Below are 41,219 nucleotides of genomic sequence, written 5' to 3'. Positions count from 1 at the left end.
ATGCACTCGGTATAACAGCGTAGGCTTTCCAGGCCGCCATCGCAGGCAAGCCAGCTCCCACAATTTGATCGCGGGGCGTCAGGTAGATATGCGCTGGCCGCCGGGGCCGTCACGGGAGCAAGCTCCCTCGCCACAGATTTAGCGTCGTGCCGAAGTTGTGTAGATACCTATGCTGCGATAGCGGTGTATCAGCCAGCCATTTATTGCCTGACCCTCCGCTATCGCAGGCAAGCCCGGCTCCCACAGGGGTTATGCGTCGTTTATCGAGGCTGTGCGCACTCCAACGCCTGGCCCACCACCCCCTTCGCCATCTCCACCCAACGCATCTCATCACTCCGTCCGATGCGTGGGCCAGGGCGTCGGACTTGCACGTCCGGTCACCGAGCATTCGATGACAGGGCGAGACTGGCTACCGAATCCGACGCAAACAAGGCACCTGAGCGCTGAATGGTCGGTAGGTCAAATCCGGCTATGAGTTAGGACCTTTCTGGTTTTCTTCTTTACTCATCCATCGCGTTTTACTGCGACCTACCATTCTGTGTGTCATTCACGCACAGGGACAAGAACATGCAGGAAAGCGATCTTCATACGGCGATTATGCGAAGCAAGTTGGAACTTGAATCAAATGGCATTGATCTGGGTTCCAGTTCAAGCATGGCGTTTCATGTGGGCAACACGATGACGAGCTACCCGGCTGTCATGGTGTTGCCGAGTTCGCCAGGTTGGAGTCATGGCCCTCATTACCAGTTACTCAAGCCGATTCACGCTGACTCCGCTGTGCCCGATACGACGTTTGATGAACTCTGGAAATGTACACAGCAACACTACGGCCTCACGGCAGCCACAGTGATCACTGGCGCGGCGGGCATACCCATAAGCAAAATTGCGGTGGGTGCCTGGGTTCACGTCGGCTCCAGCAAAACCACGAACCTGGCTAGCCTGATCGGCATGCGCTTTTTCCCTCGTACGTTGATCAGGCAACCCACCATGGCCAGAATGGCAAAGGCAACGTTTGGCACGGTGCGGGTATTTGGCATCATCGGGCGAGGCATGCCCTTCGTCGCTGCCGGGCTTGCAGTCTTTGACCTGGTCAGTATTGGTAAGTGTGCCTATGAGGCGAGAAATGGAAGGTAGCCTGGCCAGAGCCGACATCAGCGAAAAAGTGATCCAGCTGTTCGTCGATATCATCGGTTTTATCGACCGGCGCGATGTGACGGAGCACACCGATTTCATCCATGACTTCGACATCATTGATGAAGACCTGACCTGCTTTGTCATGCAGATCAAGTGGCAGTTCAAGCTGCAAGCGACGCAGGAGGATTGGGATCACATCACTACGATTGAGCAGGTAGTCGATTTGATTGTTCAGCGTTCGACTCTTCGGTGAGGCCACTGGCGCCATCGCAGGCAAGCCAGCTCCCACAGTTGACCGCGTCGCTCGGGCAGTACGCGATCCCTGTGGGAACGATCGCTCAGCCAGCATTTTTCCCATTGGCTTCCAATTGCCCCAACGGCACCCGCCGCTCTATGGCGCTGGACAAAATAATCGAGGTCTTGCTGAAGCCAAACTTCGCGACCCGGTTAATCAGGCTCTCCAACTCGGGCATCGAGCCCACCGCCGCTTGCATGATCACGCATGGGTCGCCCGTGACCCGGTGGCATTCGGTCAGTTCGGGTATCTCCGCCAGGGCGTCGTACACCTTTTGGCTGCCATGGTTGGTCAGCCGCAATTCAATCACGCATTGAATCGGCAAGCCCACTTTGGATAAATCCACCTTGGCCTGGTAGCCGGTGATCACGCCGCTGGCCTCAAGCTTGGCCACGCGTTCGGCCACGGCGGGGGCGGAGAGGTTTACGGTGCGCGCCAGTTGCGCGTAGGAAGCACGGCCATCTTCAAGCAGGGCGCTGAGGAGCATGCGGTCATATTTGTCCATGATAAGGCTCCGGTTGCGCGTGGCTTTCGAAAGCACGGTTTATAGCCTTGATAACCATGGTTTGAGAAGTGTATTGGCGTTTTAAACAGGTTTTGTAACTTAAGTTTATCCACCTTCGTTTCTAGAATAAGTCTCCCATTTCCTGCCATAGAGCCGCCCAATGCCTGGCCCACGTCGCTTTCCCTTACCGTTGATCGCCGCCTTTTTTGCGTTGTATGTGATCTGGGGTTCCACCTACCTGGTGATCCGTATCGGCGTGGAGTACTGGCCGCCGCTGTTGCTGGCGGGGATTCGGTTTTGCACGGCGGGGGTATTGATGTATGGCTTCCTCAGATGGCGCGGGGTGCCGGCGCCGACCTGGCCGCAGTGGAAGGCGGCCGGGATGATCGGCATTTTGTTGCTCACCGTGGGCAATGGTGGCGTCAGCGTGGCGGAACATATGGGCGTGTCGTCCGGCGTGGCGGCGCTGGCGGTGGCGACGGTGCCGCTGTTTACCTTGCTGTGTGGGTTTTTCTGGGGCGCGCGTAATACGCGGTTGGAATGGGCAGGGGTGCTGCTGGGGATCATCGGTATCGCCATGCTCAACATGGGCAGTACCTTGCAGTCGAGCCCAATGGGCGCGGTGTTGCTGTTGATGGCGGCGGCGTCGTGGGCCTTCGGCTCGGTGTGGAGCCGCCATTTGCCGTTGCCCCAAGGCGCCATGGCCAGCGCCGCGGAAATGCTCGTGGCTGGCGTGGCGCTGCTGATCGTCAGCGCATTGTCTGGCGAGCACCTGCAGGCCATGCCGCCGTTGGAGGGCTGGCTGGCCCTGGCGTACCTCACGGTGTTCGGCTCGATCATCGCCTTCAACGCTTATATGTACCTGCTCAAGCACGTACGCCCGGCGGCGGCGACCAGTTATGCCTACGTGAACCCGGCCGTCGCCGTGTTGCTGGGGATTGTGTTCGTGGGTGAGAGCATCGGCCTGGAAGAAGCCCTGGCAATGCTGGTGATCATCAGCGCGGTGTTGCTGATCAGCCTGCCCCAATGGCGCAAGCCCAAACCCGAAATAAGGTAAACTGCCGCGCATTACGCCCTTGCGCTGAATTTTTCCTACGGTAACTACATGACTTTCGCCACCCTTGGCCTGATCGAACCCTTGCTGCGCGCCCTTGAGACGCTTGGCTACCAGACCCCGACGCCGGTGCAGGCGCAAGCCATTCCGGCAGTGCTGGCCGGTCGCGACCTGATGGCCGCGGCCCAGACCGGCACCGGCAAGACCGCAGGTTTCGCTTTGCCGCTGCTGCAACTGCTGACCATGGAAGGGCCGAAAGTCGCCGCCAACTCGGCGCGTGCGCTGATCCTGTGCCCCACCCGTGAACTGGCCGAGCAGGTTCATGCCAGCGTTGCCGAGTACGCCCAACACCTGCCGCTGACCACTTACGCGGTGTACGGCGGCGTGAGCATCAACCCGCAGATGATGAAGCTGCGCAAAGGCGTCGACATTCTGGTCGCCACCCCTGGCCGCCTGATCGACCTGTTCCGCCAGAACGCGCTGAAGCTCAACCAGCTGCAAACCCTGGTGCTGGATGAAGCCGACCGCATGCTCGACCTGGGCTTCTCCGAAGAGCTTGCCAACATTTATCGCATGCTGCCGAAAAAGCGCCAGACCCTGTTGTTCTCCGCGACCTTCTCCGATGACATTCGCCTGCTCGCCGGGCAGATGCTCAACGACCCGCTGAGCATCGAAGTCAGCCCACGCAACGTTGCCGCCAACACCGTCAAGCAGTGGGTGGTGCCGGTGGACAAGAAGCGTAAGCCGGAGCTGTTTGTGCACCTGATGCGCAAAGGCCGTTGGAAGCAAGTGCTGGTGTTCGCCAAGACCCGCAACGGCGTAGACGCCTTGGTGGACAAGTTGCAGGGCCTGGGGATCAACGCCGACGGCATCCATGGCGACAAACCTCAAGCCACCCGCCAACGCGCACTGGACCGCTTCAAGACCAGCGACGTGCAGATCCTGGTGGCCACCGACGTAGCGGCCCGTGGCCTTGATATCGAAGACCTGCCGCTGGTGGTCAACTTTGACCTGCCCATCGTGGCCGAGGACTACATCCACCGTATCGGCCGTACCGGGCGTGCGGGCAACACCGGTGAGGCGATTTCCCTGGTGTGCGCCGATGAGGTGAACATGCTCTCGGCCATCGAGATGCTGACCCGTCAGACCCTCACCCGCAAGATGGAACCGGAGTTCGAGCCGGAGCACCGCGTGCCGGACACCGATGCCAGCGGGCAGGTTGTGAAGAAACCGAAAAAGCCGAAGAAGCCGAAGGCGTCCGGCGGTGGCGGCAAGCGCAATCTGGGCAAGTGGGTGGACAGTGGGGACGTAGCCCCGGCTGAGCCGTCGATCAAGCCGGTGCGCAAGGTGCCGGTGTTTAATACTGGGCCGCGTAAGAAGAAGTGATTTTGCGCGGTGGCTGATGGCCTCATCGCAGGCAAGCCAGCTCCCACCTTTGAATTGTGAATACAGTCAAAGGTGGGAGCTGGCTTGCCTGCGATGGGGGCCTTGAATCCACCGCAGCGCTCAGCGGTTAAGCCACTCCACCATCCCCAGCCCAGCAGCCCGGCCACTGGCAAAACACCCGGTCAGCAAATACCCACCGGTCGGCGCTTCCCAATCGAGCATTTCCCCCGCACAAAACACCCCAGGCAACGGCTTGAGCATCAACCGCTCATCCAGCGCTTCAAACGGCACACCGCCTGCCGTGCTGATCGCCTCATCCATCGGCCGCGTTTTCACCAATGTCAGCGGCAACGCCTTGATATCCACTGCCAATTGCGCCGAATCGGTGAAGTGTCCAGCAGGCGTCAGCTCGCGCAACAACGCCGCTTTCACGCCATCCAACCCCAACTGACTGTGCAAATGCTTGCTCATCGACCGTGAGCCACGGGGCTTGGCCAATGCGGCCTGCACCTTGTCCAGCGGCTTGCTGGGCAGCAAATCGATATGCACCGTGGCCGCACCGTCGCGGTTGATCGCTTCACGAATTGGCGCTGACAAGGCGTAAATCAAGCTGCCTTCGATACCGGTGGCAGTGATCACGCATTCGCCCAGACGAGGCTTGTCATCCCCCAGGCCAATGGCGACGTTTTTCAACGGCGCGCCAGCGAATTTGCTGACCATCAACTCGCTCCATGCCGACACTTCAAACCCGCAGTTGCTCGGTTGCAGCCTCACATAGGGCAGGCCTTTGCCTTCAAACAGGTTGAGCCATGCGCCGTCGGAGCCCAATCGCGACCAGCTGCCGCCGCCCAGGGCCAGCAGCACGGCGTCGCTGTGGACAACTTTTCCGCCGTCCGGGCTGTGGATAAGTAAATCGCCCTCGTCATTCCAACCCGTCCAACGATGACGGGTGTGGATAACCACACCTTGCTCCCGCAGACGCTTGAGCCAGGCGCGCAACAGTGGCGCGGCTTTCATATCGGTAGGAAATACGCGGCCGGAGGTACCGACAAAGGTTTGAATACCCAGGCCATGAATCCATTCGCACAGCGCCTCGGCACCAAAGCTGCGCAGCAGTGGCGCCATGTGCGGCGCGCGTTCGGCGTAGCGCGACAGGAACGCCGGGTACGCCTCGGAGTGGGTGATGTTCATGCCGCCCACGCCTGCCAGCAGGAACTTGCGCCCCACCGACGGCATACCGTCGTACAGGTCCACGCGCACGCCAGCCTGGCTCAAGACTTCGGCGGCCATCAGCCCGGCGGGGCCGCCGCCGATAATGGAGACGTGGTGGGCAGAACTCTGAGGCATGGGCAGGGCTACGGTGATGTGAATAGGCCGAGCATTCTACCCGACCACGACGCCGCTGCCTGATCAAAAAACGTACACTTTCCTACAGGCCATGCGGTCAAACGCTTGTAGCCGCTTACGCTCAAGTTATCCACAGGCCGTTCCACAGGCATTGTGGGTAACGCTCACACTTCAATGACAGCCTGATGACGTCCATACCCGCTGTGCGCTGTGGTGCAGGATGCCGTGGCGGCGGGCGAGGGCAGGGCGGTCCTTGCTATAGCCGCCACCGATCACGCCCATCACCGGAATGTCGCGGCCCAGGCAGTGGCGCATCACGCTTTCATCACGGGCGGCGACGCCGGCGTCTGTCAGCTTGAGGTAACCAAGGGCGTCGTCCTTGTGCACATCCACGCCGGCGTCGTACAGCACCAGGTCCGGCTGGTAGAGCGGCAGCAGGTAGTTGAGCGCGTCATCCACCACCTTGAGGTAGTCGGCATCGCCCATACCCATGGGCAGCGGGATGTCCCAGTCGCTCTGGGCCTTGCGTGCCGGGAAGTTCTTTTCGCAGTGCAGCGACACGGTAATGGCGTCCGGTGTGTCGTGCAGGATGCGTGCGGTGCCGTCGCCCTGATGTACGTCGCAATCGAAGATCAACACGCGATTGACCCGGCCGCTGGCCAACAGGTAATGGCTGATCACCGCCAGGTCATTAAAAATGCAGAAACCCGCCGGATAATCGTAATGGGCATGGTGGGTGCCACCCGCCAAATGGCAGGCCAGGCCATGTTCGAGGGCCTGTTCGGCGGCCAGGATCGAGCCGCCCACCGCACGCACCGTGCGCCGGGCCAGGGCTTCGCTCCACGGCAGGCCAAGGCGGCGTTGGTCCTCGCGGGACAGTTCGCCGCTCATGTAGCGCTCGATATACCCAGGTTCATGGGCCAGGGCCAAAATGTCTGCCGGGCACAGCGGCGGGCGCAGCAATTGGCTGTCTTCGGTGAGGCCGCTGTCCACCAGGTGGTCACGCAACAGGCGAAACTTGTCCATGGGGAACCGGTGGTCCGCCGGGAACTCAGGGCTGTAGTCTTCGTGGTAGATCAATGGCAAGGGCATGGGATTTTCTGACGGGAACCTGCGACGGATCTTAACAGCGCTGTACACTCACGCACATGGCAAGGCAGGGGGACCCATGGAGCCGATACTGGAATTGGAAAGTGCACGCTTGGTGCTGCGCCAATGGCGCGACAGCGACCTGCCGGACTTTGCGCGCATGTGCGCCGACCCGCAGGTTATGCGTTACTTCCCGGCTCAATTGAGCCACTTGGAGAGCGCAGCGTTGATCGGCCGTATTCGCGGGCATTTTGCTGAATATGGCTTTGGGTTCTGGGCTTTGCAGCGCAAGGACACCGGTGAATTTATCGGCCTGACGGGCCTTGCGAATGTCAGCTTCGAAGCCGGCTTTACCCCTGCGGTGGAAATCGGCTGGCGCCTGGCCCGCGAACATTGGGGCCTGGGTTATGCCAGTGAGGCGGCCTGGACGGCGTTGCGCTGTGGTTTTGACCGCTTGCAACTGGACGAAATTCTGGCCTTCACCACTGAAGCCAATCTGCCCTCACAAAAAGTCATGCAGGCCATCGGTATGCATTACGATCCGCAGGCAGATTTTGAACACCCGAAAGTCGCAGCCGGTGACCCGCTGCGCCCGCATGTTTTGTACCGCATCACCCGCGCCCAATGGTTGGACACGCTGCACGGATAAGCAGCCCGGAATGCCCTATTGATTGTAGGAGTTGCTCTATGAGCCAAGTATTGGAAGATCTGGTGGACTTGCTGACCCTGGAGCCGATCGAGGAAAACCTCTTTCGCGGCCGCAGCCAGGACCTAGGCTTTCGCCAACTGTTCGGCGGCCAAGTGCTCGGCCAGTCGCTGTCGGCGGCCAGCCAGACCGTAGAAGAAGCGCGGCATGTGCATTCCCTGCACGGTTATTTCCTGCGCCCTGGCGATGCCGCGTTGCCGGTGGTGTATTCGGTGGACCGCGTGCGCGACGGTGGCAGTTTCAGCACGCGTCGTGTCACCGCGATTCAAAAGGGCAATCCGATCTTCACCTGCACGACCTCGTTCCAGTACGACGAACAAGGCTTCGAGCACCAGACCACCATGCCGGTGGTAGTGGGCCCGGAAAACCTGCCGTCGGAGCTGGAGCTGACCCAGCAACGTGCGCACCTGATCCCCGAGCACATGCGCGACAAGTTGCTGTGCCCCAAGCCCATTGAAGTGCGCCCGGTCACCGAAAAAGACCCGTTCAACCCGCAGCCGTCCGACCCGGTCAAGTACGTGTGGTTTCGTGCCGACGGTGCCTTGGCGGACACCCCGGCGCTGCATAAGTACCTGTTGGCCTACGCCTCGGACTTCGGCCTGTTGACCACCTCGTTGCTGCCCCATGGCAAGACCGTGTGGCAGAAAGACATGCAGGTCGCCAGTCTCGATCACGCGCTGTGGTTCCACGCCGACCTGCGTGCCGATGACTGGTTGCTGTACGCCATGGACAGCCCGTGGGCCGGCAACTCCCGGGGTTTCTCCCGGGGCAGCGTGTACAACCGCGCCGGGCAACTGGTGGCGTCGGTGACCCAGGAAGGTTTGATCCGCCATCGCAAGGATTGGGCATGAGCCTCTGCGACGTGAAGCACTGGGTGTTCGACATGGACGGCACCCTCACGGTGGCGGTGCATGATTTTGCGGCTATCCGCGTGGCGCTGCAGATCCCGCCTGAAGACGACATTCTCACGCACCTCGCGGCATTGCCGGCAGATGTCGCGCAGGCCAAACATGCCTGGTTGCTGGAGCATGAGCGCGAGCTGGCGCTGGGTTCCATAGCGGCCGAAGGTGCCGTTGAGCTGGTACGCGAATTGGCCGGGCGCGGTTATCGTTTGGGGATCCTGACCCGTAATGCGCGGGAACTGGCCCATATCACCCTGGAGGCGATAGGCCTGGCGGACTGCTTTGCCATTGAGGACGTGCTGGGGCGCGATGATGCGCCGCACAAGCCGGATCCCGGTGGGTTGCTGAAACTGGCGGCGGCTTGGGGCGTAGCACCCCGCGAAATGGTGATGGTGGGGGATTATCGCTTTGACCTGGATTGTGGCCGGGCAGCGGGCGCCAGGACGGTGTTGGTGAACTTGCCGGAGAACCCTTGGCCGGAATTGGCGGATTGGCATGCCGAGGATTGTGCGGCGCTGCGCCGAATGATCTAACCCGGGCGACAGAGAGCAAATGTGGGAGCTGGCTTGACCTGCGATAGCGGTGGGTCAGTTGACACTCTGTCAACTGACAGTCCGTCATCGCAGGCAAGCCAGCTCCCACATTTTTATTGGGTTTCTTCAGTGATTACTGCGTGAACAGTACCTTTTCTCCCTCTGGCGAGGTAAACATCTTGTCCCCGTCATGCCCCACCCCCGGCACTTCTACCAGCCGGTGGCCCAACTGCGGATGCCGCTGCTTGAGGTAGTCAAAATAGTTGTGGCCACGAAGCAGCCGATACGCACCCTGGGTTTCGGCCCCGCAGCTTTTATCCAATGCCGGGTGGTTGGGGTCGGTGTCCTGCTGGCCCAACAGGTAAGTGATGTCGCGTGAGACGTAGGCTTGTTCCAGTTGCTGGGTGCCTCGCTCATCCACGTAATCCGGCAGGTTTTGCATGCCGTATTTCCAGTCGTTGAAGCTTGGGCAACTGGCCGTATCGAACGGTACCGGCCGCTGCGGGCTGAAGTAGGCGTAGGACGATGGATTGGCCACCACGTACCGCAGGCTGATGCCTTCGGTTTGCAGCAACGGGTGGTCATGGCCGGTGAGGGCGAAGCGTTGGACAACCTGGCCGCCACCGGAATGCCCGGCGATCACGATTTCCTTCAGCGCCGGGAACAGCTTGCGGTTGCCCAGGTGCTTGATGATCTGGTCCAGAGCGCCATAAGAACTGACCTGCCCAGGCGCGGTGGAAGCTTCGCCAGCCATCCAGTCGTTGCCCTTCCAACGCAATACCTGATTGCCCAGATGGTTACGCTTCACGTCCGATTGATTCAGAAACTGCGGCGCGATCACCAGCGTAGTGCCGCCGACCCCGGCATGGGTGGCGGCGTCGATACCGCTTTGCAGATAGGTCTGCGCATTGCGCAGGCGGCCATGCACGATGATCAATGCGCGCGTGACCTTGGGCAGCGGCTGGCCCCAGTTTTGGCTCACGCCGAGGCTGAGGTCGCCGGCCTCCAGATGAAAGCGATCGGGGCTGACCACCTTGACGCCGTGTTCAGCCGCCAGGGTGCAACAGGACACGAGCACACCCAGCAGTAACCCCAACCGTTTGATCATTTAGAGACTCTTGGCCGCGAAGGTATCGCATTGAGTGATCTGGCCCTGGGCGAAGCCGGTCTTGAACCAGCGCACGCGCTGGGCCGATGTGCCGTGGGTGAACGAGTCGGGTACCACGCGCCCCTGGCCTTGTTGCTGCAAGCGGTCATCGCCGATGGCATTAGCTGCGTTCAGGGCCTCTTCGATATCACCGGGTTCCAGCCAGTTCAGGCGTTTTTGCGCATGGTTGGCCCACACGCCGGCAAAGCAATCGGCTTGCAGTTCCTGGCGAACCAGCAGGCCACCGTCGCCTTCCATCTGCCGACCCTGTTGGCGCGCTGCCTGGATCTTGGACGAGATGCCCAGCAACGTTTGTACGTGGTGCCCGATTTCGTGGGCGATCACGTAGGCCTGGGCGAAATCACCGGCGGCCTGGAAGCGTTGCGACATTTCCCGGAAAAAATCCAGGTCCAGGTACACCTGCTGGTCAGCCGGGCAGTAGAACGGGCCGCTGGCCGAGGTGGCGCCACCGCAGGCTGAGTTCACCCGGCCACGGAACAGGATCAGTTTCGGGTTCTTATAGGCCAGCCCATTTTCCTGGAACACTTGGCCCCAGGTGTCTTCGGTATCGCCCAGCACGGCGCGCACAAAGTCGGCTTGCTCATCGTTGGCTGGCGGCGCTTGACGCGGCTGGGTGCTGACCGACGGCGCCTGTTCCATCTGGCCGGTCAATTGGCCAAGAATCTGCATCGGGTCCTGGCCGGTCAGCCAGCCAATGCCGACGATCAGCACGATGGCCGTGAGGCTCAGGCCCTTGCCGCCGCCGAAGCGCATACCGCCACCGCCGCCGCCACTGTCGTTACGGGCATCCACCACGTTGTCGCTGCGTCGGCCTTTTTTCCATAGCATGGGAGCAATCCTCTGTGTGCTAACCGTGATTGATTATGGTCGGTATTAACGGCAATAGCCTTCGCCAGTGGCAACGATCAGGCAGTCTTTTTTATCCGCCAGCCACTTCAAACCGGTGGCGGCGCCATCGCCAGCGCGCAACAGCTGCGGGCCGTCGGGGCGGGTGAAGGCGATGCCGTCTTCAGCGGCCTCACCTTTGAAGGTGCCGGCGTCATCGGCGTCCAGGCCATATTGCATGGTGAGAAGGTAGTGGCCGCGGCCAATGCTGTCGTCCTTGGCGATGGTCAGGTGCAAGCCTTCGACGCCGACCCACTTGCCGACCCATTTATCGGTGGGCGGGGTCTCGGGCACCAGGGTCGCTTGCACGGAGGCGGGCGCGGGCTTGGGGGCTTCTTTCGGGGTTTTATCGCAGGCGGCGAGCAGGGCGAGGGCAGACAGGGCAAAGAGGATTTTTTTCATAGCGGCAAGGCCTTGGTTAAAAAGTGTGCAACGCCGGGGCGAGCGTGCAGCGTTGGACTCGGATCCATCGATTTAGTGCGCTGTTCGCCCGGTGTTTGGTTATGCTCTTGGGGCAGACTCCGGCCCGGCTGCTAGATTACCGGGTTGAGCGCGCCTTGGTTCAGCGCTCAGCGTCCCGCTCGCCACACAAGAGAATTCAATGACTGTCAGTACCCCGCTCTCCGGCGTCAACCATCCGTTCAAAGGCATCCTGCTGATTGTGCTGGCGACGTTCCTGTTCTCCAGCCACGACGCCTTGTCCAAATACCTGGCCGGGTTTTACCCGATCGTGATGGTGGTGTGGGCGCGGTACATGGTCCACACCTTGCTGATGGCCGGGATCTTCCTGCCGCAATCGGGCCTGCGCGTGTTGCGCAGCAAGCGGCCGGGCATGCAGGTGGTGCGGGCGTTATGCCTGTTGGGCACCAGCCTGTTCTTCACCACGGCGCTGCATTACATCCCGTTGGCCGAAGCTACAGCGGTGAACTTCCTGGCGCCGATCCTGGTGACGGCGCTGTCGGTGCCGTTGCTCGGTGAGCACGTGACCCGTGGCCAGTGGCTGGCGGTGATCTGCGGGTTTATCGGCGTGGTGATCATCATCCACCCCGGCGGCGAGCTGTTTACCCCGGCGGTATTGCTGCCGCTGTGCTCGGCGCTGTTCTTCTGCTTCTACCAGTTGCTCACGCGCATCCTCAGCCAATACGACAGCCCGACCACCAGCAACTTCTTCGCCGGCCTGTGCAACACCTTGGTGATGAGTGCGATGGTGCCGTTCTTCTGGCAAGTGCCGACGCTGTGGCACGCGGTGATGATGCTGGCGCTGGGCACCTGCGGGATGACCGCACACCTGATGCTCACCCAGGCGTTCCGCTTCGCGGCGCCGGCCTTGCTGGCGCCGTTTGGCTATTGTCAGATCGTGTTCGCGGGGTTGTTGGGCTGGCTGGTGTTCAGCCATACCCCCGATATGACCACGGTGGTGGGTATCGGGGTGATCTGCATGAGCGGGTTGGCCGCTGCCTGGCAGCAGCGGCGGCGTTAGTTAAACGTCTACCGTAGGGATCTTGCGCGGCGCCATGAAGTACATCCACACCAGTGCGATGAAGTACATCGCCGGGATCAGGGTGAACAACACCGTGTAGTTGTTGTTGGTCACCGTGAGGATATGGCCGACGATCTGGGTCATGAACATGCCGCCGATGGCCGCGCACATGCCGCCGAAGCCGAACACCGTGCTCATCATGTGCTTGGGCGTGTAGTCCATCACCAGGCTCCAGATGTTGGCGGTCCAGGCCTGGTGTGCGCCGATGGCCAGGGAGATGGCGAACACCGCGACCCACAGCTGGCTGGAGCCGGCCGCCATGATCACGCCGACGATGCAGCAGGCGAACAGCAACATCGACAACAGGCGTGCCTTGATCGAGTTCATCCCTCGGCCGATCAGGAATGACGACAGGATCCCACCGCCCACGCTGCCAAAGTCGGCGGTGAGGTAAATGATGATCAGCGGAATGCCCATCTGCGTCACGTTGATGCCCAGGTTGTATTGCTGGTTCAAGAACGGCGGGAGCCAATACAGGTAGAACCAGAACACCGGCGCGGTCAGCGAGTAGGCGAGGGCGAAGGCCCAGGTGCCACGCATGCGCAGGATGCGGCTGAACGGCACGCGGGGCTGTTCGGGCTCGACTTCCTGTTGCACGTAGTCCAGTTCCGATTGTTTAACGCTTGGGTGGTCTTCCGGGTTGTAGTACTTCAACCCCCAGAACACCAGCCAGATCGCACCCAGTGCCGACATGCACAGGAACGCCGCTTGCCAGCCCCACACGTGCAGGATCAACGGCAGCAGCATCGGCGTCATCATCGCGCCGACGTTGGTACCGGCGTTGAAGATGCCAGTGGCCACCGCACGTTCGCCCGCCGGGAACCACAAACGTGTGGTCTTGACGCAGGCGGGATAATTGGCGGCTTCGGTCAGCCCGAGGATAAACCGGCAAACCATAAAGCCCATCGCCGAAGTGGCCAACCCGTGGGCACCGGTGGCCAGGCTCCACAGCAGCACGGCGCAGAAGAACACGCGCTTGACGCCCACCCGGTCAATCAGGCGGCCTTGCAGCACAAAGCCGATGGCGTAGCCGACCTGGAACCAGAAGTTGATGTTGGCGTAGTCCATCGCCGTCCAGCTCATTTCCTTGGCCAGAATCGGTTGCATCACGCCCAGGGCGGCGCGGTCGATGTAGTTCAGGGTGGTGGCGAAAAACACCAGGGCCAGCATGCCCCAGCGCGTTTTACCCACGGCCAGGGCACCGCGGATCTTGTCGCCGATGCCGGCGTGCGGGTTGCCCGGGCGCGTGGCCAGGGCGGGATTTTGCAGAGGCATGAGGTCGTACCCGTTTTTTGAAATTCTTATGGTGTGTTCTGGGTCTTTGTTACATGAACGAATTGCCCGGTCGATGGTGCGCAGTGGTTAAAAAGTCGTCAATTCGCCAAAGGGGCATAGTGTTCGATAATCGCACCAAAAACTAACCGGTTCGTACATTTTAATTGCTGCCTGTAGGCTGGGGGCGAATAATTTGCCACAAACAACAATGGCCGGGAGTCTTCCATGCAACGTTCTATTGCCACTGTGTCCTTGAGCGGCACCCTGCCGGAAAAGCTTGAGGCTATCGCCGCCGCCGGGTTTGATGGGGTGGAAATCTTCGAGAACGACTTGTTGTATTACGACGGCAGCCCCCGGGAAGTCCGGCAGATGTGCGCCGACCTGGGCATTGCCATCACCCTGTTCCAACCGTTTCGCGACTTCGAAGGCTGCCGCCGCGATCGCCTGGCGCGCAACCTGGAGCGCGCCGAGCGCAAGTTTGACTTGATGCAGGAGCTGGGTACCGATCTGGTATTGGTGTGCAGCAATGCCTCGGCCGACAGCGTGGGCGACGAACGTATTCTGCTCGATGACCTGAGCCTGCTGGCCGAACACGCGGGCAAGCGCGGCTTGCGCATCGGCTATGAAGCGTTGGCCTGGGGCAAGCATGTGAACACTTGGCAGCAGGTGTGGAACCTGGTGCGCCAGGTCGATCACCCAAGCCTGGGCGTGTTGCTCGACAGCTTTCACACCTTGTCGCTCAAGGGCGACCCGAGCGGCATCGCGCAGATCCCCGGCGACAAGATTTTCTTCGTGCAAATGGCCGACGCGCCGATCCTGGCCATGGATGTGCTGGAGTGGAGCCGGCATTTCCGTTGCTTCCCAGGCCAGGGCGAATTTGACCTGGCGGGCTTTCTCGCGCCGATTATCAAAAGTGGCTACACCGGGCCCTTGTCCCTGGAAATTTTCAATGACGGTTTCCGCGCTGCGCCGACCCGCGCGAATGCGGCGGATGGCTTGCGGTCGCTGTTGTACCTGGAAGAAAAAACCCGCCAGCGCCTGGCGCAAGAAGCCCCCGCTGCGCCCGTGGATATCCTGTTTGAAACTCCGGCGGCCAGCGAATACGACGGTATCGAGTTTCTTGAATTTGCCGTGGACGAAAGCCTCGGCGCCAAGCTGACCCACTGGCTGGAGCGTCTGGGTTTCGCCAAGGCCGGTCAGCATCGCTCCAAGAATGTGAGCCTGTTGCGCCAGGGTGACATCAACCTGATCCTCAACTGCGAACCGTACTCCTTCGCCCACAACTTTTTCGAGGCCCACGGGCCATCCCTGTGCGCCACGGCAATTCGGGTCAAGGACAGTGCCAAGGCCCTGGAGCGGGCGGTGGCCTACAAGGGCCAGCCATATCGCGGCCTGGTCGGCCCCAACGAGCTGGAACTGGCTGCGGTGCGTGCGCCGGACGGCAGCCTGATCTACTTGGTGGACCCCAGCGAAGGCGGGCTGTACGACACCGATTTCAACCTGCAAACGGCTGCACCCGCCAGTGGCGGTTTGCTGCGCATTGACCATATGGCCATGGCGCTGCCGGCCGACAGCCTCGACAGTTGGGTGTTGTTCTACAAAAGCCTGCTGGATTTCGAAGCCGATGACGAAGTGGTCCTGCCCGACCCCTACGGCCTGGTGAAAAGCCGTGCGTTGCGCAGCCGTTGCAGTTCGATTCGCCTGCCGTTGAATATCTCCGAAAACCGCAACACGGCGATTTCCCACGCGCTCTCCAGCTATCGCGGTTCGGGCGTGCACCACATTGCCTTCGATTGCGCGGATATTTTTGCCGAGGTACGCCGGGCCAAAGAGGCCGGTGTGCCGTTGCTGGATATCCCGCTCAACTATTACGACGACCTGGCGGCACGCTTCGATTTCGACGATGAGTTCCTCAGTGAGTTGGCGTATTACAACGTGCTGTACGACCGCGACGCCCAGGGCGGTGAGTTGTTTCATGTGTACACCGAGGCGTTCGAGGGGCGCTTTTTCTTCGAGATCATCCAGCGCAAGAATGGTTATGCCGGCTACGGCGCGGCCAACGTGGCGGTGCGTCTGGCGGCGATGGCCAAGTCGCGCAGTGGGGCGGTACGCCAGGCTCGGCTATAACCGCAAGGCAGGTGCTTCCTTCGGGGGGCGCCGCGGCCCATAATCAGCGCCTGCACAACAATGGCCGTGAGCGCACCATGACCTCGAGTCCCGATCTCCCCGCGGTAGCTGACGCACCGCGCAAGAGTCGCAAGAACAATCCGGAAAAGACCCGGGAGAATATTCTCCAGGAAGCCATTGTCGAGTTTGTTCAACAGGGCCTGGCCGGCGCTCGCGTAGACGCCATCGCCGAGCGCATCCATACCTCCAAGCGCATGATCTATTACTACTTCGGCAGCAAGGAGCAGCTATACGTCGAGGTGCTGGAGAAGCTCTACGGTGATATCCGCAACACCGAAACGCGCATGAACCTCACCGCCCTGGAACCGCGTGAGGCGATTCGCCGGCTGGTGGAGTTCACCTTCGATCACCACGACCAGAACGTGGATTTCGTGCGCATCGTCAGCATCGAAAATATCCACAACGCCGAGTACGTCAAGCGCACCGACACCATCAAGGCGATGAACAGCAAAATCCTGGAAGGGTTGGGGGAGACCCTGCGCCGCGGGGCTGAGTTGGGGCTGTTTCGCGAAGGGCTGGAGCCGCTGGATGTGCACTTGCTGATCAACTCGTTCAGTTTCTACCGGGTGTCCAACCGGCACACGTTCAGCGAGATCTTCCAGATCGAGCTGTCGGATGAGGCGATCAAGCAACGCCATCGGGAAATGATTTGCGAGTCGGTGTTGCGCTACCTGCAAGCCTGAGAACACCCGTTTTCAAGGCTGAACCCAATCAATGTGGGAGCCGGGCTTGCCCGCGATAGCGGTCTGTCAGTGCCCCATAGGTTGACTGGCCCACCGCTATCGCCGGCAAGCCAGCTCCCACATTTTGATGGGGTTGCATCCCTAGATATTCATGCTCTGGAAGTGCGCCAGCATCCTGTCTGCATCCGCCACTTCGCCGCTGAACAACTCAAACGCCTTCACCGCCTGAAACACCGCCATATTGCCGCCGTCCAGGGTACGGCAACCCAAGGCGCGCGCGTCGCGCAGCAGTTGGGTTTCCAACGGGAAGTACACAATTTCCGCCACCCACAATTCAGCCCGTAATAACGCCGCAGGTACAGGCGTGCCGGGCAACTTGGCCATGCCCATCGGCGTGGTGTTCACCAGGCCATCGGCCTCGGCCATGGCGTTTTCCAGGTGGCTGCCGACTTGAGCGCGACCGACGCCGAACTGCTGGGCAAGGTTATCCACAAGGTCCTGGGCGCGAGTGCGGTCGACATCGAAGATGCTCAAGTGCTCCACGCCTTCTGCCAACAGTGCATGGGCCACTGCCGCGCCCGCGCCACCGGCGCCCATCTGCACCACGCGTTGGCGCGGTACGTTGTGCAAGTTGCGCCGAAAACCTTCGGCGAACCCCAGGCAGTCGGTGTTATGACCGATGCGTTTGCCACCCTTGAACACTACGGTGTTGACCGCACCAATGCCCCTGGCTTCATCGGAGAGCTCATCGAGCAAAGGCAGGATCGCCTGCTTGCACGGGTAGGTAATGTTCAGCCCGGTGAAGTGCATCAGCTCGGCGGCCCGTAGTAATTCCGGCAGGGCGTTGAGGTCCAGGTGCAGCGGCTCCAGGTCGATCAGGCGATACAGGTAGCGCAAGCCCTGGGCGTCGCCTTCCTGCTCGTGCAGTGCCGGTGTGCGTGAGGCCTGGATGCCGGCGCCGATCAGGCCAGCGAGAATGCGTGGTTTCATCACGTGCGTCCCTTCAGCGTCAGGCTGAAATGTTCCAGTGCCAGGTGGTAGCCATGGCTGCCAAACCCGGCCAGCACGGCCTGGGCGATCGGTGACACAAACGAGTGATGACGAAAGGCTTCACGGGCATGCACGTTGGATAAATGCACTTCGATCACCGGCACTTCACTGGCCACCAGGGCATCGCGGATCGCGACCGAAGTGTGAGTCCAGGCCGCCGGGTTGATCACAATACCCGCGCAGCGGTTGCGGGCGCCGTGGATCCAGTCGAGCAATTCGCCCTCGTGGTTGGTCTGGCGAAACTCGATCTTCAGCCCGAGCTTGTCGGCGCTGCGACCACACAAAGCGGCAATGTCGGCCAGGGTTTCATGGCCATAAGTGGCAGGCTCGCGAGTGCCGAGCAGGTTGAGATTGGGGCCGTTGAGCACCAGCACGATGGGCGGCATAAAGGCTTCTCCACAGTTCTTATTGGTTGTGGAGTCAAAATGTACTGGTTGGTTAATTTGGTCAATGGATGGCTGCGGATCTGTTCGGTGATCGAACGTTTAATCAATGCAATTGCTGGATCACCGGCTGATGTGCATTCGGTTGAAGTATTGCGCGAGGTTGCTGAACGACGAGGACTTTCGAGCATTGGCCGGGTCGTTCCAGTTGTTGGCATCCCTGGTTACAACCCGGCATTCACCGGGTTTTTTGTGGTTACTAATCTGTGAAACAGCTTCGGGAATAGGAGCCGGTTGTCGGGTGTGCAGAGGGAAATTGTTACCTGACGGAAAATAACCTAACGGATGGGTTACGATGAGAGTAGGTGCTTACAAAGGCTATGTCATTTCGGTGTTTATCAGGGATGAGCATTGTCCGCCCCATGTGCATGTCAGGGGCAAGGGATGGGATGCGCGGTTTCGTTTCAGTTTCCTGGATGGGGAAGTTGAGTTGTGGGATGTAGAGCCTGAACGGAGGCGGCCACCCATAGCACTTCTGAAGGAGATACGCGGGGCGATCATGCAGCGGCACTACTTGGCGCGGGCACGCAGGATTTGGTGGGAAAAACTGCAGACGGTTTGCCTGGAGAATCATTCCTGGAATTGGGACGCTGGTGAGTTGGTCCCAGGATTGGTCATTCGACACGGCGTCTATGTCATCGCCAGCGCCAGGCACGATGTCGTAGCGCAACGGACTATTTTGAATCTGGTAAGAGCGCCAGATTGCGTGGGGATTAATTTATGAAAATCATAAAAGCTAAAGTCACACCTTATGTACCTCTCACTGAAGCCGACGTTGACAAGGCAATCGCCCGAGGGCGCAGGTTGAAACGCCTGTACGCCAACGCCAGTAACGTACGTTATGAACACGACTGCCTCTCCATTGGCTTCTCCGATGGCAGCCGCGTGGTGTTGCCGGTGGCTGGCCTGCCGGAGTTCGAAGGGTTTTCAGCGAAGGATTTCCAGCAGTTGGAAGTGACTTTCGGAGGCAAGGCGATTAGCTGTGAAGCGCAGGACCTGGATGTTTCGATTACAGGGTTGATCGCTACAAGCCAGCCGCTGATGGACCTGGCAACCAGCCTGGTGGCATCGCGCAATGGTCGCAAAAGCAGCGCGGCCAAGACCGCAGCGGCCCGGGCCAATGGCAAGAAGGGGGGCCGGCCACGCAAGGAAGTACCGCAGCCCCCAGAGACAACAGACACTTGAATACCCAATAGGGGAACTGTAGGAGCGAGCAAGCTCGCTCCTACCCCGCAGGTTTATCGGCGGGTCAGCAACACACCCGACTCCATGTGGTGCGTCCACGGGAACTGGTCAAACATTGCACACTGGGTGATCCGGTGCGTGTCGTGCAGTTGCGCGATATTCGCCGCCAGCGTTTCCGGGTTGCAGGAGATGTACAGGATGTTGTCGAAGCGCCGGGTCAGCTCGCAGGTGTCCGGGTCCATGCCTGCGCGGGGCGGGTCGACGAAGACGCTACCGAATTCGTAGCTTTTCAGGTCGATGCCGTGCAGGCGGCGGAACGGGCGCACTTCGTTCAGGGCTTGGGTGAGCTCTTCGGCGGAGAGGCGCACCAGGGTGACGTTATCCACGCCATTTTCATCCAGGTTGCTCAGGGCCGCATTCACCGAGGTCTTGCTGATCTCGGTGGCCAGCACCTTGCGCACGCGGGTCGCCAGCGGCAGGGTGAAGTTGCCGTTGCCGCAGTACAGCTCCAGCAAATCGTCCGGGCGATCGCCCAGCGCTTCGTAGGCCCAGTTGAGCATCTTCTGGTTCACCGTGCCGTTGGGCTGGGTGAACGCGCCTTCGGGTTGGCGGTAGCTGAAGGTGCGCCCACCGACGTCGAGTTTCTCCACCACGTAGTCGTGGCCGATCACATCGCGCTTGCCCTTGGAGCGGCCGATGATGCTCACATTCAGCTCAGCGGCCAATGTGTTCGCTGCGGTGTGCCAATGTTCGTCCAGCGGGCGGTGATAACACAGGGTGATCATCGCGTCGCCGGCCAGGGTGGTGAGGAACTCCACCTGGAACAGCTTGTGGCTCAGTGCGGTGCTGGCTTGCCAGGCGGCCTTGAGTTGCGGCATCAACTGGTTGATGCGCTGGCTGGCGATGGGGAACTGTTCGATGAGGATCGGCGTGCGCTTGTCCTCCTGGGAGAACATCGCGTAGTGGCGCTCGCCGCCTTCGCGCCACAGGCGGAACTCCGCACGCAGGCGGAAGTGCTGCAGCGGCGAGTCGAAGACCTGCGGCTCGGGTGCATCGAACGGTGCCAGCAGGTCACGCAGGCGCGTGACCTTGTCTTGCAGTTGAACGGTGTAGCTTGCGGCGTCGAAAGTCATGCGTTGAACCAGCCCAGCTTGATCACAAACAGGATCGACAGGATCACCAGTGCCGGGTTCAGCTCACGGTAGCGGCCCGAAAGCAGCTTGATGGCGGTCCAGGCGATGAAACCGAAGGCGATGCCGTTGGCGATGGAGTAAGTGAAGGGCATCGCCAGGGCGGTGATCACCACCGGCGCTGCCACCGTAATGTCGTCCCAGTCGATTTCGGCCAGGCCTTGGCTCATCAGCACCGCCACAAACAGCAAGGCTGGCGCGGTGGCATAGGCCGGCACGCTGGCGGCCAATGGCGAGAAGAACAGCGCCAGCAAAAACAGGATCGCGACCACGACGGCGGTCAAGCCGGTACGGCCACCGGCGCTCACGCCTGCGGCCGATTCGATGTAGCTGGTGGTGGTCGAGGTGCCCAGCAGGGAACCGGCCATGGCAGCGGTACTGTCGGCGATCAGTGCACGGCCCATTTTCGGCATATGGCCGTCCTTGCCCATCAGGCCGGCGCGCTTGGCGACGCCGATCAGAGTGCCGGAGTTGTCGAACAGGTCAACGAACAGGAAGGCGAAGATCACGCTGACCAGGCCGATGTCCAGCGCGCCCTTGATATCCAGCTGCAGGAAGGTCGGCGCCAGGGACGGCGGTACCGAGGTCACACCGATAAAAGGTGTGAAGCCCAGGACGATGGAAGCGACGGTCACCGCCAGGATGCCGATCAGCACCGCGCCGCGTACGGCCAGGGCTTCCAGCGCGACGATCAGCACGAAACCCAGGGTCGCCAAAATCGGCGCCGGTTGTTTCAGGTCGCCCAGGCCAACCATGGTGGCCGGGTTGCTCACCACGATACCGGCGTTATGCAGGGCGATCAGCGCCAGGAACAGGCCGATGCCGGCGGCAATCGCCGAGCGCAGGGGCAGGGGGATGGCGTTGATGATCCACTCACGAATGCGGAAGATCGACAGCAGGAAAAACAGCACCGCCGAAATGAATACCGCGCCCAGCGCCACCTGCCAGGTGTGGCCCATGTGCAGGACCACGGTGTAGGTGAAGAAGGCGTTGAGGCCCATGCCCGGTGCCAGGGCAATCGGGTAGTTGGCGATCAGGCCCATCACGGTCGAACCAATGGCCGCCGCCAGGCAGGTGGCGACAAACACCGCGCCCTTGTCCATGCCGGTCTCGCCGAGGATGCTCGGGTTCACGAACAGGATGTAGGCCATGGCCAGGAAGGTGGTGATCCCCGCGAGAATCTCGGTGCGCACATTGGTGTTGTGGGCTTTGAGTTGAAACAGCTTTTCCAGCATGCCGGCTCCCTGTGACGCTAGTGTGCGTCGTGATTTGTTGACCTCTAAGTCAAAGCACAAACTGCGCCAAGCGCTTGTGGTTTCAGAGAGGATCGGAAAAAGCGGCGCATCATACCAGCAGCCGAGGCTGTATGGCGCATGGGCTTGAGGCATACTGCGCCGACGTTCAACAGCCGGTCATCGACAGCATGAAAAAAGCCAACCCGTGGAGTCTAGCTCTGATCGCCAGTATCAGCCTGTGGCTGGGCGCGGCACCGGCATGGGGCGCGGCTGCACCGGCCTTGAGCGAGGTACGGGTGTTCAAGGTGGAATCGGCCAACTGCAGCGAAGCGATCCCGGAGCGGGTCAACATCACTCAGATGTGCGAGCACCGCGGGCCCACCAAGGTCTCGGTGATGGAAGTCGGCCTGGGCAACAGCCCCATGGGCCGCTTCAACGGCGCAGAGTTGAATGGGCAACGCACAGCGGTGTGCCAGGTCGGCAACATCAGTGAGGCGTGCAACGGCGTGGGCACCCTGATGGGCTACATCTATGTGTTCGACCTGAACGTCCAGGCCCAGGGCTGGTTCGAATTCACCAATACCTCGATCAACCCGCCGCAAAACACCCTGAAAGCCCAGCTCAATATCCGCTGATCAATCATCTTGAACGCTCAAAACCCCGGGAAGTCGTACCCCTAAGACGGCGATTTTCCTGAACGCCGCGGACGTACACCAACCCGTGAGGTGTTTATGAGCGCGACCCCCAATGGCGCGGCGGCCCAGCCGTTCGTCGCCCACCCGATACGCCTGACACTCAACGGCCAGGATCGCCAACTGAACGTGTTGCCCTGGACCACCTTGCTGGACTTGCTGCGTGAACAGTTGGACCTGGTGGGCAGCAAAAAAGGCTGCGACCACGGCCAGTGCGGCGCCTGCACCGTGTTGCGTGACGGCAAACGCGTGAATGCCTGCCTGACCCTGGCCGTGATGTGCGACGGCGCCGAATTGACCACCATCGAAGGCCTGGCCGACGGCGACCAACTGCACCCCATGCAACAGGCCTTTATCCAGCACGACGCTTTCCAGTGCGGCTATTGCACCCCCGGCCAGATCTGTTCTGCCGTGGGCCTGGCCAATGAAGGCCGCGCCCACGACCGTGCGCAGATCCAGGAATTGATGAGCGGCAACCTGTGCCGCTGCGGCGCCTACAACAACATCCGCGATGCCATCGAAGACGCGCTGCCGGCCTGCCGCCGCCAGGGAGGTGAGTCATGAATCCCTTCCACTACAGCAGGCCGACCGATGTGCAGCAGGCCGTTCAGATGAGCAGCGCCGCCTCGCGCTTTATCGCCGGTGGCACCAACCTGCTGGACCTGATGAAGGAAAACATCAGCCATCCCGAGCACCTGATCGACATCACCGGCTTGCCGCTGCATGGCATTCAAGAGACCGCCGAGGGTGGCCTGCGTATCGGTGCGCTGGTGAGCAACGCAGACCTGGCCTGGCACCCACTCATTGAGCAGCGTTACCCGTTGCTGTCCCAGGCCATCCTCGCCGGGGCGTCCCCGCAGTTACGCAACATGGCCAGTACCGGCGGCAACCTGTTGCAGCGCACCCGTTGCTATTACTTCTACGACGCCGCGGTACCGTGCAACAAGCGCCAGCCCGGCAGCGGCTGCCCGGCGCGCAACGGTTTGAACCGTATCCATGCGATCCTCGGCGCCAGTGAACAGTGCGTGGCCACCCATCCATCGGACATGTGCGTGGCCCTGGCGGCGCTTGCGGCGCGGGTGCATGTAGAGGGACGTGGCGGTGCGCGGGTGATCGAGTTCGCCGACTTCCATCGCTTGCCAGGCGATGCGCCACAACGTGACAACCAATTGGCCGACGATGAGCTGATCACGGCCATTGAGCTGCCCGCCGATCACCTGGCCCGCCACAGCCATTACCTGAAGATCCGTGACCGTGCCTCCTATGCCTTCGCCTTGGTTTCGGTGGCCGCCGCCTTGGAACTGGACGGTGATGAAATCATTGACGCCCGCCTGGCCTTGGGCGGTGTGGCGCATAAACCCTGGCGTGACCGCGCAGTGGAAGCCTTGCTGATTGGCCGCACGGTCAGCCGCGAAACCTTCAGCGCCGCCGCCGACGCCCTGCTGCAAGACGCCGAACCGTTGGAACACAACGGCTTCAAGGTCAAGCTGGCCCGGCGCGCAATCATTCGTGCCCTGAGCGACGCCGCCGTCGCAGGAGAACAGCCATGAGCGCCATCGGTAAACCCATGGACCGTGTCGACGGTCTGCTCAAGGTCACCGGCCAAGCGCGCTACGCCGGTGAATTTCCCGACGACGGCCTGCTGCATGGCAGCGTGGTGTCGAGCACTATCGCCAAAGGCCGGGTGCTGCACATTGATGCGTCCAAGGCGTTGGCGTTGCCGGGTGTAGTGGACGTGATCCATCACCTCAACCGGCCGAAAATCGCCAGCTATGACGAGGCGTTCGCCGATGCCGATGCGGCCGATGGCTCGCCTTTTCGCCCGCTGTATAACGACCGCGTGCTCTACAGCGGCCAGCCCCTGGCCCTGGTGATTGCCGATAACCTCGAACTGGCGCGGCACGCCGGCTCGCTGGTGCAGATCGACTACGCGCCCGAAACCTTCGAAACCGACCTGCTCACCCAGCAAGCGGCGGCGCACCCGTCGCCCCAGACCCCGCCCGAACCGCGAGGCAACTTCGAAGCTGAATGGGCCGGTGCCGCAATTAGTCTGGACCTGCACTACAGCACGCCCATCGAGCATCACAACCCGATGGAGCCCCACGCCAGCACCGTGCTGTATCAGCCCGACGGCACTCTGCATATCCACGACAAGACCCAGGGCCCGCAGAACTGCCAGGCCTATGTGCAAAAAGTCTTCGGCCTGGACAAGCGCCAGGTGCGCATCTTCGCCGCTTTCGTCGGTGGCGCCTTCGGTTCGGGCCTGCGCCCGCAATACCAATTGCCGCTCGCGGTGATGGCGGCCATGGCGCTCAAACGCTCGGTGCGCGTCACCCTGACGCGCCAACAGATGTTCACCTTCGGCTATCGCCCGCGCACCTTGCAGCGTTTGCAGATGGGCGCCGCCGCCAATGGGCGCTTGCTGGCGTTGGGGCATACCGCGATTGGCCAGACGTCGCGCTTTGAGGATTTCAGCGAGCACGTGGTGGAGTGGAGCGGCATGCTCTATCACTGCGACAACGTGCAACTGACGTACAAGTTGGCGCCGTTGGATGTGTTTACCCCGCTGGACATGCGTGCCCCCGGCGCCGCACTAGGCGTGCTCGGCCTGGAGTGCGCCATGGACGAACTGGCGTGTGCCCTGGCCATCGACCCGGTGCAATTGCGCCTGATCAACTACGCCGAACGTAACCAGAACGAAGACAAACCCTGGTCGAGCAAGGCCCTGCGCGAATGCTACAGCGAGGGCGCTGAACGCTTCGGCTGGCACCAACGCAACCCCGAACCGCGCAGCATGCGTGACGGCCGCCAGTTGATCGGCTGGGGCATGGCCGGCGGCGTGTGGGAAGCCATGCAGATGAAAGCCAGCGCCAAGGCGCGCCTCGACGCGCAGGGCAAGCTCACCGTCAGCAGCGCCACCACCGACATTGGCACTGGCACCTACACGGTGATGACCCAGATCGCCTCCCAGGCCAGCGGCGTGGCCATGGCCGACGTGCGTTTTGTGCTGGGCGATTCGTCGTTGCCCACGGCGCCGTTGCAGGGCGGCTCGTTTACCGTGTCCTCGGTGGGTACGGCGGTGCAGCAAGCCTGTGAAGCGCTGAATGCCAAGTTGTTGCAGGTCGCCCGGCAGGCCTACCCGGTGTTCAAGGACGCCGAAGCCGTGCGGTTTGAAGAGGGCAAACTGCATGCCGGTGATGTGAGCGTGTCGTTGGCGCAACTGGTCAAGGACAGCGGTGAAGAGGTGCTGCAAGCACAGGTTGACAGCGAGCCGGACAAGAAGCGCCAGGGCTATGCCTGCGCGACCCATTCGGCGGTGTTTGTCGAGGTGCGGGTTGATGAGGACCTGGGCACCATCAAGGTCAGCCGTGTGGTCAGCGCCATTGCCGCGGGGCGCGTGGTCAACCCCAAGATGGCCCGCAGCCAGATCCTTGGCGGCGTGGTGTGGGGCATTGGCATGGCCCTGCATGAAGAGACCCAGGTCGACCATGAGCTGGGGCGTTACATGAACCACAGCCTGGCCGAGTACCACATCCCGGTGAACGCCGATATTGGCGAGATTGACGTGCTGTTTGTCGAAGAGCACGACGAGATCGTCAATGCGCTCGGGTCCAAGGGCGTGGGGGAAATCGGCATTGTCGGTGTGGCGGCGGCGGTGGCGAATGCGGTTTACCACGCCACCGGCAAACGGGTCCGGGAGTTTCCGATTACCTTGGATAAGGTGCTATAGCCCAAACCGTCAGACCAATGAAGTTCCAGTGTGGGAGCTGGCTTGCCTGCGATAGCGGTGTATCAGCCACCAGAAAGTTGCCTGATACACCGCTATCGCGGGCAAGCCCGGCTCCCACAGGGTATGGCGGTGAAGCCTATGGCTTGGGTTCTTCCACCGGCACATGCATGCGATCCCGGTTGGCCAGGGTCGGGAACAGCTTGATCCACACCCCGGTCACCACCAGCGTGCCAACCCCGCCCATCACCACCGCAGGCACGGTGCCAAACCAGTGGGCGGTAATCCCGGATTCGAATTCGCCCAATTGATTGGACGCACCGATAAACAGGCCATTGACCGCACTCACTCGCCCGCGCATTTCATCCGGGGTTTCCAACTGCACGAACGACGCACGGATCACCATGCTGATCATGTCTGCTGCGCCCAGTACCACCAGCACCGCCAGTGAAAACCAGAACGAAGTCGACAGGCCGAAGGCGATGGTTGCCACCCCGAACACGCCGACGGCGGTGAACATCACGCGTCCCACCTGGCGGTCTACCGAGAACCGCGCTAGCCACAGTGACATCAGCAATGCCCCCACGGCCGGGGCCGACCGCAGCAGGCCCAGGCCCCAGGCACCGGTCAGCAGGATGTCCTTGGCGAACACCGGCAACAGTGCGGTGGCGCCGCCCAGTAGCACGGCAAACAGGTCCAGGGAGATGGCGCCCAGAATGTCCGGGCGGCTGCGGATAAAGCGTATGCCGGCCAGCAGCGAGTCCAGGGTGGCCTTGGTTTTGTTCAGCGGGGTCTGGCGTGCGGGCAGGTTAAGGGTCAGCACGCAGGCGATCAGGTACAGCGCCACGGTGGGGCCGTACACCCACACACTGCCAAACGCATAAAGCAGGCCGCCCAGGGCCGGTGCGACGATGGTCGCCAGTTGCTGGGCCGATTGCGAAGCGGCCACAGCGCGGGGGAACAGCGCGCTGGGCACGATGCTGGGCAAGAGCGCCTGGGTGGTGGGCATTTCAAACGATCGCGCGGCGCCCAGCAGGAAGGCGAGGATAAAGATCATCTCGCGGGTCACGTTGCCGGTCAGGCCGCCGATGGCCAGGGACAAGGCGATCAGCGCCTGCAAGGTCTGGCAGATGGCAGCGACACGGCGGCGTTCATAGCGGTCGGCCACGTGCCCGGTGTGCAGCATGAACAGCACGCGCGGCACGAATTCCACCAGGCCGACCAGGCCCAGGTCCAAGACGTTGCCGGTCAGTTGGTAGAGGTTCCAGCCGATCGCCACGGTGAGCATCTGGAAGCCGCTGGCGGTAAAGATCCGCGCCAGCCAGAACGCGATGAAAGGGCGGTGGTGACGTAACAGCAACGCAGGTTCACTGGGCATCGGCAATCAGGTCGGCAACGGGAGAATGGCGAGATTAGCATCAAGCTGTAACAAATAGTTGCAAGAACTGAGCTGAGGCAAGCTGTCACGCGGCAAAAGACCACACAGTCCTACAGCAAAAATGGGACTACTCTTTCAACGATGCTTGATCCAGATCAAAACCTGCCCCGGGATTGTTCTGGCGGTCGAAAGGCCAGATTCCCCACGCGATGGGTAATAAAAGAAACGAATTGAAATTCGCCACACTCCATATCCGTGGGGGCAGTGGGTGCAGGCTCCCAGCCAGCAGCCGGTATTACCTGACAGAGGAAGACTTATGTTCGGTTTGGAGGCGCTAGATCTCGCCCGAATTCAATTCGCGTTCACCATCTCATTCCACATCCTGTTCCCGGCGATCACCATCGGCCTGGCCAGTTACCTTGCGGTGCTGGAGGGCTTGTGGCTCAAGACCCACAACGACACCTACCGTGACCTCTACCATTTCTGGTCGAAGATATTTGCCGTCAACTTCGGCATGGGTGTGGTATCGGGCCTGGTCATGGCGTACCAGTTCGGTACCAACTGGAGCCGCTTCTCGGACTTCGCCGGTGCCGTCACCGGGCCGTTGCTGACGTACGAAGTGCTCACGGCCTTCTTCCTCGAGGCCGGTTTCCTGGGCGTGATGTTGTTCGGCTGGAACAAGGTGGGGCGCAAGCTGCACTTCTTCGCCACGGTGATGGTGGCCGTGGGTACGTTGATCTCCACGTTCTGGATTCTTGCCTCCAACAGCTGGATGCAGACGCCCCAGGGCTTTGAAATCATCGATGGCCGCGTAATACCGACCGACTGGCTGGCGGTGATCTTCAACCCGTCGTTCCCCTACCGCCTGATGCACATGGCCACGGCTGCTTTCGTTGCCACGGCGTTCTTCGTCGGCTCGTCGGCGGCCTGGCATTTACTGCGCGGCAAGGACAACCCGGCGATCCGCAAAATGCTCTCGATGGCGATGTGGATGGCCCTGATCGTTGCGCCCATCCAGGCGGTGATCGGCGACTTCCACGGCCTCAATACCCTCAAGCATCAGCCGGCCAAGATCGCCGCGATTGAAGGCCACTGGGAAAATATCGGCAACGAGCCCACGCCGCTGATTTTGTTCGGTTGGCCGGACATGAAAGCCGAGAAAACCAAATACGCGGTCGAGATTCCGTACCTGGGCAGCCTGATCCTGACTCACTCCCTGGACAAGCAGGTGCCGGCGCTCAAGGAGTTCCCGCCTGAGGACCGTCCCAACTCCACCATTGTGTTCTGGTCGTTCCGGGTCATGGTCGGCCTGGGGTTCCTGATGATCTTCACCGGTCTGTTCAGCCTGTGGCTGCGCCGGGGCGACAAGATGTACACGTCCAAACCGTTCCTGTACCTGGCGCTGTGGATGGGCCCGTCTGGCCTGATTGCGATTCTTGCCGGTTGGTTCACCACCGAAATCGGTCGCCAGCCCTGGGTGGTCTACGGGTTGATGCGCACGGCGGATGCCTCCTCCGGGCATAGCCTGACGCAGATGACCATTACCCTGGTGTTGTTCGTGGTGGTGTACTTCGCGCTGTTCGGCGCGGGCCTGGGCTACATGATGCGCCTGGTGCGCAAAGGCCCCGTGACCCACGACAGTACCGAGCCAGCTGACGGTGGCCCCGGCCAGAAACGCACCCCCGCGCGTCCGTTGTCTGCTGCCGACGATGGCAGTGATAACGACCACGACCACATCCAGCACAAGGGGAATTGAGATGGGCATTGATCTTCCGCTGATCTGGGCCGTGATCATCATCTTCGGCATCATGATGTACGTGGTCATGGACGGCTTCGACCTGGGGATCGGCATTCTTTTCCCGTTTATTCCGGGAAAAGTCGACCGTGACGTGATGATGAACACCGTGGCGCCCGTGTGGGACGGCAACGAAACCTGGCTGGTACTCGGGGGCGCGGCGTTGTTCGGCGCGTTCCCGCTGGCCTATTCGGTGGTGTTGTCGGCGCTGTACCTGCCGCTGATCCTGATGCTGATCGGGCTGATCTTCCGCGGCGTAGCCTTTGAGTTCCGCTTCAAGGCCAAGGACCACAAGCGTCACCTGTGGGACAAGGCGTTTATTGGCGGCTCGCTGGCGGCGACCTTCTTCCAGGGGGTGGCGTTGGGCGCCTTTATCGACGGTATTCCGGTGGTGGATCGCCAGTTCGCCGGCGGTTCACTGGACTGGCTCACACCCTTCACGATGTTCTGCGGAGTGGCGCTGATCGTGGCGTATGCCTTGCTCGGCTGCACCTGGCTGATCATGAAGACCGAAGGCAAGTTGCAGGAGCAGATGCACAACCTGGCGCGGCCATTGGCCTTCGTGGTGTTGGCGGTGATCGGCATCGTCAGCATCTGGACGCCGCTGACCCACCCGGAAATCGCGTCGCGCTGGTTCACCTTGCCGAACCTGTTCTGGTTCCTGCCGGTGCCGATCCTGGTGCTGGTCACCATGTACGGGCTGATCCGCGCTGTGGCACGTAACGCGCACTACACGCCGTTCCTGTTGACGCTGGTGCTGATTTTCCTCGGCTACAGCGGGCTGGGGATCAGCCTGTGGCCGAACATCATCCCGCCGTCCGTGTCGATCTGGGATGCCGCCGCGCCGCCGCAAAGCCAGGGCTTCATGCTGGTGGGCACGCTGTTCATCATCCCGTTTATCCTGGGCTATACCTTCTGGAGCTACTACGTGTTCCGCGGCAAGGTCACCCACGAAGACGGCTATCACTAGGAGGGGTGAAACATGTCAAAACCTTCGTTGCACGAAATTGAACAGGCCGAGAAGCAGCCGTTGTGGCGGCGCCTGGGGTGGCTGGCGATGATCTGGACCGGCAGCGTGCTGGCCCTGTTCGTGGTGGCTAGCCTGATGCGCATGTTCATGAATGCGGCAGGCCTGAGCACCCATTGATGTTCCGCTGAGGTGTAGGAGCAAGCTCGCTCCTACGAAAAAGCCCTGCTTTTCTTGATCGAAAAGCAGGGCTTTTTATTTACGCGCCTTGAGGATGACGAACTTGGGCGTGGCCGCTACTTGCTCGACACCACGGAACAACCGCGCCAGCTTGCTGTGGTAGCCCAGGTGACGATTCCCGACGATATACAGGGCTCCGCCGACCACCAGCGCTTCGCGTGCCTGCTGGAACATGCGCCAGGCGAGGAAGTCGCCCACCACTTGTTGTTGGTGGAACGGTGGGTTGCACAGCACCACGTCCAGCGATTGCGCCTCCTGGCCGGCCAGGCCATCGTCGGCACGTACGCTGACGTCCCGTTCACCCAAGGCGGCTTGCCAGTTTTCGGCGGCCGATTGCACTGCCATATACGACTCATCCACCAAGGTGTAGTGCGCGTCGGGATTCTGCAGGGCGCTGGCAATCGCCAGTACGCCGTTGCCGCAGCCCAGGTCCGCCACGCGTGCACTGCCCAGGTTTTTTGGCAGGTGCGGCAGGAAGGCGCGGGTGCCGATGTCCAGGCCTTCGCGGCAAAACACGTTGGCGTGGTTACACAACTCGATGACCGGCGCATCCAGGGTATAACGGGTCGGGTAGGGCGAGACCGCTGCAGGGCGCTGCTCGACGCTGGCAATCAGCAACCGCGCCTTTTTGACCGCCAATGAGGCGTGCATGGGCCCGATGTAACGCTCCAGCAACTCGCCCGCAGCCCGTGGCAAATGCTTGACCATTGCGCCTGCGATCACCTCGGCGCCGGGCGCCAGTTGCCCTTGCAGGCGGATCAGTTGTTCTTCCAGCAACGCCAGGGTTTTCGGCACGCGGATCAACACGCGATCGAACGGCCCGGTCGCGAACTGGCTGGCCGGTATGAAGGGCACGGCATCAAAGGACTTGCCGTTGCGCACCAGGTTTTTTTCCAGGCCCTGAGCGGCGAGGAACGAGTCACCGCTGGAGGTCACTTGCACCTGGCCTTGAAGGCTGGCTGCCAAGGCGCCGAAGCTGTCATTGAGCACCAGCACGCGGGTGGCGGCAGTGGGCTGTTGCGCGGCGAGGTGGCTGAGCAGGTATTCGTCGGCGGCATCGAAGGCTTGCAGCGGATCATTGTGTTGCTCCGGCTGACGAATCAGGTCGAGCTGGGCGAAAGGGCTGTCAAGCAGGGGCATGGCTGGGCAAGGCTCTGGGTAATCGACGGACCTTCTGAGCGAACGGCGGGGCAACCGTGGAAAGCGCACCCTCAACACTCAGAATTGGCCGTAAATGTTACGTTTTTTTCAACGCGATGACATGCGGTGTTTTGTGTGGGCTAGAACAGCCCGGCTTTAGCGGCGCGCAACACCGCCTGGATTTTGTTATGCACGCCCAGTTTCTTGAAGGTACTGCTGATATGAAACCCCACCGTGCGCTCGGACAGGCAAAGAATCGCGGCAATCTCGGAGGCGGTCTTGCCCATCGCAGACCACTTGAGGATTTCTGTTTCCCGGGCAGTCAATTTGCTGGGCGCTTTGATGTCGGGTGCGTCGGCGTACTTCTGCGCGACGACCGCATGCATCGCATGGCAAAGCCACAACACCTGGCCGGCTTTTTCGTAAAGCTCTTCAGGGCTGACCTCGCCCTTGCTGCGAACCAGGGTCAGCATGCTGAATACACCCTGGAAGTCATGCACGGCTTGGGTCCAGCCTAAATGCACCCCGCATGACTGGGCCAACTCCCAAAGCTTGGGGGTGTTGGCAAAGGTTTTTGGCTCCCAGAGAATGGGCAGTACCGAGGTTTTACAGTGGGTTACAACGGGGTCTACATCGAAAAAGTGCGCTTGTTTATAAATGCTAAGCCATTCATTTGGGTAGTTATTGAATAGAATGGGTTCTGTTTGGGTACTGTGTGATTGGGAACTCATGGTAAAGGAGCAATATTCAAAACCTAGCTCATAGGTGTGGTTTATCACCATCTCAAACACACTGGTGATTTCACTCTCGCCGTCCAGCTTGGGCAGCCGGATATTATGCCAATTGACCATCTGTGACTCTCCATAGGTGTCTGTGTAACCTGGGTACGTCCTGATCCCCCAATGCAGCTCGAAAACAAGTGTAGGGCAAGTCCTGCAGAAGAGTCTGAAAAATATTTTACTTGCAGGATTTGTCTAGTTGGCCGGTTTTGTACAAGGTTTGGAGCTTTGTATAAGAGCGCTTGGCAGGTATCTTTTTTTCAATATTTTTAATGTCTTGAAGGTAGTATCAAAGTGATGTCTCTTTAAGTGCAGTTTCATCTAGTGAGGTATTCGGGGCGCGTTAATAGCCAAATAATTAGTGCCAGTGTGGAGCCCGTGGCTTGCCTCTTGGACTGGTTAAAAAACGCGCAGGCCAGCCGCGTGAACCTTGAGCGATTGCAAAGCCAGTACCAATCATCAGTGTTTGCGCGGTCTGTTTTGAGGGACACTAACGGCCTGTGCAAAACGGAGCCCCCCATGACGGCCAGTGCTGAGAAATTTACCCGCCAGACCCTGCTCGATGTGCAATCGCTGACCCCCAGCCTGTTCACCCTGCGCACCACCCGCGATGCCGGTTTTCGTTTTACCGCCGGCCAGTTCGTGCGCCTGGGCGTTACCAAGGCGGATGGCAGCACCGTCTGGCGTGCCTATTCCATCGTGTCTTCGCCGTTTGACGAGCATCTGGATTTCTTTTCCATCGTGGTCCCCGGTGGTGAGTTCACCAGTGAACTGAGCCGCCTGAAGGTGGGCGATACCTTGCTGGTCGAGCGCCAGGCCACCGGGTTTCTGACCCTCAACCGCTTTGTCGACGGGCGCGACCTGTGGTTGCTGGGAACCGGAACGGGCGTCGCGCCGTTCCTGTCGATCCTGCAGGACTTCGAAGTCTGGGAAAAATTCGAGCGTATCATCCTGGTGTACAGCGCCCGGGAAGCCAAGGAACTGGCCTACCAGTCGCTGATCGACACGCTGGGTGAGCGCGAGTACCTGGCCGAGTACGCCCACAAGCTCACCTACATTCCCATCGTCACCCGCGAGCAGCATCCGGGCGCGTTGAATGGGCGTATTACGGCCTTGATCGAAAATGGCGAATTGGAGCGGGCCGCCGGCGTGGAGCTGACGGCACAGGATTCGCGTGTACTGATTTGCGGCAACCCGCAGATGGTCGATGACACGCGCCAGTTGCTCAAGCAGCGGGACATGCAACTGAGCCTGAGCCGACGACCTGGCCAGGTGGCGGTAGAAAATTATTGGTAGAAAAAAGGCGCCTTGCGAGGCGCCTTTTTTGCATCCGCAGGTTAAAGCGGCTTGTTGTTCTGTGCCTTGAGCAGATCGCGGATCTCGCCCAGCAGCACTTCTTCCTTGCTTGGCGTCGGCGGCAGGCTTGGGGCCACGGCTTCTTCGCGCTTCAGACGGTTGATCGCCTTCACGCCCATGAAGATTGCAAACGCGACGATCACAAAGTCGATGATGCTCTGGATGAACTTGCCGTAAGCCAGCACAACAGCGGGTACATCACCCTGTGCTGCCTTGAGCGTGACGGCCAGATCGGCAAAGTCCACGCCACCGATCAGCAGGCCGATGGGAGGCATTATCACGTCGCCTACAAATGAGGAAACAATCTTGCCGAAGGCAGCACCGATGATGATACCGACGGCCATGTCGACCACATTACCTTTGACCGCGAAGGCCTTGAACTCACTGATCACGCCCATAGGTTATTCCTTGTTACAGTTGAGGAGGGTGGATGTCAGTGTAATTCAGTCGAACAGCGCTTGCTCGAAACAACTGTTAACACTGTCGGTTTTTATCGACACATCAAATCGCAAATAGTTTGCAAAGTGCCACTAGTCGCGCGCGAATTAGCCGCTATTTCAGCGGGTTACCAGATTTTTTTCTTAATCGGGCCTGTGGTGTTTTTCTATTTATCTTCTGACTCGCAGGTCACTAGCCTCTGGCAAGCACAACTGAATGTGCATTAAAAAAACCAGAGGAAACCTCGATGAACACTCCAATCAACCGCAGGCCCGTGTCGGCGCGACACGCGCTGGCACTGGTGACCGCCAGCCTGCTTTCCCTCTCCGTACAAGCCGCCAACCTGACCCGCGATAACGGGGCTAACGTCGGTGATAACCAGAACTCCCAGACCGCCGGTGCCAATGGCCCGGTGCTGCTGCAAGATGTGCAACTGATCCAGAAACTGCAACGCTTCGACCGCGAACGCATCCCAGAGCGCGTGGTGCACGCACGCGGCACGGGCGCCCATGGCACCTTCACCGTGACCGACAACCTCAGCGACCTGACCAAGGCCAAAGTGTTCGCCGCCGGTGAAACCACGCCAGTGTTCGTACGCTTCTCGGCCGTGGTGCATGGCAACCACTCCCCGGAAACCCTGCGTGACCCACGGGGCTTCGCCACCAAGTTCTATACCGCCGAAGGTAACTGGGACCTGGTCGGTAACAACTTCCCCACGTTCTTTATTCGGGATGCCATCAAGTTCCCGGACATGGTTCATGCCTTTAAACCGGACCCACGCACTAACCTGGACGATGACTCGCGCCGTTTCGACTTCTTCTCCCATGTTCCAGAGTCCACTCGTACACTGACCGAGTTGTACTCGGACTCCGGCACCCCTGCCAGTTACCGCGAAATGGACGGCAACGGCGTACATGCTTACAAGTTGATTAACGCCAAAGGCGAAGTGCACTACGTCAAGTTCCACTGGAAGAGCCAGCAGGGCATCAAGAACCTTGATCCCAAGCAAGTTACCGAGGTGCAGGGGCGTGACTACAGCCATATGACCAATGATCTGGTCACGCACATCAACAAGGGCGACTTCCCTAAGTGGGACCTGTATGTGCAGGTGCTCAAGCCTGAAGACCTGGCCAAGTTTGATTTCGACCCATTGGATGCCACCAAGATCTGGCCGAATGTGCCCGAGCGCAAAGTCGGGCAAATGGTGCTGAACCGCAACCCGGCCAATGTGTTCCAGGAAACCGAGCAAGTCGCGATGGCCCCGGCCAACCTGGTACCGGGTATCGAGCCGTCGGAAGACCGCTTGCTGCAGGGGCGCGTGTTCTCCTACGCCGATACGCAAATGTACCGCCTGGGCGCGAACGCCTTGCAGTTGCCGATCAACGCTCCACGGGTCACCGTCAACAACGGCAACCAGGACGGCGCGATGAACGTCGGCAAGACCACCACCGGCGTCAACTACCAGCCAAGCCGCCTGTTGCCCCGCGAAGAGCCGCAAGCCGCACGCTACAGCCAGTCGCCGCTGTCGGGCAGCACCCAGCAGGCCAAGATTCAACGTGAGCAGAACTTCAAGCAGGCCGGTGACCTGTACCGCTCCTACACCAAGAAAGAGCGCGAAGACTTGATCAACAACTTCGGCGGCTCATTGGCCACCACCGATGACGAGAGCAAGCACATCATCCTGTCGTTCCTCTACAAGGCGGATCCGGAATACGGCACCGGCGTGGCCAAGGTCGCCAAGGGCGACCTGGCTCGCGTAAAGGCGCTGGCGGAAAAACTGACTGACTGATTCGTTGGTTGCGGTCGGCGCCTTCACGGGCGTCGACCTTTGGCAGGAGAACACCCTATGCGTATCTCTATCGGTTTACTGATGGTCATGCTGGCCTTTGCCGCTCATGCCGAGTCCCCCGACCCGGTGGCGCTCAAGGCGCAGTTGCAGGACTACTATTTCGACGCCGCCCGTCGTGGCGACCTCGACATGCTCAACACCTTCATAGAGTCCGGCTACGGCCTCAATGCCCAGGATGACAAGGGCTACACCGCGTTGATCCTGGCTGCTTATCACGGCCAGGGCCCGTATGTGGAGCGCCTGCTGGATGCCGGCGCCGACGCCTGCGTCCAGGATAAACGCGGTAACACAGCGTTGATGGGCGCCATCTTCAAAGGCGAGCTGAAAATCGCCCAGCGCCTGTTGGCCACCGACTGCAACCCCGACCAGCGCAACGGCGCAGGGCAGACCGCTGCCATGTACGCCGGGTTGTTCAAGCGCGTCGAATTGTTGGGTGCGCTGCAAGCCAAAGGCGCAGACCTGAACGCCGAGGACCCCGTGGGTAACAGTGCTTCACGTTTAGCCAAGGGCGAAATCCGGACCCCAGCGTCGCGCTGAGCTATCATCGCGGTTTTTCGGTTGGAGGTTCTCACATGGCAAAGGCCAAGCGCATGTACGGCTGCACAGAGTGCGGCGCGACCTTTCCCAAATGGGCGGGCCAGTGCTCCGAATGCGGCGCGTGGAACACCCTGACTGAAACCATGATCGAGAGTGGCGGTGCCGCGGCCCCCACCGGCCGTGCCGGCTGGACTGGGCAACAGGCGCAGATCAAGACCCTGGCCGAAGTCAGCGTCGAAGAGATTCCGCGCTTTTCCACCGCCTCCGGCGAACTGGACCGGGTCTTGGGCGGTGGTCTGGTGGACGGCTCGGTGGTGCTGATCGGCGGTGACCCGGGCATCGGCAAGTCCACGATCCTGCTGCAAACCCTGTGCAGCATCGCCAGCCGCATGCCTGCGCTGTATGTCACCGGCGAAGAGTCCCAGCAGCAAGTGGCCATGCGTGCCCGACGACTGGGCTTGCCCCAGGACCAACTGCGGGTCATGACCGAAACCTGCATCGAAAGCATCATCGCCACGGCGCGCATCGAAAAGCCCAAGGTCATGGTTATCGACTCGATCCAGACGATTTTCACCGAACAACTGCAATCGGCCCCTGGTGGCGTGTCCCAGGTACGTGAAAGCGCGGCGCTGCTGGTGCGTTACGCCAAGCAGAGCGGCACGGCGATCTTCCTGGTCGGCCACGTGACCAAAGAAGGCGCACTGGCCGGGCCACGGGTGTTGGAACATATGGTCGACACCGTGTTGTATTTCGAAGGGGAGTCCGACGGTCGCCTGCGCCTGCTTCGGGCGGTGAAGAACCGTTTTGGCGCCGTCAACGAACTGGGTGTGTTCGCTATGACCGATCGGGGGCTGAAAGAAGTCTCGAACCCCTCGGCGATTTTTCTCACCCGCGCTCAGGAAGAAGTCCCGGGCAGTGTGGTGATGGCGACGTGGGAAGGCACCCGGCCGATGCTGGTGGAAGTCCAAGCGCTGGTGGATGACAGCCACTTGGCAAACCCACGACGGGTCACATTGGGCCTGGACCAGAACCGACTGGCGATGTTGCTGGCGGTGCTGCACCGACATGGCGGCATTCCGACCCACGATCAGGATGTGTTCCTTAACGTGGTGGGTGGGGTCAAGGTGCTGGAGACTGCGTCCGACCTGGCGTTGATGGCGGCGGTGATGTCCAGCCTGCGTAACCGGCCGTTGCCCCATGACTTGCTGGTGTTTGGCGAGGTGGGGTTGTCGGGCGAAGTGCGCCCGGTGCCGAGTGGGCAGGAGCGCTTGAAGGAAGCGGCCAAGCATGGTTTCAAACGGGCGATTGTGCCCAAGGGCAATGCGCCGAAGGAGGCGCCGCCGGGGTTACAGATCATTGCTGTGACGAGGCTGGAGCAGGCGCTGGATGCCCTGTTCGAATAATCCGCAACACTGCTGAACCCCTGTGGGAGCTGGCCTGCCTGCTCCCACATTTGATTGATGTGTGTTTTCAGATATCCAGCAGGGCGCCCAGCTCGCGCTCCAGTTCTTGCTCATCACCCAGGTTCAGCTCAACGAACCTACGCAAATGGCTGATCGAGTCCAGATCAATGTGTTTGCACACAAAGCCCAATTGACCCTGATCTTCATGGGTCAGCCGCGCTTGCATCTTTATATGCGTCTTCTGGTCCAGGCGTATGTCTACCTCAAAGGGCAGCGCTTTATTCCCCTTCCAGTTGTCAGGCCGTTCCACCAGCAATCCCTTGAGTGACAGATCCACCAGTTTTACCGGCCATTCGCTGCCGCTTTGCCGAAGTTCGGCCGTGGCATCAAAGGCGATCCGGCGAAAACGGCGACGTTCAGACGCATGCTCGGTCATGGTAAAGCCCTCTGTGAATGGGAGGAGTGTAGCCCGGGGCCATCAACGGGCGTTTATTTCGGCTTTTTTTAACGGTTGAAGGCTCTAGACCAACGTAGGGGGCTGGTCTTTGAGGCCAGTAGCGCTAAACTCGGGCTGGCTGTCCTTTCTGTCCACCCTGGCTGGAATATAAAAATGAAAAATAATAATAGCCTGCTACGCCACTTACCCTGGCTGGTGCTGGCAATTGTAGGAGCGTGCGCCCTGGGCGTAGTGGCCTTGCGCCGCGGCGAGGCGATCAACGCCTTGTGGATTGTGGTCGCTGCTGTGGCCATCTATCTGGTTGCGTACCGTTACTACAGTCTGTTCATCGCCAACAACGTGATGCAACTCGATCCCCGGCGGGCAACCCCTGCGGTGGTCAACAACGATGGTCTGGACTATGTGCCGACCAACAAACACATTCTTTTCGGTCACCACTTTGCGGCGATTGCCGGTGCAGGCCCGTTGGTCGGCCCGGTGCTGGCGGCGCAAATGGGCTATCTGCCCGGCACCCTCTGGCTGATTGCCGGGGTGGTGCTGGCCGGTGCGGTGCAAGACTTCATGGTCCTGTTCCTGTCCACTCGTCGCAACGGCCGTTCCCTGGGTGACATGGTTCGCGAAGAGATGGGCCGCATTCCGGGGACCATCGCGCTGTTCGGCTGCTTCCTGATCATGATCATCATCCTCGCGGTGTTGGCGCTGATCGTGGTCAAGGCCCTGGCCGAGAGCCCATGGGGCATCTTCACGGTGATGGCGACCATCCCGATCGCGATGTTCATGGGCATTTACATGCGCTACATCCGCCCGGGCCGCATCGGGGAAATCTCGATCATCGGCGTGCTGTTGCTGCTGGGTTCGATCTGGCTGGGCGGGCAGATTGCCGCTGATCCAGAGTGGGCCAAGGCGTTCACCTTCACCGGCATCCAGATCACCTGGATGTTGATCGGCTACGGCTTCGTGGCCGCTGTGCTGCCGGTGTGGCTGATTCTGGCGCCCCGCGACTACCTGTCGACGTTCCTGAAAATCGGCACCATCATCGCCCTGGCGATTGGCATCCTGGTCACCATGCCTGACCTGAAAATGCCGGCACTCACCCAGTTCATCGACGGCACTGGCCCGGTGTGGAAGGGCGGCCTGTTCCCGTTCCTGTTCATCACCATTGCCTGTGGCGCGGTCTCGGGCTTCCATGCGCTGATCTCCTCGGGCACCACGCCCAAACTGCTGGCCAGTGAAAGCCATGCCCGTTACATCGGTTACGGCGGCATGCTGATGGAGTCGTTCGTGGCCATCATGGCGATGGTTGCCGCTTCGGTGATCGAGCCTGGCGTGTACTTCGCCATGAACAGCCCGGCTGCCATTGTCGGCACCGACGTGGTCACCGTGGCGCAAACCGTCAGCAGTTGGGGCTTTGCAATTACCCCTGAGGCGTTGTCGGCCGTTGCCCACGATATCGGTGAAACCACCATCCTGGCCCGTGCCGGCGGTGCGCCGACCCTGGCGGTAGGTATCGCACAGATCCTGCACAGCGTGCTGCCAGGTGAAAACACCATGGCGTTCTGGTACCACTTTGCGATCCTGTTCGAAGCGCTGTTCATCCTTACGGCAGTGGATGCCGGTACCCGCGCCGGTCGTTTCATGCTGCAAGACCTGCTCGGTTCCTTCGTGCCTGCGCTCAAACGCACCGAGTCGTGGACTGCCAACCTGATTGCTACCGCAGGCTGCGTGGCGATGTGGGGTTACTTGCTGTACCAGGGCGTGATCGACCCGCTGGGTGGCATCAATACCTTGTGGCCGCTGTTCGGTATCTCCAACCAGATGCTGGCCGGTATCGCGCTGATGCTGGCGACCGTTGTGCTGATCAAAATGAAGCGTCAGCGCTACATCTGGGTGACCATGCTGCCGGCTGTCTGGCTGCTGATCTGCACCACCACCGCAGGCTTCATCAAGCTGTTCGACGCCAACCCGGCGATCGGCTTCCTGTCGCTGGCCAAGAAATACAGCGATGCCCTGGCTAACGGCCAGATCCTCGCGCCGGCCAAGAGCATCGACCAGATGCAGCACGTGATCTGGAACGCCTACACCAACGCAACGCTGACGGCGCTGTTCCTGTTCGTGGTGTTCAGCATCCTGTTCTATGCGCTCAAAGTCGGCGTCGCCGCCTGGGGCAACAAAGAGCGTACGGATAAAGAAGCCCCGTTCCAGGCTGTACCGGACGCATAACGAGGATTGCAGACATGTTCAATGACATCAGTCGCCTCGGTAAATACCTCGGTCAGGCCGCCCGCCTGATGGTCGGCATGCCCGACTACGACACCTACGTCGAGCATATGCAAACCAAACACCCGGACAAGCCGGTGATGGACTACAAGGCGTTCTTCCGGGAACGCCAGGAAGCCCGTTACGGCGGCAAGGGTGGGCCCAAGTGCTGCTGACCCGGTAACGCGGGCCAATGCGATACCCCTGTGGGAGCAGGGCTTTCTGTGGGAGCTGGCTTGCCTGCGATAGCATCACCTCGGACTGACGCAAACACCGAGTTGTCTGCATCGCAGGCAAGCTGATCTGGCCTAATGAAATTGGACACATCAATAGGGCGCTATGATGGCGCCCAAACCTGAGGTGTACAGATGATGCGAAAGTCCTATTCCAGTGAGGTCAAACTCAACGCTGCA

At 60.7% G+C, this 41,219-nt stretch carries 42 protein-coding genes; 26 read left to right on the top strand and 16 right to left on the bottom strand.

Annotation, left to right across the window (positions count from 1 at the left end):
* Positions 1–567 precede the first annotated feature (567 nt).
* Both GIV35_RS20710 and GIV35_RS20705 read left to right on the top strand, forming a co-directional pair.
* Positions 568–1,134 carry a hypothetical protein gene (locus tag GIV35_RS20710; protein WP_236264444.1) on the top strand — a complete coding sequence of 189 codons (567 nt, stop codon included), beginning with the start codon at positions 568–570 and terminating at the stop codon, positions 1,132–1,134.
* Positions 1,124–1,387: an acyl carrier protein gene (locus GIV35_RS20705; RefSeq protein ID WP_198715367.1), complete on the top strand. Its 264-nt coding sequence runs from the start codon at positions 1,124–1,126 to the stop codon at positions 1,385–1,387. Before GIV35_RS20710 ends, GIV35_RS20705 begins: the two co-directional genes overlap by 11 nt.
* Before the next feature lie 85 nt (positions 1,388–1,472).
* On the opposite strand, the gene GIV35_RS20700 is transcribed toward GIV35_RS20705, so the two are convergent.
* Positions 1,473–1,934 (bottom strand): Lrp/AsnC family transcriptional regulator, encoded by a 462-nt coding sequence (locus tag GIV35_RS20700; RefSeq protein ID WP_054918076.1) that lies wholly within the window; start codon positions 1,932–1,934, stop codon positions 1,473–1,475.
* Between the two features lie 160 nt (positions 1,935–2,094).
* Here GIV35_RS20700 and yedA point away from each other — a divergent pair, with 160 nt between their 5' ends.
* Positions 2,095–2,991 carry a drug/metabolite exporter YedA gene (yedA, locus tag GIV35_RS20695; protein ID WP_236264443.1) on the top strand — a complete coding sequence of 299 codons (897 nt, stop codon included), beginning with the start codon at positions 2,095–2,097 and terminating at the stop codon, positions 2,989–2,991.
* A gap of 48 nt (positions 2,992–3,039) precedes the next feature.
* A complete protein-coding gene (locus GIV35_RS20690; RefSeq protein ID WP_213153380.1) occupies positions 3,040–4,374 on the top strand; it encodes a DEAD/DEAH box helicase in 1,335 nt (444 codons plus the stop codon).
* A gap of 120 nt (positions 4,375–4,494) precedes the next feature.
* Here GIV35_RS20690 and GIV35_RS20685 read toward each other — a convergent pair whose 3' ends face one another.
* Positions 4,495–5,721: a TIGR03862 family flavoprotein gene (locus GIV35_RS20685; RefSeq protein WP_236264442.1), complete on the bottom strand. Its 1,227-nt coding sequence runs from the start codon at positions 5,719–5,721 to the stop codon at positions 4,495–4,497.
* Positions 5,722–5,892: 171 nt separating this feature from the next.
* Positions 5,893–6,813 (bottom strand): histone deacetylase family protein, encoded by a 921-nt coding sequence (locus tag GIV35_RS20680; protein ID WP_060767991.1) that lies wholly within the window; start codon positions 6,811–6,813, stop codon positions 5,893–5,895.
* Between the two features lie 76 nt (positions 6,814–6,889).
* Between GIV35_RS20680 and GIV35_RS20675 the strand changes: the two genes are divergently transcribed.
* From GIV35_RS20675 to GIV35_RS20665, 3 genes are read left to right on the top strand one after another with little or no spacing between them, the layout of a single operon-like run.
* Positions 6,890–7,459 (top strand): GNAT family N-acetyltransferase, encoded by a 570-nt coding sequence (locus GIV35_RS20675; RefSeq protein ID WP_054896171.1) that lies wholly within the window; start codon positions 6,890–6,892, stop codon positions 7,457–7,459.
* 38 nt (positions 7,460–7,497) lie between these two features.
* On the top strand, positions 7,498–8,367 hold the full coding sequence (gene tesB / locus GIV35_RS20670) for an acyl-CoA thioesterase II (RefSeq protein ID WP_014720043.1): 870 nt from the start codon (positions 7,498–7,500) through the stop codon (positions 8,365–8,367).
* The gene (locus GIV35_RS20665; RefSeq protein ID WP_236264441.1) at positions 8,364–8,951 is read left to right on the top strand and encodes an HAD family hydrolase; all 588 of its coding nucleotides are present in this window, start codon (positions 8,364–8,366) and stop codon (positions 8,949–8,951) included. The genes tesB and GIV35_RS20665 overlap by 4 nt, the downstream gene beginning before the upstream one ends.
* A 133-nt stretch (positions 8,952–9,084) precedes the next feature.
* Here the strand turns inward: GIV35_RS20665 and GIV35_RS20660 are convergent, their stop codons facing one another.
* The 3 genes from GIV35_RS20660 to GIV35_RS20650 are packed head-to-tail and all read right to left on the bottom strand — an operon-like array spanning position 9,085 to position 11,406.
* Entirely contained in the window at positions 9,085–10,059 is a 975-nt protein-coding gene (locus GIV35_RS20660) for an alpha/beta hydrolase (RefSeq protein WP_236264440.1), read from the bottom strand.
* A complete protein-coding gene (gene ypfJ, locus GIV35_RS20655; protein ID WP_014720040.1) occupies positions 10,060–10,947 on the bottom strand; it encodes a KPN_02809 family neutral zinc metallopeptidase in 888 nt (295 codons plus the stop codon). It lies immediately after the preceding gene.
* A gap of 45 nt (positions 10,948–10,992) precedes the next feature.
* Complete coding sequence (locus GIV35_RS20650; protein WP_034126935.1) at positions 10,993–11,406, bottom strand: lipoprotein; 414 nt, start codon at positions 11,404–11,406, stop codon at positions 10,993–10,995.
* 199 nt (positions 11,407–11,605) lie between these two features.
* On the opposite strand from GIV35_RS20650, the gene GIV35_RS20645 reads away from it, so the two are divergent.
* Positions 11,606–12,484, top strand: a complete 879-nt coding sequence (locus GIV35_RS20645) for a DMT family transporter (RefSeq protein WP_003194370.1) — start codon at positions 11,606–11,608, stop codon at positions 12,482–12,484.
* Here the strand turns inward: GIV35_RS20645 and GIV35_RS20640 are convergent, their stop codons facing one another.
* Positions 12,485–13,819 (bottom strand): MFS transporter, encoded by a 1,335-nt coding sequence (locus GIV35_RS20640; RefSeq protein WP_236264439.1) that lies wholly within the window; start codon positions 13,817–13,819, stop codon positions 12,485–12,487.
* A 225-nt stretch (positions 13,820–14,044) separates the two neighbouring features.
* Here GIV35_RS20640 and quiC point away from each other — a divergent pair, with 225 nt between their 5' ends.
* Both quiC and GIV35_RS20630 read left to right on the top strand, forming a co-directional pair.
* Complete coding sequence (gene quiC / locus GIV35_RS20635) at positions 14,045–15,946, top strand: 3-dehydroshikimate dehydratase QuiC (RefSeq protein ID WP_236264438.1); 1,902 nt, start codon at positions 14,045–14,047, stop codon at positions 15,944–15,946.
* Positions 15,947–16,023: 77 nt separating this feature from the next.
* On the top strand, positions 16,024–16,689 hold the full coding sequence (locus GIV35_RS20630) for a TetR/AcrR family transcriptional regulator (protein ID WP_054896166.1): 666 nt from the start codon (positions 16,024–16,026) through the stop codon (positions 16,687–16,689).
* A 141-nt stretch (positions 16,690–16,830) separates the two neighbouring features.
* Here the strand turns inward: GIV35_RS20630 and GIV35_RS20625 are convergent, their stop codons facing one another.
* Together GIV35_RS20625 and aroQ are read right to left on the bottom strand one after the other, a co-directional pair.
* Positions 16,831–17,679 carry a shikimate dehydrogenase gene (locus tag GIV35_RS20625; protein ID WP_234452146.1) on the bottom strand — a complete coding sequence of 283 codons (849 nt, stop codon included), beginning with the start codon at positions 17,677–17,679 and terminating at the stop codon, positions 16,831–16,833.
* Entirely contained in the window at positions 17,679–18,125 is a 447-nt protein-coding gene (aroQ, locus tag GIV35_RS20620; protein WP_019818037.1) for a type II 3-dehydroquinate dehydratase, read from the bottom strand. The genes GIV35_RS20625 and aroQ overlap by 1 nt, the downstream gene beginning before the upstream one ends.
* Before the next feature lie 39 nt (positions 18,126–18,164).
* On the opposite strand from aroQ, the gene GIV35_RS20615 reads away from it, so the two are divergent.
* The 3 genes from GIV35_RS20615 (at position 18,165) to GIV35_RS20605 (ending at position 19,367) form a co-directional block, all read left to right on the top strand.
* Positions 18,165–18,392, top strand: coding sequence for a hypothetical protein (locus GIV35_RS20615; protein ID WP_213153384.1), 228 nt, complete (start codon positions 18,165–18,167; stop codon positions 18,390–18,392).
* Positions 18,393–18,477: 85 nt separating this feature from the next.
* The gene (locus GIV35_RS20610) at positions 18,478–18,906 is read left to right on the top strand and encodes a DUF4160 domain-containing protein (protein ID WP_198715358.1); all 429 of its coding nucleotides are present in this window, start codon (positions 18,478–18,480) and stop codon (positions 18,904–18,906) included.
* Complete coding sequence (locus GIV35_RS20605) at positions 18,903–19,367, top strand: DUF2442 domain-containing protein (RefSeq protein ID WP_197883757.1); 465 nt, start codon at positions 18,903–18,905, stop codon at positions 19,365–19,367. Before GIV35_RS20610 ends, GIV35_RS20605 begins: the two co-directional genes overlap by 4 nt.
* Before the next feature lie 53 nt (positions 19,368–19,420).
* Here GIV35_RS20605 and trmA read toward each other — a convergent pair whose 3' ends face one another.
* Both trmA and GIV35_RS20595 read right to left on the bottom strand, forming a co-directional pair.
* The gene (gene trmA, locus GIV35_RS20600; RefSeq protein ID WP_236264437.1) at positions 19,421–20,500 is read right to left on the bottom strand and encodes a tRNA (uridine(54)-C5)-methyltransferase TrmA; all 1,080 of its coding nucleotides are present in this window, start codon (positions 20,498–20,500) and stop codon (positions 19,421–19,423) included.
* Positions 20,497–21,792: an NCS2 family permease gene (locus GIV35_RS20595; RefSeq protein ID WP_044268839.1), complete on the bottom strand. Its 1,296-nt coding sequence runs from the start codon at positions 21,790–21,792 to the stop codon at positions 20,497–20,499. Before GIV35_RS20595 ends, trmA begins: the two co-directional genes overlap by 4 nt.
* 188 nt (positions 21,793–21,980) lie before the next feature.
* On the opposite strand from GIV35_RS20595, the gene GIV35_RS20590 reads away from it, so the two are divergent.
* From GIV35_RS20590 to GIV35_RS20575, 4 genes are all read left to right on the top strand, one after another.
* On the top strand, positions 21,981–22,427 hold the full coding sequence (locus GIV35_RS20590) for a DUF4879 domain-containing protein (protein ID WP_105229188.1): 447 nt from the start codon (positions 21,981–21,983) through the stop codon (positions 22,425–22,427).
* A 96-nt stretch (positions 22,428–22,523) separates the two neighbouring features.
* A complete protein-coding gene (locus GIV35_RS20585; protein WP_034126942.1) occupies positions 22,524–23,048 on the top strand; it encodes a (2Fe-2S)-binding protein in 525 nt (174 codons plus the stop codon).
* Positions 23,045–24,034 carry an FAD binding domain-containing protein gene (locus tag GIV35_RS20580; protein ID WP_236264436.1) on the top strand — a complete coding sequence of 330 codons (990 nt, stop codon included), beginning with the start codon at positions 23,045–23,047 and terminating at the stop codon, positions 24,032–24,034. Before GIV35_RS20585 ends, GIV35_RS20580 begins: the two co-directional genes overlap by 4 nt.
* The gene (locus GIV35_RS20575) at positions 24,031–26,214 is read left to right on the top strand and encodes a xanthine dehydrogenase family protein molybdopterin-binding subunit (RefSeq protein ID WP_236264435.1); all 2,184 of its coding nucleotides are present in this window, start codon (positions 24,031–24,033) and stop codon (positions 26,212–26,214) included. Before GIV35_RS20580 ends, GIV35_RS20575 begins: the two co-directional genes overlap by 4 nt.
* A 136-nt stretch (positions 26,215–26,350) precedes the next feature.
* On the opposite strand, the gene GIV35_RS20570 is transcribed toward GIV35_RS20575, so the two are convergent.
* The gene (locus GIV35_RS20570; RefSeq protein WP_236264434.1) at positions 26,351–27,589 is read right to left on the bottom strand and encodes an MFS transporter; all 1,239 of its coding nucleotides are present in this window, start codon (positions 27,587–27,589) and stop codon (positions 26,351–26,353) included.
* Positions 27,590–27,905: 316 nt separating this feature from the next.
* Here GIV35_RS20570 and GIV35_RS20565 point away from each other — a divergent pair, with 316 nt between their 5' ends.
* From GIV35_RS20565 to GIV35_RS20555, 3 genes are read left to right on the top strand one after another with little or no spacing between them, the layout of a single operon-like run.
* A complete protein-coding gene (locus GIV35_RS20565; RefSeq protein ID WP_198715354.1) occupies positions 27,906–29,345 on the top strand; it encodes a cytochrome ubiquinol oxidase subunit I in 1,440 nt (479 codons plus the stop codon).
* A gap of 1 nt (position 29,346) precedes the next feature.
* Positions 29,347–30,354 (top strand): cytochrome d ubiquinol oxidase subunit II, encoded by a 1,008-nt coding sequence (cydB, locus tag GIV35_RS20560; RefSeq protein WP_014720024.1) that lies wholly within the window; start codon positions 29,347–29,349, stop codon positions 30,352–30,354.
* Positions 30,355–30,366: 12 nt separating this feature from the next.
* Complete coding sequence (locus GIV35_RS20555) at positions 30,367–30,531, top strand: DUF2474 domain-containing protein (RefSeq protein WP_003194328.1); 165 nt, start codon at positions 30,367–30,369, stop codon at positions 30,529–30,531.
* 75 nt (positions 30,532–30,606) lie between these two features.
* Here the strand turns inward: GIV35_RS20555 and GIV35_RS20550 are convergent, their stop codons facing one another.
* Both GIV35_RS20550 and GIV35_RS20545 read right to left on the bottom strand, forming a co-directional pair.
* Entirely contained in the window at positions 30,607–31,731 is a 1,125-nt protein-coding gene (locus GIV35_RS20550) for a methyltransferase (protein WP_236264433.1), read from the bottom strand.
* Between the two features lie 140 nt (positions 31,732–31,871).
* Positions 31,872–32,582: a helix-turn-helix transcriptional regulator gene (locus tag GIV35_RS20545; RefSeq protein ID WP_105228591.1), complete on the bottom strand. Its 711-nt coding sequence runs from the start codon at positions 32,580–32,582 to the stop codon at positions 31,872–31,874.
* A gap of 447 nt (positions 32,583–33,029) precedes the next feature.
* On the opposite strand from GIV35_RS20545, the gene GIV35_RS20540 reads away from it, so the two are divergent.
* The gene (locus GIV35_RS20540; protein ID WP_019818025.1) at positions 33,030–33,806 is read left to right on the top strand and encodes a ferredoxin--NADP reductase; all 777 of its coding nucleotides are present in this window, start codon (positions 33,030–33,032) and stop codon (positions 33,804–33,806) included.
* A gap of 41 nt (positions 33,807–33,847) precedes the next feature.
* Here GIV35_RS20540 and mscL read toward each other — a convergent pair whose 3' ends face one another.
* Positions 33,848–34,264, bottom strand: a complete 417-nt coding sequence (gene mscL, locus GIV35_RS20535) for a large-conductance mechanosensitive channel protein MscL (protein WP_019818024.1) — start codon at positions 34,262–34,264, stop codon at positions 33,848–33,850.
* 287 nt (positions 34,265–34,551) lie between these two features.
* On the opposite strand from mscL, the gene GIV35_RS20530 reads away from it, so the two are divergent.
* The 3 genes from GIV35_RS20530 to radA are packed head-to-tail and all read left to right on the top strand — an operon-like array spanning position 34,552 to position 38,093.
* Positions 34,552–36,093, top strand: a complete 1,542-nt coding sequence (locus tag GIV35_RS20530; protein ID WP_223023181.1) for a catalase — start codon at positions 34,552–34,554, stop codon at positions 36,091–36,093.
* Between the two features lie 57 nt (positions 36,094–36,150).
* Positions 36,151–36,690 (top strand): ankyrin repeat domain-containing protein, encoded by a 540-nt coding sequence (locus GIV35_RS20525; protein ID WP_105228587.1) that lies wholly within the window; start codon positions 36,151–36,153, stop codon positions 36,688–36,690.
* Positions 36,691–36,725: 35 nt separating this feature from the next.
* Complete coding sequence (gene radA, locus GIV35_RS20520) at positions 36,726–38,093, top strand: DNA repair protein RadA (protein ID WP_003194313.1); 1,368 nt, start codon at positions 36,726–36,728, stop codon at positions 38,091–38,093.
* Positions 38,094–38,160: 67 nt separating this feature from the next.
* On the opposite strand, the gene GIV35_RS20515 is transcribed toward radA, so the two are convergent.
* Positions 38,161–38,529 carry a PilZ domain-containing protein gene (locus GIV35_RS20515; RefSeq protein WP_236264431.1) on the bottom strand — a complete coding sequence of 123 codons (369 nt, stop codon included), beginning with the start codon at positions 38,527–38,529 and terminating at the stop codon, positions 38,161–38,163.
* Between the two features lie 174 nt (positions 38,530–38,703).
* Between GIV35_RS20515 and GIV35_RS20510 the strand changes: the two genes are divergently transcribed.
* Positions 38,704–40,770 carry a carbon starvation CstA family protein gene (locus GIV35_RS20510; RefSeq protein ID WP_054896154.1) on the top strand — a complete coding sequence of 689 codons (2,067 nt, stop codon included), beginning with the start codon at positions 38,704–38,706 and terminating at the stop codon, positions 40,768–40,770.
* A 14-nt stretch (positions 40,771–40,784) separates the two neighbouring features.
* A complete protein-coding gene (locus GIV35_RS20505; protein WP_003194308.1) occupies positions 40,785–40,982 on the top strand; it encodes a YbdD/YjiX family protein in 198 nt (65 codons plus the stop codon).
* The last annotated feature ends 237 nt before the right edge of the window (positions 40,983–41,219 follow it).

This window comes from Pseudomonas sp. PA-1-6B (assembly GCF_021609545.1).
GTDB lineage: Bacteria > Pseudomonadota > Gammaproteobacteria > Pseudomonadales > Pseudomonadaceae > Aquipseudomonas > Aquipseudomonas fluorescens_BV.
This window is presented reverse-complemented; position numbering and strand designations above follow the sequence as displayed.

Bases quoted from the DNA above. Each gene is read 5' to 3' on its own strand.
- GIV35_RS20540 (WP_019818025.1), top strand. From the start codon at position 33,030: ATGACGGCCAGTGCTGAGAAATTTACCCGCCAGACCCTGCTCGATGTG.
- GIV35_RS20570 (WP_236264434.1), bottom strand. From the start codon at position 27,589: ATGCCCAGTGAACCTGCGTTGCTGTTACGTCACCACCGCCCTTTCATC.
- GIV35_RS20530 (WP_223023181.1), top strand. From the start codon at position 34,552: ATGAACACTCCAATCAACCGCAGGCCCGTGTCGGCGCGACACGCGCTG.
- GIV35_RS20545 (WP_105228591.1), bottom strand. From the start codon at position 32,582: ATGGTCAATTGGCATAATATCCGGCTGCCCAAGCTGGACGGCGAGAGT.
- trmA (WP_236264437.1), bottom strand. From the start codon at position 20,500: ATGACTTTCGACGCCGCAAGCTACACCGTTCAACTGCAAGACAAGGTC.
- GIV35_RS20550 (WP_236264433.1), bottom strand. From the start codon at position 31,731: ATGCCCCTGCTTGACAGCCCTTTCGCCCAGCTCGACCTGATTCGTCAG.
- GIV35_RS20660 (WP_236264440.1), bottom strand. From the start codon at position 10,059: ATGATCAAACGGTTGGGGTTACTGCTGGGTGTGCTCGTGTCCTGTTGC.
- GIV35_RS20605 (WP_197883757.1), top strand. From the start codon at position 18,903: ATGAAAATCATAAAAGCTAAAGTCACACCTTATGTACCTCTCACTGAA.
- GIV35_RS20615 (WP_213153384.1), top strand. From the start codon at position 18,165: ATGTACTGGTTGGTTAATTTGGTCAATGGATGGCTGCGGATCTGTTCG.
- yedA (WP_236264443.1), top strand. From the start codon at position 2,095: ATGCCTGGCCCACGTCGCTTTCCCTTACCGTTGATCGCCGCCTTTTTT.
- GIV35_RS20675 (WP_054896171.1), top strand. From the start codon at position 6,890: ATGGAGCCGATACTGGAATTGGAAAGTGCACGCTTGGTGCTGCGCCAA.
- GIV35_RS20585 (WP_034126942.1), top strand. From the start codon at position 22,524: ATGAGCGCGACCCCCAATGGCGCGGCGGCCCAGCCGTTCGTCGCCCAC.
- GIV35_RS20505 (WP_003194308.1), top strand. From the start codon at position 40,785: ATGTTCAATGACATCAGTCGCCTCGGTAAATACCTCGGTCAGGCCGCC.
- GIV35_RS20710 (WP_236264444.1), top strand. From the start codon at position 568: ATGCAGGAAAGCGATCTTCATACGGCGATTATGCGAAGCAAGTTGGAA.
- GIV35_RS20595 (WP_044268839.1), bottom strand. From the start codon at position 21,792: ATGCTGGAAAAGCTGTTTCAACTCAAAGCCCACAACACCAATGTGCGC.
- GIV35_RS20665 (WP_236264441.1), top strand. From the start codon at position 8,364: ATGAGCCTCTGCGACGTGAAGCACTGGGTGTTCGACATGGACGGCACC.
- ypfJ (WP_014720040.1), bottom strand. From the start codon at position 10,947: ATGCTATGGAAAAAAGGCCGACGCAGCGACAACGTGGTGGATGCCCGT.
- aroQ (WP_019818037.1), bottom strand. From the start codon at position 18,125: ATGCCGCCCATCGTGCTGGTGCTCAACGGCCCCAATCTCAACCTGCTC.
- tesB (WP_014720043.1), top strand. From the start codon at position 7,498: ATGAGCCAAGTATTGGAAGATCTGGTGGACTTGCTGACCCTGGAGCCG.
- GIV35_RS20700 (WP_054918076.1), bottom strand. From the start codon at position 1,934: ATGGACAAATATGACCGCATGCTCCTCAGCGCCCTGCTTGAAGATGGC.
- GIV35_RS20650 (WP_034126935.1), bottom strand. From the start codon at position 11,406: ATGAAAAAAATCCTCTTTGCCCTGTCTGCCCTCGCCCTGCTCGCCGCC.
- GIV35_RS20590 (WP_105229188.1), top strand. From the start codon at position 21,981: ATGAAAAAAGCCAACCCGTGGAGTCTAGCTCTGATCGCCAGTATCAGC.
- GIV35_RS20705 (WP_198715367.1), top strand. From the start codon at position 1,124: ATGGAAGGTAGCCTGGCCAGAGCCGACATCAGCGAAAAAGTGATCCAG.
- GIV35_RS20565 (WP_198715354.1), top strand. From the start codon at position 27,906: ATGTTCGGTTTGGAGGCGCTAGATCTCGCCCGAATTCAATTCGCGTTC.
- GIV35_RS20640 (WP_236264439.1), bottom strand. From the start codon at position 13,819: ATGCCTCTGCAAAATCCCGCCCTGGCCACGCGCCCGGGCAACCCGCAC.
- GIV35_RS20680 (WP_060767991.1), bottom strand. From the start codon at position 6,813: ATGCCCTTGCCATTGATCTACCACGAAGACTACAGCCCTGAGTTCCCG.
- GIV35_RS20645 (WP_003194370.1), top strand. From the start codon at position 11,606: ATGACTGTCAGTACCCCGCTCTCCGGCGTCAACCATCCGTTCAAAGGC.
- GIV35_RS20630 (WP_054896166.1), top strand. From the start codon at position 16,024: ATGACCTCGAGTCCCGATCTCCCCGCGGTAGCTGACGCACCGCGCAAG.
- GIV35_RS20515 (WP_236264431.1), bottom strand. From the start codon at position 38,529: ATGACCGAGCATGCGTCTGAACGTCGCCGTTTTCGCCGGATCGCCTTT.
- radA (WP_003194313.1), top strand. From the start codon at position 36,726: ATGGCAAAGGCCAAGCGCATGTACGGCTGCACAGAGTGCGGCGCGACC.
- GIV35_RS20575 (WP_236264435.1), top strand. From the start codon at position 24,031: ATGAGCGCCATCGGTAAACCCATGGACCGTGTCGACGGTCTGCTCAAG.
- GIV35_RS20610 (WP_198715358.1), top strand. From the start codon at position 18,478: ATGAGAGTAGGTGCTTACAAAGGCTATGTCATTTCGGTGTTTATCAGG.
- cydB (WP_014720024.1), top strand. From the start codon at position 29,347: ATGGGCATTGATCTTCCGCTGATCTGGGCCGTGATCATCATCTTCGGC.
- GIV35_RS20525 (WP_105228587.1), top strand. From the start codon at position 36,151: ATGCGTATCTCTATCGGTTTACTGATGGTCATGCTGGCCTTTGCCGCT.
- GIV35_RS20580 (WP_236264436.1), top strand. From the start codon at position 23,045: ATGAATCCCTTCCACTACAGCAGGCCGACCGATGTGCAGCAGGCCGTT.
- GIV35_RS20625 (WP_234452146.1), bottom strand. From the start codon at position 17,679: ATGAAACCACGCATTCTCGCTGGCCTGATCGGCGCCGGCATCCAGGCC.
- quiC (WP_236264438.1), top strand. From the start codon at position 14,045: ATGCAACGTTCTATTGCCACTGTGTCCTTGAGCGGCACCCTGCCGGAA.
- GIV35_RS20685 (WP_236264442.1), bottom strand. From the start codon at position 5,721: ATGCCTCAGAGTTCTGCCCACCACGTCTCCATTATCGGCGGCGGCCCC.
- GIV35_RS20510 (WP_054896154.1), top strand. From the start codon at position 38,704: ATGAAAAATAATAATAGCCTGCTACGCCACTTACCCTGGCTGGTGCTG.
- mscL (WP_019818024.1), bottom strand. From the start codon at position 34,264: ATGGGCGTGATCAGTGAGTTCAAGGCCTTCGCGGTCAAAGGTAATGTG.
- GIV35_RS20555 (WP_003194328.1), top strand. From the start codon at position 30,367: ATGTCAAAACCTTCGTTGCACGAAATTGAACAGGCCGAGAAGCAGCCG.
- GIV35_RS20690 (WP_213153380.1), top strand. From the start codon at position 3,040: ATGACTTTCGCCACCCTTGGCCTGATCGAACCCTTGCTGCGCGCCCTT.